This is a genomic window from Micromonospora sp. WMMA1363, assembly GCF_030345795.1.
Classification (GTDB): domain Bacteria; phylum Actinomycetota; class Actinomycetes; order Mycobacteriales; family Micromonosporaceae; genus Micromonospora.
Genome location: NZ_JAUALB010000001.1, coordinates 1,584,742 through 1,642,412 on the forward strand (window position 1 = coordinate 1,584,742; position 57,671 = coordinate 1,642,412).

At 71.2% G+C, this 57,671-nt stretch carries 39 protein-coding genes and 4 pseudogenes (2 of these 43 only partly in view); 25 read left to right on the forward strand and 18 right to left on the reverse strand.

Annotated features, from left to right (window positions below):
* The 4 genes in view from QTQ03_RS07350 to QTQ03_RS07365 are tightly spaced (at most 12 nt apart) and all read right to left on the reverse strand, a layout consistent with a single transcriptional unit that may run on beyond the window.
* On the reverse strand, window positions 1-363 hold the start of the coding sequence (locus QTQ03_RS07350; RefSeq protein WP_289277334.1) for a bifunctional MaoC family dehydratase N-terminal/OB-fold nucleic acid binding domain-containing protein. The gene continues 558 nt to the left of window position 1, outside the view; only the first 363 of its 921 coding nucleotides appear in the window; the start codon lies at window positions 361-363; the stop codon falls past the left edge of the window.
* Window positions 364-375: 12 nt separating this feature from the next.
* Window positions 376-1,518 carry an acyl-CoA dehydrogenase family protein gene (locus QTQ03_RS07355; RefSeq protein WP_289277335.1) on the reverse strand — a complete coding sequence of 381 codons (1,143 nt, stop codon included), beginning with the start codon at window positions 1,516-1,518 and terminating at the stop codon, window positions 376-378.
* Window positions 1,499-2,557, reverse strand: a complete 1,059-nt coding sequence (locus tag QTQ03_RS07360) for an acyl-CoA dehydrogenase family protein (protein ID WP_289277336.1) — start codon at window positions 2,555-2,557, stop codon at window positions 1,499-1,501. The genes QTQ03_RS07355 and QTQ03_RS07360 overlap by 20 nt, the downstream gene beginning before the upstream one ends.
* Window positions 2,558-4,804, reverse strand: a complete 2,247-nt coding sequence (locus tag QTQ03_RS07365) for an acyl-CoA dehydrogenase family protein (RefSeq protein WP_289277337.1) — start codon at window positions 4,802-4,804, stop codon at window positions 2,558-2,560. It abuts the gene before it with no gap.
* 173 nt (window positions 4,805-4,977) lie between these two features.
* Between QTQ03_RS07365 and kstR the strand changes: the two genes are divergently transcribed.
* Window positions 4,978-5,601 carry a cholesterol catabolism transcriptional regulator KstR gene (kstR, locus tag QTQ03_RS07370; protein ID WP_289277338.1) on the forward strand — a complete coding sequence of 208 codons (624 nt, stop codon included), beginning with the start codon at window positions 4,978-4,980 and terminating at the stop codon, window positions 5,599-5,601.
* Between the two features lie 74 nt (window positions 5,602-5,675).
* On the opposite strand, the gene QTQ03_RS07375 is transcribed toward kstR, so the two are convergent.
* Window positions 5,676-6,107, reverse strand: coding sequence for a type II toxin-antitoxin system Rv0910 family toxin (locus QTQ03_RS07375; RefSeq protein ID WP_289277339.1), 432 nt, complete (start codon window positions 6,105-6,107; stop codon window positions 5,676-5,678).
* 61 nt (window positions 6,108-6,168) lie between these two features.
* Window positions 6,169-7,818, reverse strand: coding sequence for a 3-oxosteroid 1-dehydrogenase (kstD, locus tag QTQ03_RS07380; RefSeq protein ID WP_289277340.1), 1,650 nt, complete (start codon window positions 7,816-7,818; stop codon window positions 6,169-6,171).
* A gap of 233 nt (window positions 7,819-8,051) precedes the next feature.
* On the opposite strand from kstD, the gene QTQ03_RS07385 reads away from it, so the two are divergent.
* From QTQ03_RS07385 to QTQ03_RS07395, 3 genes are all read left to right on the forward strand, one after another.
* Window positions 8,052-8,777: a PaaI family thioesterase gene (locus QTQ03_RS07385; RefSeq protein WP_289280723.1), complete on the forward strand. Its 726-nt coding sequence runs from the start codon at window positions 8,052-8,054 to the stop codon at window positions 8,775-8,777.
* 345 nt (window positions 8,778-9,122) lie between these two features.
* Complete coding sequence (locus QTQ03_RS07390; RefSeq protein WP_289277341.1) at window positions 9,123-9,902, forward strand: polysaccharide deacetylase family protein; 780 nt, start codon at window positions 9,123-9,125, stop codon at window positions 9,900-9,902.
* A gap of 139 nt (window positions 9,903-10,041) precedes the next feature.
* Window positions 10,042-11,178 carry an MGDG synthase family glycosyltransferase gene (locus QTQ03_RS07395; protein WP_289277342.1) on the forward strand — a complete coding sequence of 379 codons (1,137 nt, stop codon included), beginning with the start codon at window positions 10,042-10,044 and terminating at the stop codon, window positions 11,176-11,178.
* Window positions 11,179-11,491: 313 nt separating this feature from the next.
* On the opposite strand, the gene QTQ03_RS07400 is transcribed toward QTQ03_RS07395, so the two are convergent.
* On the reverse strand, window positions 11,492-12,115 hold the full coding sequence (locus QTQ03_RS07400) for a hypothetical protein (RefSeq protein ID WP_289277343.1): 624 nt from the start codon (window positions 12,113-12,115) through the stop codon (window positions 11,492-11,494).
* Window positions 12,116-12,721: 606 nt separating this feature from the next.
* Between QTQ03_RS07400 and QTQ03_RS07405 the strand changes: the two genes are divergently transcribed.
* The gene (locus tag QTQ03_RS07405; RefSeq protein WP_289280724.1) at window positions 12,722-14,131 is read left to right on the forward strand and encodes an MFS transporter; all 1,410 of its coding nucleotides are present in this window, start codon (window positions 12,722-12,724) and stop codon (window positions 14,129-14,131) included.
* Between the two features lie 121 nt (window positions 14,132-14,252).
* Here QTQ03_RS07405 and QTQ03_RS07410 read toward each other — a convergent pair.
* Window positions 14,253-16,631 (reverse strand): annotated as a pseudogene (locus tag QTQ03_RS07410) (helix-turn-helix domain-containing protein); the annotation flags it as partial.
* A 203-nt stretch (window positions 16,632-16,834) separates the two neighbouring features.
* Window positions 16,835-17,122, reverse strand: a complete 288-nt coding sequence (locus QTQ03_RS07415; RefSeq protein WP_289277344.1) for a hypothetical protein — start codon at window positions 17,120-17,122, stop codon at window positions 16,835-16,837.
* Between the two features lie 462 nt (window positions 17,123-17,584).
* Here QTQ03_RS07415 and QTQ03_RS07420 point away from each other — a divergent pair, with 462 nt between their 5' ends.
* Together QTQ03_RS07420 and QTQ03_RS07425 are read left to right on the forward strand one after the other, a co-directional pair.
* Window positions 17,585-17,959, forward strand: a complete 375-nt coding sequence (locus QTQ03_RS07420; protein WP_289277345.1) for an ArsR/SmtB family transcription factor — start codon at window positions 17,585-17,587, stop codon at window positions 17,957-17,959.
* Window positions 17,956-18,675: a cation diffusion facilitator family transporter gene (locus QTQ03_RS07425; protein ID WP_289277346.1), complete on the forward strand. Its 720-nt coding sequence runs from the start codon at window positions 17,956-17,958 to the stop codon at window positions 18,673-18,675. The genes QTQ03_RS07420 and QTQ03_RS07425 overlap by 4 nt, the downstream gene beginning before the upstream one ends.
* Window positions 18,676-18,744: 69 nt before the next feature.
* Here QTQ03_RS07425 and QTQ03_RS07430 read toward each other — a convergent pair whose 3' ends face one another.
* Window positions 18,745-18,867 carry a hypothetical protein gene (locus QTQ03_RS07430; RefSeq protein WP_289277347.1) on the reverse strand — a complete coding sequence of 41 codons (123 nt, stop codon included), beginning with the start codon at window positions 18,865-18,867 and terminating at the stop codon, window positions 18,745-18,747.
* Window positions 18,868-19,112: 245 nt separating this feature from the next.
* Here QTQ03_RS07430 and QTQ03_RS07435 point away from each other — a divergent pair, with 245 nt between their 5' ends.
* Complete coding sequence (locus QTQ03_RS07435; protein WP_289277348.1) at window positions 19,113-19,367, forward strand: hypothetical protein; 255 nt, start codon at window positions 19,113-19,115, stop codon at window positions 19,365-19,367.
* A 210-nt stretch (window positions 19,368-19,577) separates the two neighbouring features.
* On the opposite strand, the gene QTQ03_RS07440 is transcribed toward QTQ03_RS07435, so the two are convergent.
* The 3 genes from QTQ03_RS07440 to QTQ03_RS07450 all read right to left on the reverse strand — a co-directional run bounded on the left by QTQ03_RS07440 (window position 19,578) and on the right by QTQ03_RS07450 (window position 24,611).
* Window positions 19,578-21,059 (reverse strand): FAD-binding oxidoreductase, encoded by a 1,482-nt coding sequence (locus QTQ03_RS07440; RefSeq protein WP_289277349.1) that lies wholly within the window; start codon window positions 21,057-21,059, stop codon window positions 19,578-19,580.
* Between the two features lie 139 nt (window positions 21,060-21,198).
* The gene (locus QTQ03_RS07445; protein WP_289277350.1) at window positions 21,199-22,200 is read right to left on the reverse strand and encodes a nucleoside hydrolase; all 1,002 of its coding nucleotides are present in this window, start codon (window positions 22,198-22,200) and stop codon (window positions 21,199-21,201) included.
* Between the two features lie 755 nt (window positions 22,201-22,955).
* Window positions 22,956-24,611: an FAD-binding dehydrogenase gene (locus QTQ03_RS07450; RefSeq protein WP_289277351.1), complete on the reverse strand. Its 1,656-nt coding sequence runs from the start codon at window positions 24,609-24,611 to the stop codon at window positions 22,956-22,958.
* A 465-nt stretch (window positions 24,612-25,076) separates the two neighbouring features.
* On the opposite strand from QTQ03_RS07450, the pseudogene QTQ03_RS07455 reads away from it, so the two are divergent.
* Window positions 25,077-25,195, forward strand: a pseudogene (locus tag QTQ03_RS07455) (CapA family protein); the annotation flags it as partial.
* 312 nt (window positions 25,196-25,507) lie between these two features.
* Here QTQ03_RS07455 and QTQ03_RS07460 read toward each other — a convergent pair.
* Window positions 25,508-26,176 (reverse strand): esterase/lipase family protein, encoded by a 669-nt coding sequence (locus QTQ03_RS07460; RefSeq protein WP_289277352.1) that lies wholly within the window; start codon window positions 26,174-26,176, stop codon window positions 25,508-25,510.
* A 558-nt stretch (window positions 26,177-26,734) separates the two neighbouring features.
* Between QTQ03_RS07460 and QTQ03_RS07465 the strand changes: the two genes are divergently transcribed.
* Window positions 26,735-27,757: a phosphatidylinositol-specific phospholipase C domain-containing protein gene (locus tag QTQ03_RS07465; protein ID WP_289280725.1), complete on the forward strand. Its 1,023-nt coding sequence runs from the start codon at window positions 26,735-26,737 to the stop codon at window positions 27,755-27,757.
* Window positions 27,758-27,855: 98 nt separating this feature from the next.
* On the opposite strand, the gene QTQ03_RS07470 is transcribed toward QTQ03_RS07465, so the two are convergent.
* The 3 genes from QTQ03_RS07470 to QTQ03_RS07480 are packed head-to-tail and all read right to left on the reverse strand — an operon-like array spanning window position 27,856 to window position 30,109.
* Complete coding sequence (locus QTQ03_RS07470; protein WP_289277353.1) at window positions 27,856-28,317, reverse strand: hypothetical protein; 462 nt, start codon at window positions 28,315-28,317, stop codon at window positions 27,856-27,858.
* Window positions 28,314-28,898, reverse strand: a complete 585-nt coding sequence (locus QTQ03_RS07475) for an RNA polymerase sigma factor (protein WP_289277354.1) — start codon at window positions 28,896-28,898, stop codon at window positions 28,314-28,316. The genes QTQ03_RS07470 and QTQ03_RS07475 overlap by 4 nt, the downstream gene beginning before the upstream one ends.
* A 32-nt stretch (window positions 28,899-28,930) precedes the next feature.
* Window positions 28,931-30,109, reverse strand: a complete 1,179-nt coding sequence (locus tag QTQ03_RS07480) for a S8 family peptidase (protein WP_289277355.1) — start codon at window positions 30,107-30,109, stop codon at window positions 28,931-28,933.
* 378 nt (window positions 30,110-30,487) lie between these two features.
* On the opposite strand from QTQ03_RS07480, the gene QTQ03_RS07485 reads away from it, so the two are divergent.
* From QTQ03_RS07485 to QTQ03_RS07540, 12 genes and pseudogenes are all read left to right on the forward strand, one after another.
* Window positions 30,488-32,875, forward strand: a complete 2,388-nt coding sequence (locus QTQ03_RS07485; RefSeq protein ID WP_289280726.1) for a CHAT domain-containing protein — start codon at window positions 30,488-30,490, stop codon at window positions 32,873-32,875.
* Between the two features lie 247 nt (window positions 32,876-33,122).
* On the forward strand, window positions 33,123-33,755 hold the full coding sequence (locus QTQ03_RS07490; protein WP_502889707.1) for an NADPH-dependent FMN reductase: 633 nt from the start codon (window positions 33,123-33,125) through the stop codon (window positions 33,753-33,755).
* Window positions 33,756-33,886: 131 nt separating this feature from the next.
* Complete coding sequence (locus tag QTQ03_RS30590; RefSeq protein ID WP_502889708.1) at window positions 33,887-34,150, forward strand: ammosamide/lymphostin RiPP family protein; 264 nt, start codon at window positions 33,887-33,889, stop codon at window positions 34,148-34,150.
* Window positions 34,144-35,934 carry a hypothetical protein gene (locus tag QTQ03_RS07500; protein WP_289277356.1) on the forward strand — a complete coding sequence of 597 codons (1,791 nt, stop codon included), beginning with the start codon at window positions 34,144-34,146 and terminating at the stop codon, window positions 35,932-35,934. The genes QTQ03_RS30590 and QTQ03_RS07500 overlap by 7 nt, the downstream gene beginning before the upstream one ends.
* Window positions 35,935-35,937: 3 nt before the next feature.
* Window positions 35,938-38,376, forward strand: coding sequence for a lantibiotic dehydratase (locus QTQ03_RS07505; RefSeq protein WP_289277357.1), 2,439 nt, complete (start codon window positions 35,938-35,940; stop codon window positions 38,374-38,376).
* Entirely contained in the window at window positions 38,373-40,664 is a 2,292-nt protein-coding gene (locus tag QTQ03_RS07510) for a lantibiotic dehydratase family protein (protein WP_289277358.1), read from the forward strand. Before QTQ03_RS07505 ends, QTQ03_RS07510 begins: the two co-directional genes overlap by 4 nt.
* Window positions 40,661-42,127 (forward strand): hypothetical protein, encoded by a 1,467-nt coding sequence (locus QTQ03_RS07515; protein WP_289277359.1) that lies wholly within the window; start codon window positions 40,661-40,663, stop codon window positions 42,125-42,127. Before QTQ03_RS07510 ends, QTQ03_RS07515 begins: the two co-directional genes overlap by 4 nt.
* Window positions 42,124-44,369: pseudogene (locus tag QTQ03_RS07520) on the forward strand (lantibiotic dehydratase). Before QTQ03_RS07515 ends, QTQ03_RS07520 begins: the two are co-directional and overlap by 4 nt.
* Window positions 44,366-45,620 (forward strand): annotated as a pseudogene (locus QTQ03_RS07525) (metallopeptidase TldD-related protein). Before QTQ03_RS07520 ends, QTQ03_RS07525 begins: the two co-directional pseudogenes overlap by 4 nt.
* Window positions 45,613-46,692, forward strand: coding sequence for a hypothetical protein (locus QTQ03_RS07530; RefSeq protein ID WP_289277360.1), 1,080 nt, complete (start codon window positions 45,613-45,615; stop codon window positions 46,690-46,692). The pseudogene QTQ03_RS07525 and the gene QTQ03_RS07530 overlap by 8 nt, the downstream one beginning before the upstream one ends.
* Window positions 46,664-47,767 carry an NAD(P)/FAD-dependent oxidoreductase gene (locus tag QTQ03_RS07535; protein ID WP_289277361.1) on the forward strand — a complete coding sequence of 368 codons (1,104 nt, stop codon included), beginning with the start codon at window positions 46,664-46,666 and terminating at the stop codon, window positions 47,765-47,767. The genes QTQ03_RS07530 and QTQ03_RS07535 overlap by 29 nt, the downstream gene beginning before the upstream one ends.
* The gene (locus tag QTQ03_RS07540; protein WP_289277362.1) at window positions 47,767-48,438 is read left to right on the forward strand and encodes a VOC family protein; all 672 of its coding nucleotides are present in this window, start codon (window positions 47,767-47,769) and stop codon (window positions 48,436-48,438) included. Before QTQ03_RS07535 ends, QTQ03_RS07540 begins: the two co-directional genes overlap by 1 nt.
* Window positions 48,439-48,569: 131 nt before the next feature.
* Here the strand turns inward: QTQ03_RS07540 and QTQ03_RS07545 are convergent, their stop codons facing one another.
* Window positions 48,570-49,769 (reverse strand): M20 family metallopeptidase, encoded by a 1,200-nt coding sequence (locus QTQ03_RS07545; protein WP_289277363.1) that lies wholly within the window; start codon window positions 49,767-49,769, stop codon window positions 48,570-48,572.
* Window positions 49,770-49,879: 110 nt separating this feature from the next.
* Here QTQ03_RS07545 and QTQ03_RS07550 point away from each other — a divergent pair, with 110 nt between their 5' ends.
* The 3 genes in view from QTQ03_RS07550 to QTQ03_RS07560 are tightly spaced (at most 55 nt apart) and all read left to right on the forward strand, a layout consistent with a single transcriptional unit that may run on beyond the window.
* Entirely contained in the window at window positions 49,880-52,372 is a 2,493-nt protein-coding gene (locus QTQ03_RS07550) for a lantibiotic dehydratase (RefSeq protein ID WP_289277364.1), read from the forward strand.
* A 31-nt stretch (window positions 52,373-52,403) separates the two neighbouring features.
* Window positions 52,404-53,261 carry a methyltransferase domain-containing protein gene (locus QTQ03_RS07555; protein WP_289277365.1) on the forward strand — a complete coding sequence of 286 codons (858 nt, stop codon included), beginning with the start codon at window positions 52,404-52,406 and terminating at the stop codon, window positions 53,259-53,261.
* A gap of 55 nt (window positions 53,262-53,316) precedes the next feature.
* On the forward strand, window positions 53,317-57,671 hold the 5' portion of the coding sequence (locus tag QTQ03_RS07560; protein ID WP_289277366.1) for a type I polyketide synthase. It continues 2,770 nt past the right edge of the window; the window shows 4,355 of its 7,125 coding nt (coding positions 1-4,355); it begins with the start codon at window positions 53,317-53,319; the stop codon falls past the right edge of the window.

Genomic DNA, 57,671 nt, shown 5'->3' on the forward strand with positions numbered 1-57,671 from the left:
CGGTCCGATCACGTCCACCAGCCGGCTACGCACCTCGAGCCGCTCACCGTGGCGCAGGTACCGGTGGTATGTCTGTTCGCAGTTCGTCGCCACCACCGAGGTGAACCCGGCCTGGTCGAGCACGGCGGACATGGCGGTGAGGGGATCGGCGGGCTCCGCGGCCGGACGCAGACCCCGCATGGTCCACACCTGCGTCATCGCCGGAGGCGCCACCGCGGTCCGCTCGTAGACGGGATTGCCGTCACCCATCGCCTCCAGCCAATTCCGGATCATCGGCAGGTTGACCGGGTCACGCGCGTGTCGGGATGGCCCCTCACCCGCAGCCCGGATCCGCTCCGCCGCGGCGGTGATGACGCCTTCCATCGGTTCCTCCTCCTACCGAGGTACCCGGGGCAGCCCGAGTCCGGCCGTCGCGATGATTTCCCGCTGGATCTCGTTCACCCCGCCGCCGAAGGTCAGCACGAGGTTGCGTTTGACCTGGATGTCCAGCCAGGCCAGCAGCTCACCGGTGGCGGGGTCGGCCGGGTCGCCGTGGCGACCGACGAGTTCCTCCAGTGCCTGGCCGATCCGCTGCAACCGTTGGGAGCCGAAGACCTTGGTGACCGAGGCGTCCGCGGCCCGCACCGTGTCCGTCGCCACCTGCCAGTTGAGCAACTCGTTGACCCGCACGTCCGCGTAGGTCTGGGCCAGTACTCGGCGTACGTCGGCTCGGTCCAGCAGGTCCCGTTGCACGGCCCAGCGGCGTACCCGGTCGTGCACGACGGCCAGCCGGCCGGCCGGGCCGAGCATCACCCGCTCGTGGTTGAGCTGGGTGGTCATCAGCCGCCAGCCGGCGTTCTCCGCACCGACCCGCATCCCGACCGGTACCCGCACGTCGGTGTAGTAGGTCGCGTTGACGTGGTGCGACCCGTCACAGGTGATGATCGGCGTCCACGAGTAACCGGGGTCGGTGGTGTCCACGATCAGGATCGAGATCCCCTCGTGTCGTCGCGCCCCCGGTGCCGTCCGGCAGGCGAGCCAGACGTAGTCGGCGTCATGCGCGCCGGTGGTGAAGGTCTTCTGACCGTTCACGACGTAGCCGTCGTCGACGCGGACCGCGCTGGTGCGCAGGGCCGCCAGGTCGGTGCCCGCGCCCGGCTCCGTGTACCCGATCGCGAAGTGCGCTTCGCCGCGCAGGATCCGGGGCAGGAAGAACTCCCGCTGCTCCGTGGTCCCGTACGCCTGGAGGGTTGGCCCCACGGTCTGCAGGGTGACGGCCGGCAGCGGTACGTCGGCTCGGGCCGCCTCGTTGACGAAGATCTGCTGCTCCAACGGGCCGAACCCACGACCGCCGTAGGCGGTGGGCCAGCCCACGCCGAGCCAGCCGTCCCGGCCCATCCGGCGGACCACGTCGCGGTAGAGCGGACCGTGCCGCTCGGTGAGCAGCGTGGCCCGTTCCGCCGGCGAGAGCAGACCGGCGAAGTACGCCCGCAGCTCCGCCCGCAGCGCCTGCTGCCGCTCAGACAGCTCGATGTGCATGGCGGCTCCCGAGTCTCTCCAGGCATGCCTCGGTCCCGCCCAGGGACCGCACCAGGTCCCGGGCCAGCGCCGAGTACCGGTGCAGGGGGTAGGCGACGTCCAGGCCCAGCCCTCCGTGCAGGTGGTGACAGGTCCGTAGGGCCGGCAGGGCCTCCCCGGCCAACCAGTACGCCGCCACGTCCAGATCACCGGTCGCGTCGAGACCGGCTCCGAGTCGCCAGCACGCCGAGACGGTGGCGAGGTGCAGGGTGCGGGACGCCACGTAGACGTCCGCGATCTGTTGGGCGACAGCCTGGAACGCCGCCAACGGCCGACCGAACTGCTCGCGGGAGCCGACATGCGCCGAGGTGAGGGCCAACGCGCCGGCCAGCAGGCCGTCGCCCGCCGCACACGCCGCGGCCACGACGTGCCGGTAGAGGTCCTCGACCGCCGCTGCGTCGAGCAGCCCCGTGGCGGGCGCCCCGTCCAGCTGAAGTGAGTACTCCGGGGCCGAACCGCAGGTGGGTGTCCGGACCAGCGTCACCCCGGTGGCCCTCGGGTCGACGAGGGCGACTCCGACGCCCCCGGCGTCCAGACTGACGGGCGTCAGGATTCGGTACGCCTGCGCCGCGTAGGGAACGCCGAGCTTCTTGCCGGTGACGGCCCGACCACGGGTGATGGTGGTCCGGGGCGCGGTGGGCATCGGCTCGGAAGGCTCGCGCCATCCGGCCGTGAGCACCGTCGATCCGGTCGGTACGCCGGTGAGCAGGTCCCGTTGCTGCTCCCGGGAGCCCCAACGGACCACCGGGAGGACACCCAGCGCCAGGGTGGCCAGCGCCGGCAGCGCCTCGGCCCGCCGCCCGATCTCGGTCAGCACCGCTGCCACCTCGGCCGTTCCGAGCCCATCCCCGCCGAGCCAGGTCGGCATCGCCAGGGCCGGGATTCCGGCCTTGCCGAGGGCCGTCCACCTCCGCTCCGGCCCCCCGTCACCGGGGCCGTCCAACGCCGCCTCGACAGCCTCGACGACCGCCCGCTGCCGGTCGTCCGGTGCGAACCGCATTCAGCTCCCCTCCCCCTTGGGCAGGCCCAACACCCGCTCGGCCACCAGGGACAGCAGGATCTGGGTGGTGCCGCCGGCAATGCTGAGGCATCGGGTGAGGAGGAACTGGTAGACGGGCTCGACGCTCGTACCGTCAGCTGCGGCACCGTCGGAACCGCACACCGACAGCGCCGTTTCGGCCACCGCCTGCCGATGGCCGACACCGATCAGCTTGGCCACCGCCGACTCCGGACCGCCCCGGTCACCGCCGAGTCGGCGCAGCATGGCCCGAACGTCCACCAGGGACACCGCGAGACCGTCGGCGACGTGGCCGCCGAGGCGTTCCCGTGCGCCCGGCTCGTCGACGACACCGTCGGCGCCGACCATCCGGACCAGCCGCTCGACGTCCGCGCCGAAACCCGGGCCGCGCCCCATGGCGACCCGCTCGTAGGAGAGCGTCGCCCGGGCCAGCCGCCAGCCCTGCCCCGGCTCGCCCACCACACCCTCGTCGGGGACGAAGACGCCGTCCAGAAAGACCTCGTTGAAGACCGACCGTCCGGTGATCTCACGCAGCGGGCGGATCTCGATGCCGGGACTGCGCATGTCCAGCAGGAAGTAGGTCAGCCCTTGGTGTTTGGCGGCCGCGGGGTCGGTGCGGGCCAGGCAGATCGCCCAGTCCGCCTCAGCCGCCAGCGAGGTCCACACCTTCTGGCCGGACAGTCGCCAACCGCCGGTCACCCGGTCCGCGCGGGTGCGCAGCGCGGCCAGGTCCGAACCGGCCTCCGGTTCGCTGAAGAGCTGACACCAGGTGATCTCACCGCGCAGGGACGGGCCGGCGAACCGGTCACGCTGGGCGGTACTGCCGTGGCGCAGGATGGTGGGGACCGCCCAGCCGCCGACTGTCAGGTCCGGCCGCGCGACGCCGGCCCGGTCGAGCTCCTCGTCGATCAGAAGTTGCTGCGCGGGCGAAGCATCGATGCCGTACGGCGCGGGCCAGTGCGGTGCGAGGTAGCCCACGGCGGCCAGCCCGGCGCGGCGCTCGTCCTCGGGCAGCCGCGCGATCGCCCGGATACGGCCACGTACCGCCATGCGGTTCGCGGCGTCGGTGCCGGATCCCGCCGCCGACGGTGCTGCCGTTGCCGCCGGTGCCCGGTGCTCGTCGTCGACCGTCCACAGGTTGCGCCGGGCCCCGCCCAGTGTCAGCTCCGCGCAGCGCTCCCGCCACCCGGCGCCGCCGCCGAGCAACTGCCGCACCGCAAGCGCCCGACGCAGGTAGAGGTGGGCGTCGTGCTCCCAGGTGAAGCCGATCCCGCCGAGGACCTGGATGCAGTCCTTGGCGTTGTCCACGCCCGCGTCCAGGGCGATCGCCGCGGCCGCGGCGGCGGCCAGGGGGAACTCCTCCGGCGCCTGGTCGTAGGCGCGTGCCGCGTCCCAGGCAACGGCGGCGGCCCGCTCGGCCCGGCACAGCATTCCGGCGCACAGGTGTTGGACCGCCTGGAACGATCCGATCGGCCGACCGAACTGGTACCGCACCTTGGCGTGATCGGTGGCGGCCCGCAGGCACCACCCGGCCACCGCCGCGGCTTCCACCGCTCCCAGCAACGCCGCGACGTCGCGTACCCGGGCCTGCCCGGACGAGGGCAGGAGCTGGTCTGGCCCGACGTGCGCTCCGACCATCCGCACGTCGGCCAACGGTCGGGAGAAGTCCACCGGCGTGCGGGACGTGACGCGGATTCCGTCGTGGTCCGTGTCGAGCACGAACCACACCGTGTCGGTTTCGGTGGTGGCGGCCAGCAGCAGGTGAGTGGTGGCTCCTCCGCCGAGAACGGCGCCGACCCGACCGGTCACCCGCAACGCTCCCCCCTGCACCGGCACGGCCGTCAACGTTCCCGGGGTGAGCGCGACCCCGACCGACACGTCACCGGCCGCCATCGCGGGCAGCAGGGTCCTGGCGGCGGGCACCCGCTCGTGCGGCGCGAGCGCCAGCACCGCGAGCAGGGTGGGCATGACCGGGCCTGGAACCAGGGCGTCGGTGATCTGTTCGAGCGCGGCGACCAGGTCGCTGACGCGACCGCCGTCACCACCCAGCCGTTCGGGCACGGCCAGGGCGAAACAGCCGAGGTCGACGAGGCCGGGCCAGTGCCGGTCGGCCTGCGATGACGGTCCGTTCTCCAGCGTGCGTACGGTGGCCAGGATGTTGGCCCCGGCGGCCCACCGCCGGATCGCGTCCTGGACCGCCAACTGGTCGGCGGTCGTCGCGATCGGCATCGACCCTCCCCACTCCGAGCACCGCACCACGCTCCGGACACCTCGCAGCAAGTAGAACACGTTCTATGCCATCGCCGCCAGCCACCCCCGAACATGCGTCAACCCGGACACTGCTAGGCTGGTGATGACGGCATGACCGCTACCAGTTCGACACAACACCACGAGAGGCACGGATGGCGGCGTCGAGAACACATACCAGAAACATAGGTGCCGCCGGCGGCTTGGTCGACGCCGAGCAAGGGTCAGCGGCCCAACGCGAACGCCGACGGCGCATCCTGGACGCCACCCTCGCGCTGGCATCCAGAGGCGGGTACGACGCGGTGCAGATGCGCGGCGTCGCCGAGCACGCCGACGTCGCACTCGGCACGCTGTACCGCTACTTCCCCTCCAAAATCCACCTACTGGTGTCCGCCCTGGCCAGGGAGTTCGAACGGACGCAGGACAAACTGCGCCGCACGGCCATCCCCGGAGAGACGCCGCACGAGCGGACCGTGTTCATCCTCGGCCGGGTCACCCGCGCCATGCAGCGCGACCCGATGCTGACCGAGGCGATGACCCGGGCGTTCATGTTCGCCGACCCCACCGCCGCCACCGAGGTCAACGCCGTCGCGCGATTGATGGAGGACATGTTCATCATGGCCATGCGCGACGGCGAGCCGTCGGCGGACGACCGGGCCAAGGCCCGCGTCATCGGCGACGTCTGGCTGTCCAGCCTGGTCGCCTGGGTCACCAGGCGGGCCTCGGCCAACGACGTGCACGACCACCTCGAGCTCGCCGCGCGCCTGTTGCTGCGCTGACCCGGCAGTGGCGCCGTACCGTGGGCGCGCCGGAGAACGCGCCCACGGTTGGGCCGGGGGTCGCCCGCCCGACATCAGGCCAACAGCGCGGAGAACCTGTCCAGTGACTGCCGCGCCGCCGTTCCGGCCTGCTTCTCCAGCATCCCCGCCATCGGGCCGGCCAACGCCGGTCCGATGAACTCCATCTCGAAGGTGATCTGCGAGCCGGTCCCACTCGGCTCGATCACGAATCGGTTGTGTGCCTTGACGCCCATCGGCCCGTCGCCGGTGAGTTCGAGTCGCCCCGGGGCCACGGCGGTCGTCACCTGCCATGCCATCTCCGCGGGCATTCCCATCAGCTTCACCCGCTGCCGGTAGGCGATTCCCTCGGCGAGGGTCGCCGGGATGTCACCGGGAAACGCCTCGTGCATGGTGAGCCACTCGGCATACCTCGGCAGATCCACGGCAAGCCGCCACACGGCTTCCGGCTCTACTGTGGACTCCGCGGACACACTGACCTTCGGCATCACGCACCCTCCCAACTGGGAACCCACCGCCGCCAAGCCCTTGACGACGGCGAAGCAACCATCACCCGCCGGACGATCCGGCGATGTCCAACGCGGCCAGGTACCCAAACGTCATCGCCGGACCGATCGTCGACCCCGCCCCGGCGTAGCCATGCCCCATCACCGCGGCGCTCGCGTTCCCCGCGACGTAGAGGCCGGGGACAAGGGAGCCGTCCGCACGCAACGCCCGGCCCCGGGCATCGGTTCGTACGCCTCCGTTGGTGCCGAGATCACCCGGGACGATCCGCATCGCGTAGAACGGTGGCAACCCCAGTGCGGCCAGGCACGGGTTCGGGCGGTTCGTCGGGTCGGCGTAGTAGTGGTCGTAGCTACTGTCGCCCCGATGGAAGTCGGTGTCCCGGCCGGCCTCTGCGAGGTTGTTGAACCGATTGACGGTGGCGCGCAGCGCCGCCGGCGGCACGCCGATCTTGCCGGCCAGGCCCTCGATGGTCCAGTCCCGGAACAGGACACCCGATCGATACCACTCGTCCGGATAGGGCAGCAGCGGCGGGATGTCCCGGAACAGGTAGCGGTTGCGGTACCGCTGGTCGGTGATCATCCAGGTTGGAAAGGCGTCCTGTGCGTACATCACCCGCACCACGTCGCCGTACGGAGCGGCCTCGTTGACGAACCGGTCGCCGGCCGGGTCGACAAAGATGTTGCCGGGGAGGGTGCGCTCGGAGAGGCAGAAGTAGGGGCCGGTCGGCAACGGTATCATCGGCCCCCACCAGGCGCTGTCCATCAGGTCCAGAGCCGCTCCCACCTGGGCGCAGGCCTGGATTCCGTCGCCGGTGTTCGACGCCGCGCCGACCGTCCAATCCACACCGATCGGCTCCTGTTGGTACTGCTTGCGCATAGCCTCGTTGTGCTCGAAGCCTCCCGACCCCACGATCACCCCGCGCCGGGCCATGAGGAGCATCTCGTCACCATCGCGGACCACCCGCACCCCGGCGACCCGCCCCCCGTCCACGTGCAACTCGGTCAGTGGGGTGTTCAGCCACACCGGCACGTCGGCGGCGAGCAGGCCGGCCCGCAGCCCTCCCGCCAGGGCCTGGCCCATCGTGATCGGCTTCTGCCCCCGGACCCACGCGGCCAGGTAGCGGCCGACGATCTCGGTAGCCGTGGTCAGTCCACGCGGATGGCGGGCGATGAGGGCAAGCCACTTGTAGTCGACATCCATCACGACCGTGCCCGGCGGGGTGGCCATGTAGGGACCGTTCAGGGCGGCGTACTCGGCGCCGAGAAGGTTGGCGTCGAGTGGCTGCGGCTCGATCGACCGGCCATCGGGCAGACCACCCGGCAACTCGGGGTAGTAGTCGGAGTAGCCCTCCATCCAGGCGAACCGCAGCGGCGTGTGTTGTAACACGAAGGAGATCGTGGCGGGTCCCGCCGCGAGGTATGCCTGCAACCGCGAGGCGGGCACCTCATCTCCGACCACGGCGGACAGGTAGGCGGCGGCCTTGTCGGGGGTGTCCGGCACCCCGGCAGCGAGGATCACCTCGTTGTTGGGCACCCAGATACCCGCCCCGGACCGGGCGGTGGAGCCGCCGTAGACGGCGGCCTTCTCGACGACGACGGTCCGCAGACCGTGCTTCGCCGCGACGAGAGCACCGACCATGCCCGCCGCGCCGGCACCCACCACCACCACGTCGTACTCGACCACGGTTGTCATCGGACCCCCAGCCAGCGGAACCAGACAGTAGAACACGTTACATCACTTGCACCGCTCAGGGGAGGGCGTGATGCGGGCCGAACACTAGAACTTGATTCAGTCGTCGATGCTGGGACGCCGCCCGGCCGGCGGTCGCCACGCCACCGGCCACGGGTACCCGCCCGGGATCTGCGCGTCCAGACGGTGTAATGATGACCGTCGACAGTTCGAGGACGAGGGACACGACGGTGACGATGAGTAGGTCGAACGACGAGCGCTGGCGCAGCCATCATCCGACGCGGGAGCGACGGGCCGACAGCCCGTCCCTGCTGGACCGGCGCGAGGCCATCGCCGAGCTGGGGGATGCCCTACGCGACCTGGTCGAACAGGCGGCGGCCACGGAGGCTCCGGCCGACCAACTCCGTCAGGTCGCCACCGAGGTACGCGGAGCGACCCGCCCGCTGGCCACACATGAGCGCGAGCGGGCGCGGATGCCGAGCGCCGACGACCTGTTGGGCGGAGTCAGAATGTACAACCCGGTGACCGGCGCCGGCAGCGCACTGGCCCCGCCGCTGCGCATCGACCTGGTCGACGGGGTGGCAATCGGTGCGTGCACGCTCGGGCTGGCATTCGAGGGGCCACCCACGTACGCCCACGGCGGCGTCAGTGCGCTGCTGCTCGACCAGATGCTCGGTTACGCGGCGAGCGCTACCGGCCACGCCGGCATGACGATCCGGCTCGACACCCGATACCACGCGCCCGTACCATTGCGTACCCCGCTACGCCTGACCGCCCGGGTCACCGCCGTGTCCGGCCGCAGGACCACCGCCCACGGCGTCATCACCACCGCCGCCCAACCGGGCGACCTGCTGGTCGAGGCTACCGGGGAATTCGTCGCGCCACGACCGGACCAATCTCGACGGCTCTTCGGCGCGGCACTCCACCCGGACGCCATCGACCCGTCCGTCGAGCACGACTGAGGACACCACGCCCGATCGGCCGTCACGGACCCCCACTCGTAGGGCCACCCGCTCGTCTCGGCCAACCGCCCGTCGTCCGACGCAGTGGACGCAGCCACCTGCGGTGACCGTAGCCGGCTGGGGTCCCCGGCACCGATGCCGCTCCGCTGGACCGCCGAACCCGCGCCGCCACACTCGGCACCTCACCGATCCCGATCCGTGGCGCACCTGGTCGGCGGTAGGCTGCGGCATGTGCCGGTGCGTGACGGGCGCCGCGACCATCGTGGCAGGCTGACCGGCCAGGGGCCGGCGGCGGTGCCGGACGGTGTCCGTGTCGTCGGGCCGCCTACAGGTGGTGTCAACCGAGTGGTCGCGCGGTCGGGCCTGCTACGCCCGGCGCTCGTCCTGGCCACGGTGGGATTCCTGGCAAACGCCGTCCCGGCGGTGGCGTCCGTACCGGCGGTGCGGCAACGGGTGTTTCCCGCACTAGCCGGGCTCGGTCGGACCAGCCACGTCGCACTGACCTTCGACGATGGACCTGATCGGGCATCCACACCGCGGTTCCTGCGACTACTCGCCGCCGCGCGCGTCCGGGCGACGTTCTTCGTTCTTGGTCACATGCTCGACCGCGATCCCGGGCTGGGCCGGGAGATCGTGGCGGCCGGGCACGAGATGGCGGTACACGGGTGGGAGCACCGAAACCTGTTGCTGCGTCCGCCCTCGGCCGCCTACGACGACATCGCCCGAACCCGGGAGCGAATCGCCGAGATCACCGGCAGCGTGCCCGTCTGGTACCGGCCACCCTACGGAGTGTTGACGGTAGGCGCCCTGGCCGCCTGTCGGCGTCTGTACCTGACGCCCCGGCTGTGGACGGCGTGGGGACGTGACTGGAGGGCAGGGGCCACACCGGCTTCGGTCTACCGGACAACGACGAGCTCGCTCTCCGGCGGAGGGACCGTGTTGTTGCACGACTCCGACTGCGAGTCACACCCGGGCGCGTGGCAGGCCACCCTGGGCGCCCTTCCGTTGCTGCTCGCCTGGGCGCACGACCGGCACCTGACGGTGGGCTCGTTGGGCGAGCATGACGACTCACCAGGTGAGGGTCGCGACCAGGAACAGCCTCGATGTCACCGAGGCGAGGAATAATCCCGAGGCATCTGGGTAACGGCGCGGGATGGAGCGCTCGGACCCCAAGGTGACAGCGCATCCCGGGACGACAGCCTGGGGCCGATGGTCGGATGTCGGTGATGTTTCGGCGCTGGTTGGTTGCCCGACTGCCGATCCCGTGGCGGGTGGTAGCGGCCGGGTGGTGGTGTTGTCGGCGGATATCGGCGCCGGCCACGATGCCGCCGCCGCGGAGCTGACTCGCCGGTTGACCGGGTACGGGCTGCGGGTCGAGCGGCTGAACGTCCTGTCGCTGCTGCCCGGTCCGCTACCGACGATGACGCGGGAGGCGTACCGGTCCCTGCTGCGCTGGTTTCCGCTCGGCTACAAGGCGCTGTTCGCGCTGACCGGTTGGTCCCAGTCGCCGGCCCGGGCGATCGGCGCGGTGCTCCGTCCCGCTCGCCAGCGGCTCCTGGCCAGGCTGCCGGCCGACACCCTGGCGGTGGTCACCACGTTTCCGTTCGCCAACCAGTTGGTGGGACCGCTGCGCCGAGACGGACGCCTGTCGGCGGGTGTGCTCACCTATGTGACCGACTTCGCGCTCCACCCGGCGTGGGTGGCACCGGGTATCGACGTCTACTGCGTCATACACGAGGCGGTCCGAGCTCAGGCCGAGCCGTTGGGAGCGCGACCGGTGCAGGTGGTCGACTCACTTGTGGCACCACCGTTCGTCCGGTCGAGCCGGCTGAGCAAGGCTGAGGCACGCCGCCGGTTCGGATTGCCGGAGAAAGACCGGCTTGCGCTGATCGTGGCCGGGTCGTGGGGCGTCGGACAGGTCGAGCGCACGGCGGCAGAGGTGCTCGCCAGCGGATGTGTCCGGCCGGTGGTGGTGTGCGGACGCAACGAGGCGTTGCGTCGACGGCTACGCGGATATCCGGGGCACGTGTTCGGGTGGGTGACCGACATGCCGACCCTGATGCGGGCCTCGGACGTTGTGGTCGAGAACGCGGGCGGGCTGACCTGCCAGGAGTCTCTGGCCGCCGGCCTGCCCACGGTCACCTACCGCCCGATTCCCGGTCATGGGCGGGCCAACGCCGCAATTCTCGACCGGCACGGACTGACCCAATACGTGGCCACCGCGGCGGAGTTGCCCGGCGCGTTGGCCGATGTGGTCGAGGCCGGGAGATCGGTGGTGCGCGCTCCGACCGGAGCGGACGTGGCCGCCATGGTGGCGAGATTGGTCGCCCCGCATCCATCCGCACAGCGGTTCGACGTCGCGTCCGTCGGGGATCGGATCCGCACTGATCGGAGCCCGTAACACCCGGCTGCTGCTCGAGCTGACTCCACGCGACGTCGAACCGCTTGTGCTACCTGCCTCCCGCGTGGGCGGGATGGCCACGCCCGGCCGGACGAAGCGCTAGCGCTGGCTCGCCCTGCTCGTGGCGCCCACGACGTCACTCGTCGTGGTGGTGTTTCTGGTTCCACTCGTCCTGCTGGTCGGGGCGCCGCAACGGACGCGGCGGTCAGCGGTGCTCTCCATCAGCGGATACGACCCCCATCCCGGCCCTCCCCATCGTTCACCGCCCTACTTCGCGGCAGTGCGATACCCGCTGGAGCCATCGTGATGGGATTCACCACTCCCGAGTCTTCGGGTGACTCTTGTCTACCAGGTAGATGGTGATGTCGTCGGAGGTCGACATCTCGGACTCCTTTTCGGTCACCACAATACCCGACGCCCCGAAGAATCGCTTGCTCCCGTTGTTGATCACCGACGTCCACGTTCGCGGACCGGGCATGGCCGACTGAACGGTCAGGGCCTGGGAGGTCAACTCACCGACACCGTCGAGGGACCAGGTTTCCTGACATTGGAGCGTCTGTTCCGTCTGTTCCGCACTCGCCATGAGGAAGACGCATTGGTTGCCGAACCTACCGACCCTCTCGCCGCCCTTCAACAGATAGCCGGTGGACAGGGTCACGTCGCCAGGAGTGGGCCCATCCGGCCCGATGTCGTTGTACCTGCTGGTCGTTTCGGTCGTCAGTTCGATGCGCTTGAAGCGTGGCGAGTGAACTGGGCGTGAATGCTTGCCGTCCTCGAATTCGGGACGGTTGCCGTAGGCAGCCGACGCAGGGCCGTCATCGTGGGAAGGGCCGGCGTGGGCAGCCGCCGCCGTCGGAGTCAGAGCGGCGGCGCCGGCGAAGCAGATCGATGCACCAAGGCGAAAGATTCCAGAGGTACGCATGGTCGTTCCTTTCACTCGGATCGGAGTTGCGGTACACGGTTGAACACAGGGAGAAGTTACTTCACCTTGCACCCCAAGTGAGGCAGTTTCGACAAGCAGGGCACGCGTGGGTGAGATGATCGCTTCTCGAGCGTGCGACAGCGCACCGAACGATCGGTGACACCCGCCCGGACATGCTCGTTCGCGCCCTGAACTCGATCTTTATGCGCGGTGCGACCACCACCGTCGCCGGGTCGCCTGGGTCCGCCGCCGGCCGGCGATGCTCCGGGAGCACCGTCGGGTCCCACGGTCCTCGTCGGGCACCGACGTCGCCGTGGTCGGCTGGAAACCCTGGCCACTCGGATACCCGTCCGTCGACGCATGATCCGTGACCTGGTGGGTAGTAGCCGCCCGTCCGCACAGGGTTTCGCACGGCCGTGGTCCGTGGTGACGGGTGTAGAGCAGCTGTGCGGCAGGCGGCGTAATCGGGGGCTGATCCGGCGGCCCGGGTCCATCCGACGTTCTCGTGGGCGGTGCCGGGCACCGGTCAGGACGACTTGCCGGCCCGGACGGAGGCGCGCGGTGGACAGCGTACGGGCCGGAAGGCCGACCCGGCGGTGGGCGGTGGTGGGCGTCGGCCAGATGGCCGTCTTTCTGGCGGTCGTCACCGGCTCGATGCTGATCATCGCGGTGCCCGAGATCGCCCGGACTCTCGGCGCCGACGACGACGAGCAGGAGTGGCTCGTCGCCGGCTACGCCCTGACGTTCGGACTGCTACAGGTACCCGGTGGCCGGCTCGGTGACGTGTGCGGGCGGCGCAGGGTCTTCGTGGGTGGGCTCGTGCTGTTCGGTGTGGCCGGCGTCGCTGCCGGTCTCGCCCCGGTGACGCCCTGGCTGCTGACCGCGGTGGTGGTGCAGGGCGGTGCGCTCGGGGCGGCGATCCCCCAGATCTACGGGTTGATCCAGCAGCAATTCACCAACGAGGAGAGGGGCCGCCCCTACGGCCTGCTCGGGGTGGCGTTCGCCCTCGCCATCGGGTCGGGCCCGATCCTGGGCGGACTGCTGGTCGACGTCGGGGCGGAGATCGGCTGGCGGCTGGTGTTCGCCGTGACCGCCCCTATCGCACTCCTGGCGGCCGGCCTGGGATGGTCCCTGATGCCAACGTCGTCGACGGCCCCGGATCGTTCCTGGTGGCGCGAGATAGACCTGGTAGGCATCGTCTTGCTCATCGTCGGCGTGGCCACGCTGTGGGCGGCGATGGTGGAGGACGAGTCGCGCACCTCCACCCTGTGGGTGCTCGGCCCGATCGGCCTTGTCGTCCTCGCCGGCTTCGTGTTCTGGGAGCGTCGGCGAGCGAGACACGGTTCGCCGCTGTTCGACCTGGGCCTGCTGCGGATCCGCTCGTACGGCCTGGGCACCCTCATCGCGCTGCTGTTCGGTGCCTACGACGCGCTCTTCTACGTCATGGCGCTGTACCTGCAGAACGGCGTGAACCACGAACCGTTCACCGCCGGTCTCGTGATGACACCGATTGCCGTTGGCTCGGCTGCGGGGTCGCTCATCGGGGGCCGCGTGGTCGGGCGGGTGGGTCGCCGGGCGGTCGTTCTCGGACTGCTGATGGTCCTGGTCGGGTTGGCGGCGGTCGTAGTCGGTGATGTCTTCCTGCCGACCTTCGACAGCCCGCACTCGGCCGCCCTGCCGCTGCTCATCGCCGGCCTCGGCGGGGGCTTTGTCCTCAGCGGTGCCGGCAGCAGCCTGACCGTCGTCCCGAACCAGACGATAACCATGTCGCAGGTGCCGGAAACACAGGCCGGCAGCGCCGCCGGGATGTTGCAGACCGGGTCGCGACTCGGAAGCTCGGCCGGGACGATCGGCGTCAGCACCGCGCTGTTCGTGACCGTGGACCGAACGGGCGGCAACTGGCTGGCGGCGTTTCGGGTGGCGCTGCTGATGATCGCGGCGTTCATCATCGCCGCGCTCGTGACCACCCTGGTCGACGTCTACACCAACCACGGCCGGGACAGCTGCCGTCCCGGCGGCCGCCGGCACTAGCTTGGTCTCATGACCTGTGCGGCGTCAGCGACAACCAGTGCGCCTCCTCATCCTCGTGGCGGGGTTCTTCGCGGCCGCGCAGTGGTCGTCGTAGCGCGAGCTCCGGTGGCCGTCCCGGCCCGGTCTTGTGCCGCTGCTGCGAGAACGAGTGGCTGAGGTGATGCTGGAGACGGGCGTGGCGGAATTGGTAGACGGCGCCGGTTTGGCGGAACACGCCTCGGTGGTAGGCGTCGTCGAGAAAGGCGACGATGTGCCAGGGCAGCCGGCCGGTGAGCGGGAGCCACACGCGGGACAGGATCGTCCACTGCCCCCACACGGTGAAACAGAGCACGTACGAGAGCGCGCCGCCTAGCCCTCCGGCAGTTCCGATACGGAGCGCGTCCGGCAGGTTCCAGCTCAGTGGCCCGACGACTCCCTGGAACAGGTCGATGACCAGGCGCCCGCCGAAGGTGATCGCCAGGGCGAGCGCGGGTGCCAGGATGAGGATCTGTTGGTTCGCCATCGTGCGGTTGGCGGACAGGAGGCTGACCGGGGTGGCGGCGCAGGACACATCCACGGGTGTTTCGAGGGCGGCGATGAGCCCGAAGACCACTCCGGTGGCCGTACCGAAGATCAGTCCGAAGATCAGCATGTTGATGAGCGTGCTCCTGATCACCTCAGGGCTCGCGAGCGCAGTCGGCCAGTACAACGCGCGTTCGACGGTGATGGCCGATGCGTAGCCGACCCCCATCACCGCTCCACCGAGCAGCACGACGGCGAACCGGGCGGTGAACGTGCGGATCGGGGTGTGGGCGAAGCCGGCGCGTCGACGGTGCGACCGTATCCGCACACGGGTCGGCTCGAACCTGCCGCCGAGGGCGGTCAGCACTGCGTAGACGGTTCCGAAGGCGAGGCCGGCGGCTGGTCCCAGCATGGCCCCTTGCGCGAGGACCTGTTCGGGGCTGACCGGAGCAGCGAGCAGTCCGACCAACCAGGTCGACACGGTGATACACAGCGCGGATACCAGCATGACCGTCGTGATCCGCGTCGATCGTCGTAGCGAGTTGCTGAGCTGCCACCAGGCGAGGTCCCGTCGCTCCCGGCCGTTTCGTACCAGGTGGTGAGCGAGGTAGCCGAGCCAGCGCTCGGCACGCCGCGGGTCCCAGTCGCGCCGCCGGCGCCGGGAACCGCCGGGGTTCCGCTCGGCGGGGCGTGACCAATAGACAGCCGACACGAAACCCGCCAACAGGTGTTCCTCGAGGGAATCCGAGGTGGGAAAGCGGGTGCTGTCCAGCAGTTCGGCCGGATCGGTGTCCGGCGTTTCGCTGTACATCGTTCGCGCCAGGATGACCATCAACGGGGTGGTCAGCGCCCTGGCGAGGTTCACACTCGCCTGGGACTCCTGGGTTCGCAGTTGCGCCAGGACCGGATCCCACACGGTCATGTGACGGCCGGTGTCGTCGGTGACCCGCCGAACGGTTCGGGGCAGGTAGGCCGTGAGGTCGTCGAGGGTCAGCTCGGCAAGCTCGATGCCGGCCGCCCAGTTCAGGGGCCGACCTGCGGCGTGCACCGCCTCGGCGTACTCGGCGTGCCGGCTGGTCAAGATGAGCGGCAGCGAGGTCGCGTTGAGCGCGTCGAGCGCCTGCCGCCGCAGGCCCTCGGCGATCTCGTCGAACCCGTCCAGCACGGGCAGGATGAGGCCGGCGTCGACCAACGCGGCGGCCAGTGTCGGCCCGCCGGCGGCCCTGCGGGCCAGATGCGGATGATCGCGCAGCAGCCGACCGATCAGCCAATCCCGCAACGTGGTGGTCGTCGCGTCCCAGGATCCGACGCTGAAGATCACCGGCACTCGGTCTGGGCCGGCGGAGGCCGCGAGAAAATCCAGAACGAACCTGACCGTCAGGACGGACTTGCCCGAGCCCGCCCGGCCGAGGATCACCAACCGCCCGGACGGGATCCTCCGGTAGACCTCGGCGACGCTGCGCACATCACCACTCAGGTCCAGGTGAGCCGCGGCGCCCCCCGGCGGGAGGCGCTGAATGTTCTCCGAATGATCCGTCAGATCAGCGGACGCCTCCTGCCACCGCACCGGCAGTGGAAACGGATCGTGGACCTGACCCTGCTCTTCCTCACCCTGCCACCGACGTCTGACTTCCCGCGCCAACTCGTCGGCCGCGGCGAGCACGGTGGGCACCGCCGACGAAACAGCAGCCCGGTTCGGCAGCGGCACAACCGACCCACGAACCGGCACTGGCACATCCGCAACCACCCGGTCGGGTCGGGCGACCGCCGATCCGTCCGTCTTCGCGATCGTGGCCGCCAACAGCTGACGGTCCGAAGACGGGAGCTCCAGGGCATCAGCCAACAGGCTCACCGTTCCCAGCCGGTGATCAACCGTCTTCGCGGTCTCCAGTCGACGGATCGTCCGAACGCTCACCCCGGACCGCTCCGCCAGCTGCTCCTGCGTCAACCCCGCCTGGATCCGCAGCCGGCGCAACAGCCCACCAGGCTGATCCACCACGCCGCAGCACCTCCCCCGAGCACCGACAGCGATCAGGCTACCGTGACCGTCCAGTCACGACTCGTGCGGGGTTGGCCGCAGCACCCACGCGCAGCCAGTTGCTCCAGCCACGAAATACGACTGGGCGGCCCTCCGGGACCGGCCTCGGGCAGTGCCAGAGATGGTCGCGAAGGGCCGCCGGCCGGTGATTCGGCCCGGGTGGGTCAGCCGAAGCAGGTGGGCACCGGGTTCGGGCTACCGACGCAGTTGGTGGGCGAGTTGTCCACGATGAGCGCCTTGCCGACCGCGGTCACGGTGCCGGCGTTGTAGACACCACCAGGCGGCTCGGCAGAGCCGTTCTTGGTGATCTTGACATCGCCGAGCACCAGGACGTTGTTGGCGCCGCTGTAGACGCCGCCGGCCACCGCTCCGGCGCCGAGAGCCCGGTTGCGGGAGATTTCGGTGTGCCGAATGGCCACCTGGTTGCCGGCAGCGCCCTCGTTGACGAACACCCCGCCGCCGCCCGCGCCCCCGACACGGCAAGGTCAGCAGCCCCCGCGACCACCAACCCCGCGGGGGTCGCCACCACCACACCAACCGCCACCGGCTACCCGGCTGCCGCACCACGGACTTCTGCTCTCCGTCACGCACCACGAACACCTCACTCCGATCGAACGCCCCATGAACGAGCCCCCAGTCGCCGGCCATCCACCCAGCCAACAGACCACCAGGGCAAAGTGAAACACCCCACATACGGGATACATAGGCATCAGTACGAAGAAACGCTCGAATGAGCTGATTCCGGTGCGGACACCACGTCGTGGTGGCTGCCGGTAGCCGTCTTCCACGGCGCGGATCCGCTCGCGCACCGCGTTGTGTTGTGGGTGTGGTCGATGGTGCCGTCGACGGTGTCCGCACCCACCACGGGCGCCAAGACTGGACATTCCATCGTCACTTCGGGCTATCATCACTGGATGGCGATGACTGATGGAATGTGCGTCACCGCGAACATCGCGGCCGGGGTGACGCCGGCCGTCGCACTGTTCCGGTCCCTGGCCGACGAGACGCGACTGCGGATCGTGCGAACACTCGCAACTGGCGAGGCACGGGTGGTGGACCTGACCAGTGAGCTCGGGCTGGCCCAGTCGACGGTGTCCAAGCACCTGGCCTGCCTGCGTGACTGCGGCCTGATCGACTACCGGGTCGAGGGACGGCAGTCGTTCTACTCGCTGACCCGCCCGGAGTTGATGGACCTGCTCCGGGCCGCCGAAGGTGTCCTGGCCGCGACCGGCTCCGCTGTCGCCCTCTGCCCGACCCACGGCGCTCCGGCCGAGACGGCGACCCGGTGACCACCGCGACCGCGTCGCTGGGGCCGCAGCGGCGGGCCCAGCTCAACCGACGCAGCCTGCACCTGGCCTACGCCACCGCCGGATACAACCTGGTCGAAGGTGCCGTTGCCGTCGCGGCCGGGGCGGCGGCCTCGTCGACCGCATTACTCGGCTTCGGCCTGGACTCCTTCATCGAGGTCTCGTCCGCCCTGGTGGTGATCTGGCAGTTCCGGTCCCGGGTTCCCGAGGCCCGGGAACGGCTCGCGCTACGGCTGATCGCCGTTTCGTTCTTCGCCCTCGCCGCTTGGATCGGCGTCGATGCCGTACGGGCCCTGCTCAACCGAGGCGAAGCCGAGCCATCGCCGGTCGGCATCGGTGTCGCCGCCGTATCGGTGATGGTGATGCCGCTGCTGGTCTACCTGAAGCGCCGCACCGGTCGGGAGCTCGGCTCAGCCACCGTCGTCGCCGACTCCACCCAAACCCTGCTCTGCACCTGGCTGTCCGTCATCCTGCTCGTTGGGCTGGTCCTCAACGCGCTGCTCGGTTGGTCCTGGGCCGACCCGGTCGCCGGTCTGGTCATCGCCGCCGTCGCCGGCCGGGAAGGGGCCGAAGCGTGGCGCGGCAAGCAGTGCGGCGACTGCGCCGCCCCCACCAGCCCGAACGTGGAGACGCCCGGGTGCGGTTGCGGGCCGGGCTGCACCGACATCTGCTGCGCCGAGGGTGGGAGCCGGCGCTGATCGCGGCGGCTGCCCTGGCCTGACTGGTGCTGGCGCTCGTCAGCGCGTCCATGCCCTGCCGTGCAACGGTCACGAAGCGGCGACGGAGGAGGTGACAAGCTCGCTGACCAGGGTCGGCCCGGCGGTGGTCGTCTCCTGCCGGACGAGCCCGAAGCCGGGTACGAACCAGTACCTGGCGGTGTAGGACACCATCGCAAGGCCAACCGCCCCGCCACACGCCGTGCGTCTCACCGTCGCTGACCAGGGAGTTCTCGGATCCGAGCGGGAAGGGAGCGACGGCTCCGGGCCGACCGGGGCTGGGGTGGCTGCCATGGGCCACCACATGTGCACGATGCTCGTGAAAGGACATGAACGAGAAATAAGCCACGTTAACCCGACAAGGGCATCATTGGGATTGTCAGTGGCAGCCAGCACACCCGCCCCAGGAGGTGCCCCTCATGTTGCACGACTACCTGATCTCTCTGGTCCGTACCGCGGTTCCCGTCGCCGTCGGCGCCCTGCTGGCATGGCTCGCCTCCGAAGCCGGGATCGTCCTCGGCACCGAATCCTCGACCGCGTTCACCAGCGGTGTGGTGGCCTTGACGGTCGCCGTCTACTACGCGCTGGCCCGTGCCCTGGAGACGCGCTGGCCGTGGCTCGGCGTCCTGCTCGGCAGGCCGACCGCGCCGACGTACGCGGATTCACCCCGGTAGGAACATCGGTGCGGTGCCGCCGACCCCGGGACCGGCCGGGACCGTCCCGCCACACGACAGCAGCGGTGGCGGCCTGCGCCAACACCAACAGGGGGTTGGCAGCAGACGACGCGCGGCGGCCCTGCCCTCCCGGTTCGGGAGAGCAGGGCCGCCTGCGTCACACTGCGCGTCGGCCCTGACGCCCGTACGTCGCAATGTGTCCCACCCTCGTCAGTACGGTCGGATGCTCTGTTCGTATTGGAAGAACTCGTGCGGATCGTACTTGGACTTGATCCGGCGTAGTCTGGCGTAGTTGTCGCCGTAGTATGCGGTGGCCCAGTCGCTGATACTGGTGTCCGGGACGTTGACGTAGGAGCCGTTGACGTAGGGCAGGAGTGCCCGCCGGAACTGCTCCGTCCAGGAGTAGACCGTCTTCTGTTCCGCGTCGGTTTCCCAGTCCCCGCTCCACTCCATGTAGAACTTCGGGCGCCGGTGGAAGAACGCGGTGGCGTCGGTTGGCACCCGGGCCACCGCACCGCCCCAGTTCAAGCACCAGACCTCGCCGTTGAGGCCGGGAAGTTCGGTGAGATACCGGCGGATGGTGTCGATCCCCTCGTCCGGGATCAGGTCGTACACCCAGGCCGAGGGAATGTGAGTCTTCCTTGGCAGGTCTGTGGTTCCCGCGAGTTGGTTCCACGCCTCCAGGTAGGACGTGGTCGTCATGGTGACCTGCGGGTTACCGACGTCGATCAGTGGCTGGATGATTCTTCGCAACCTGTATTCGGGCCCGCGATAGATGCCGCTGCAGTAGATGTGACCGTTCGCCCGGGTCTTCGGGTTGAACACGGAACCGAAGCCGTCGTCGGCAGCGGGTGCGATATCCTGCCAGATCCGGAACAGTTTGCCTACGTGTCGCCAATCGTCCCACGTTATCTGGTAGACCGTGACGTCCGAGACCGGATGAATGCGGAAGGTGTAGCTGGTCGCGATGCCGAAGTTGCCGCCGCCGCCCCCACGTGAGGCCCACAGCAGGTCGGAGTGCTGCGTTTCGTCCGCGCGGATGAGCCGGGCACTCCGCTCGCCGTCGGGAACAACGATGTCGAGCCCCGTCAGACTGTCGCTGGTCACGCCGAGACTCCGGCAGAGCTGGCCGATCCCGCCACCCAGCGTGACGCCGGCCACGCCGACACCGACCTCGGCTCCGGTGGGAACGGCGAAGTTCAGCTCTCCCAGCGCCTTGACGATTTGGTCCTGGGTGACACCCGTCTGCACGGTCGCCAGGCGCGCGCGTGTGTCGACCTCGATCCTCCGCATGTCGCCGACGTCGATGATGACGCCGCCGTCCACCGCCGACCACCCCTCCAAACAGTGACGACCACCTCGAGCGCGGAAAGCCGTGTCGTGTCGACGACACCAGGTGATGGCGTTGATCACGTCCTGGGCGTTCTGGCAGAAGACGATCACAAGAGGATAGGGGTTGAACTGCCGATTCCACCCGAGCCGGGCGGCGTCGTAGTCGACATCGTCGGGAAACACCAGACGTCCGGTCAGCTTCCCCGGGTCCGGATAGCGACTTCGCCCATCCAACGGGGCGCGTAGCGCAGTTTCGCTGCCGTAGGCCGCCAGTGCGGCGGGCGAGATGGTGGCAGCACCGGCAACGCCGGCACCCACTGCCAGAACACGCAGGACATCTCGTCGGGTGGTGGTTTCCATTGTTTCTTTCTCCTTCAGTGCCGGGACAACGATTTCAGTGCCGGGACAACGATCTGGCAGCGCGATGTCCGCGCTGATACCTTCTGGGGCTGTTCGAAAGAGCGATGGTAGATTCGAGGAAGCGATGGAGATGCGCTGCCTACGACTCGGCGTCCGCCGGCCGCTTGTCGGGCACGGCCGGCGAGGTCTCCTCTGGTGACGCGGTCCCGCCAACGGCCGCCAGGACCGCGTGTTGGAAGTCGGCCGCCGCCTGCGGGCTTGTGAACCCCGTGCGTGCGGTGACCTGCCGGCTGTCGGTGAATTCGGGGGCGAACCAGTCGGTGACGTCGTCGGCGCCGGGTTGGGTGATCGCCGGTGATCCGGTCTTCAGGCGGAACCCGACCTGCTCGCAGACGTGGTCCTCGGGTCGGATCAGGTGCCAGACGACGGCCGCGTCGAAGATGGGGTAGCCCGGGAAGTTGTTCGCGGCCAACTCGGCCACAAAAGGCTGTGACGCCTGCCCGAAGAACCGGGCGAGCGGGTCCGGACTGGTGGTCAGCGCCCGCAACCGGGACAACGGGACCGGCACAAGGGACGACAACTCAAAGTTGATGGCGGTGAACGGGATCGACGTCTGTTGGAGCACCACCGCTTCCGCTCGTGGATCCATAATGTAGTTGAAGTCCACCACCGGATGGCCGAATAGTTCCAGCGGCGTCGTCGGCTTGCTGCCGACCAGAGCGACAACCCGCTTGATGCGGGTAGCCTCCGCCGGATAGTTCATAGCGAGACAGGCCACGTCGGTCAGCGGTCCGATGGCGAGGATCGTCAATCCTCTGGTCTTGCGCAACTCCTTGGCCATGAATCGGACGCCATCGTTGACACAGGTGTCCTTGAGATCCGCCCCGCTCGTGGTTTCCTGCGGTTGGTCTGACAGCCAGACGTCTGCTCCCTGGACCACGGGCACGTGGGCACCGAGCGCCCTCACCGTGGCTCGGGCGGTGACCATCGACGGTCTGACCATCGAGTTTCCCATCGTCACGACGACACCCCGAACGTCGAGGTGGTGCGCGACAGCAAGGGCCATCGCGTAGGAGTCGTCGATGTCGGGAACCAGCGGAAGGATACCGTTACGCCTTCCCGTGGTCAGTCCCATCGTCATGTCGGTGGAGATGATGACTGGCTCACGATCGGGACGCTTCCGCCCCTGACCGCCGTCATGATCAGGATGCTTCCGCTCACGACCCTCGACGTCGCCCGCCGGGGCACCGGAACGAAACCCGACCTCGCTCCCGCCGCTGAACGGGAGGGCATACCTCTTTGCCGGTGCCGGGGCGACGACGGTGTCCGGTACGGCACGCGCCTTCGCGTGCGCCACCGCCGGGGTGACGCCCGCACCAATAATTGCCACGGGTACCAGTAACCCGATACCCACCACCATAGTGCGCTTGACCGCAGCCCAGTGATGTCTATTCACAGCCGACCCTTTCGTGCAGGGCCCAGGCAGCCGGGACCGCCCGAGTCACCGGAATGAGAAACAGAACGCAGGCCGATCCGGCCACCTATTGGCCGAATCGGGCGACAGACGCACGCTGTAACGCCTTTGAGGGATTGCACTCCCGCAGTGCTGGCTCGTCTCGTTTGACCGTATCAGCCTGGGTTGCTTCACGGGGTGCGCTTGGTTGGATCGTGAATAGGCGGTGGAACTCGCGGGGCTGGTGTGAATTCTGTCGTGCATCGGGAAAAGCTGTTGTTCCCCACGCCCAGCCGATCCGGCGTGGACCGGCTCGACTTCGACCAACCGCCGAAGCCGGCATGGAGGCGCAGATCAACGGCGTGGCGGTCTACCGCCCCGCGGATCGAGCGGTCACACATCACCGGCTCGGTGCACGGGAAGGGACACCGGCGCCCAGCCGGTCATCCCACCTGGGATCGGACCGCACGACCGGCGACGCGGCCGGAGAACAGACAACCACCGAGGAAGCTGCCCTCGAGGGCGTTGTAGCCCATCATCCCGCCACCGCCGAACCCGGCGACCTCGCCGGCGGCGTACAGGCCCGGAACGACGGTGCCGTCGTCGGCCAGGCAGCGCCCATCGAGGTCGGTCTCGAGCCCACCGAGGGTCTTGCGAGAGAGAATGTTGAGCCGGACCGCGATGAGGGGCCCAGCCTTCGGGTCGAGGATTCGGTGCGGCGCGGCGACGCGGATGAGTCGGTCGCCCCGGTACGTGCGGGCGGAACGGATCGCGACGACCTGCGCGTCCTTGCTGAACGTGTTGGTGAGCTGCCGGTCGCGGTTGGCGATGAGGGTACGCAGCGGCTCGAGCGCAATGGCGGGCGCCTCCGGGTCGGCGAGACGGTTCATGCCGATCACCAGATCCTCGAGGGTGTCGGCAACGACGAAGTCCTCGCCGTGCTGCTTGAACGCCTCGACGGGGCCAGGGGCCCCGGCTCTGACCCGGGACAGCAGGAGCATCAGGTCCTTGCCGGTGAGGTCGGGGTTCTGCTCGGACCCGGAGAGCGCGAACTCCTTCTCGATGATCTTCTGTGTGAGGATGAACCAGGAGTAGTCATAGCCGGTCTGCCGGAGGTGGCGCAGGGTGCCGAGGGTGTCGAACCCGGGGAAGTACGGGGCGGGCAGCCGGTTGCCCGCGGCGTCGAGCCACAGCGAGGAGGGGCCGGGCAGGATGCGGATGCCGTGGTTGTCCCAGACCGGATTCCAGTTACGCAGGCCCTCGACGTAATGCCACATCCGGTCGGGATTGATGACGCGGGCGCCGGCGTGTTGACTGATGGCCAGCATCCGGCCGTCGACGTGCGCGGGGACGCCGGAGACCATCCGCTTCGGCGGGGTGCCGAGGCGGGCGGGCCAGGCCGCGCGGACCAGGTCGTGATTGCCGCCGATGCCGCCGCTGGTGACGATGACCGCCTGCGCGCGGGACTCGAAGTCACCGATGACGGTGCGGCTGCTCCGCTGACCGCGCTCGGCGGTGCTGGGTTCGAGCACGACGCCACGCACCCCGACCACGGCACCAGCCTCGACGAGCAACTCGTCGACCGGGTGCCGGAACGCGAACCGGATCCGCCCGGCGGCGGCGTGCTCGTGGACCCGCCGCGCGAACGGCGCCACGACGCCGGGCCCGGTGCCCCAGGTGATGTGGAACCGGGGAACCGAGTTGCCGTGTCCGCCGGCGCGGCCGTCGCCGCGCTCGGCCCAGCCGACGACCGGGAAGAGGCGGTGTCCCATCCCCCGCAGCCACGACCGCTTCTCGCCGGCCGCGAACTCCAGGTACGCCTCGGCCCACGCTCGGGGCCAGTGGTCCTCCTCCCGGTCGAACTGGGCGCTGCCGAACCAGTCCTGCCGGGCCAGTTCGAGCGAGTCGGTGACCCCCAGTCGCCGTTGCTCGGGGCTGTCGACCAGGAACAGCCCGCCCAGGCTCCAGAACGCCTGGCCGCCCAGGTTCTGTTCACCTTCCTGGTCGACCAGCAGCACCGTGCGGCCCGCATCGGCCACCTCGGCGGCTGCGGTCAGACCGGCGAGACCGGCTCCGACGACGATGGCGTCAGCGTCCACGAACGTGCCCTCCGATAGCGGTCGACGATTGGTCCCGTCCTCCGACCGGCGTTACCGCCGCTGGCCGACGGCTGCCCACCTCGATCTCCCCGTCCAGTGCGCTCGCCGAGCATACCCAGCCCCTCTCCGAGCGGGTCGCCGCAGTGGTCGACCAGATACCGGCCTGACGACACACGCCTGCCGCGCCGTCCGTGATGTTGTCGACGCCGCGCGATCCACCCGTGCAAAGCGCGACCACTGGCGGCCACGCCGCAGACCAGAAGCACCCCGCGGGCCAGGCGCACTCGTCGCAGCCAAGCCTGGATGGCGTGTTCCGACGCGAACAGCGCCCCGAACCAGGGCCGACGGGCTCGGGCACAGACAGGTCACGGTCTACCGGACGGCTGAGCGTGACTGACGATATAGCGTCGAAGCGTGAGCCCCGCCCCTGAGATCGTCGTTGCCGCCGTCGGCGACCTGATCATCATGCGCGACAATCCCACGACATGGTCCGACACGTGAGCGAGCGGCTGCGCGCCGCCGACATCACGTTCGGTCAGTTGGAGACCGCGTACTCCGACAAGGGCTGCCGCGGGCGTTCCGGTTCTACGAGCCGGTCGATCCCCGGCACGACCTGAGAACTACAGGTCGGATGTCAATGATCGTCCATCCATAGTCACCGGCAGCCGCGTCGCCAGGGTGAGCTTCCAGGCCGATCCGGCGTGGTGTCGCCGACGGCGCGAGGTGCTCTCCATCCGCCCACCGCTCGATCATCCAGGCCCCTGGCCGCGGCTGCCGCACGAGTGTCGACATGCGACAGCCGCCCGCAGAGACTGCCGACTACGCACGGACCGCTCGACGTCGAAGGCTCCCCATTCCGGTTGTCCTCAACCCGAGTCGTCCCTGCTCACCGGCCGTCAAGCGATGAAGTCCCGGACCTTGGTGTAGTTCCCGGAGTCGTCGTTCATGTCGGTGTGCCCCTTGCAGCCCACGGACGTGTTGACCGCGCCGTCCAGTTTCGCCGACTCATCCGGGTTGATCAAAGCATCGCAGGTCGACCAGAGGGTGGCGTAGTCCACGCTTCCGGGAGTCTCGTCGCCGGAGTTGAGGGTCTTGAGGAAGCTGCTGCCCAGAACCATCTCCTTACAGGAGGTGTAGAAGGCGCAGAACACGGCCACGTCGGTTCCGTGGTTCACGCCGGCGACGGAGACGAAGTCGTCCACCGCGGATGTCCCACCGCCGTACTTCAGGTACCAGCGGGAGCTGAGGGCACCCATCGAGTGGGCAACGAGGTCGACCTTGGCGGCGCCGGTCGCCGCGAGCACCTCCTGCACCTTGGTCTTGAGCTGCGTGGCGGTGGTCGCGTTGGACTGCTTCCAGTCATAGGACCAGGTGTGCAGCTCGGAGCTCGTGTAGCCATCCGCCTTGAACTTGCCGATCCAGGTGTTCCAGGTACTAGCGGAGCTGCTCAACCCGTGGACGAAGATGACAGGGTTCCGGGTCGCGGCGTGCGCGGGCGACGGGGCGACCAGCGACGCCGCCACCACCAGGGCGGCAACGAGGACAGTGCGGACGAAGCGTCTCATGGGGGATCTCTCTCGACTCAGCCAGGCCGGAGGTTGCCGGGCTCTGGATCTGACGGGGGGGATGAAGCGCACCGGCCAGTGATTCCCGTCAATCTGCCACGGGAGCCTTGTTACCGCTAGGTAGCGCCATGTTTCGATCAGGTAACGCAGGCCACGATGCCCCGCGACGGGCACCGTCGCGCCCAGCTGAGTGGCGGCACCGCACCGGTCAACGCTGCCCCGCACGCTCGCCACCGCCCGTCGACGGAAGCCAAGCCCGGGCAGCCACCGGGAGGCGGCCCGACAGCCACCCGAACCCACCGCCATCGCCCACCTGAGGGCAGTCATCCGCACCGGACCGGCCACGCCGCGTCGACACCCCGACCGAGGCCGCGACGGCACGATTCGCGCCCACCAATGGCCGGCCAACCAGCCACGGATCTCCGGTGGTCGATCAGACGGCACTTGGTCTGGACCTGTTATTAACTTATATTTATCGATGCCACACTAGCCTTGGCTGTCCCGAAACATCGAGGAGGATAAGTGCTAGCACGTCGCGCGTCGACCGTCGCCGCCCTCATGATCGCAAGCCTGGCGGTGCCGCTCCAACAAGCCGTGGCCGCTCCGGCCAACGACACGCCTCTCGCGTCCGCCACCACTGTCGGCATTCACAACACCTACGAGCAGACGTCCTTCGACTATCTGGCTGCGGCACTGGACACCGGCACCAGCATGATCGAGATCGACATCTGGCCGAACATCTTCACCCAGAAGTGGAAGGTCAGCCACGACGAGCCACTGAGCAACAACAACAACTGCACCACCGGGTCAACCCTCGCCGACCTCTACACCGGCAGCAGGAACAAGCACTTCAGTGACTGCCTGGACAACGTCCGGGTCTGGCTCGACGCCCATCCCGACAGCGGCCCACTCATGATCAAAATTGAGCCGAAGCTGGGCCTCGCCACCGCCTTTGGCATGGGCGCGGATCAGATAGACAGCCTTATCCGCAGTCACCTCGGCGACCGCGTCTTCCGCCCGGCGGATCTCCTGGCCAAACCCGGCGGAGGCTGGTATCAGACCCTCGACCAAGCCGCCCGGGCGGGCAACTGGCCCACCCGTGAGCAACTCGCCGGACGCGTACTTTTCAACATCATCCCCGGCACCGCGGAGAACCGGAATCCATTCGACTGGTGGCCCACCAACGAGCAGTACGCGGGGCACCTCCGCAACCTCGCGGCAGCCGGAAAAATCGACAAGGCGCAGATCTTTCCCACCGCCATGGGAACCTCCGGCGGCGACCCCCGCGACCGGTACGACGCCACCGTCCGGCCCTGGTTCGTCGTGTTCGACAGCGGAGCCTCCGGGTGGCTCAACCGCGACACCACCTGGTTCGCCGACAACAACTACCTGCTCGTGATGACCAGCGCCCACGCGGTCCAGCCGGCCATCAGCGGCACCAACCCCACCGAGGACGAAGCGCGGGACCGGCTGCTTCTGCTGGCCGCCGCCAATGCCAGCATCATCACCAGTGACTGGACAAAGCTGCCACAGATCCAGTCCATGGTTGTTCCGCGAGGGGCCCAGCACGGAACAGCGTAGCTCCCCGGTTCGACCCCGGGCGTGGTCCACTGCGGATGCACCGAGCATCCGCAGTGGACCACCTCACGGCGACCATCGCGTGATCGCGGGTCACTCCCTCACAGCACGGTCCACTCGGTGAACACCGCCGGGCCACCGTCACCCGGCGTGCACACCAGTCGGGTCGGTCCCGGTGCCACGTTCTCCAGCATGAAGCGACCCAAAACGTCGGCATCGGTGCCGGCGTCGGCGTCCAGCTGCTCGACCCGCACCCGCGCGGGCTGCGGCGGCACCAGCTGACCGACTATGCGCAGGCGGTCACGGATCCGGGACATCTCGACCTCGATGGTCAACATGTCGGCCCGGAAGGTGAGCAGCCGTGCCCCTGCGCCGCGCACCCCGGCCACGGCGGACGGGCTGTCGTCGACCAGTCGGGCGAGCTCGGTGTCGAGCGTGCGCCAGTCATAGCTCGCGATGGCGGAGGCCAGCACCGGCGCCGGGACCGGGTCGACCTCGGCCAGCAGGTTGCCCAGCCGGACGAGCAGATCGTCGTCGGATGTGATCGCTCGGTCGTCACTCATACGTCCGCACGTTCCTCTTTGGTCCGTTGCCTCGGCCCAGGCTCCCCCAGGCTAGCTCGGAGGGCGGCCAGGCACCGAGCGCGGGTGGGACCGAGACTGCCGATGGGTACCGAAAGCGCCGCCGCAGCGACCGCGTAGCTCTGCGTCGGCTCGAGCACCAGCAACCGCAGCAGTTCCTGGCAGCGGGCCGGCAGGCCACGAAACGCGTGCCACAGCTCGGCGTCGGTCTCCTCGGCAACGAGTCGCTGCCATGGCGCCGGCTGTGTGTCGTCGACCGGCTCGGGCGTCGCGGACTCCGGCATCGGCACCTCCCGCCGGCTGCGCAGCAGGGCGAGGGCCTCCCGGCGGGCGGTGGTCGCCAGCCAGGCCCCCACCGACGCGGGATTGCGGAGTTGGCCGAGGTTCTCCACGAGCCGCAGCCAGGTGGCCTGGCTGACGTCCGCGGCGTCGGCTTCACCGAGCCGGAACCCGCGCGCCACCGCCCACACCAGCCTGGCGTACCGGCGCACCAACGCATCCCATGCCGCCTGGTCACCGCCCGCCGCAGCGCGCACCTGGCCGGCAACGTCGTCGTGGCTCATGACGACACATCGTACCGGTGCGCCGAGACCGTTCATATCAGCCCAACATGACCGCCGAACCGCTGCCCGGCCGCTGCCACCTCCGCCCGCAGTTGGTCGGTGGCGGCCACCGCGCCGACCCCGCCGCCGATCCGCCCGGCGATCTCGGCGGCGACTCGCGGCGCGGCGAACGAGGTGCCGCTCCACAACGCCCAGCCCTCCGGAAAAAGAGTGTGGTCGATGAAAGTGCTTCTGACATCCTGACCGGGCGCGACGAGACTGACCCACGGCCCGCTGTTGCTCCAGTCACACAGGTCCGAGCCGTCGTGCGCGGCGACCGCCACCACCTGCTGGCTCCACGACTCGCCGGCACCGGCGAACGCGGCCGGCCAGAACGGCTCGCTACGGTTGCCGTCATTGCCGGCGGCGGCGACGACCACGCGGTCGGCGCCGGACAGGGCCTGGTGCAACGCCGCCTGCACGCCGACCGGTGCGGCACCGTCGACGGTGAATCCGCCGAGGGACAGGTTGATCACCTTGGTGTCCGGGTGCAGCCGTCCGAGCGCCGCGGCGAGTTGATCCTCAGTGCAGATGCCGAACGTGTCCAGTACCCGTACCACTCGCAGGGTCACCCGGTCCGTGTGCGTCGTGACCACGCCACCGATGAAGTTGGCATGACCGACGTCGCCGTCGAGAAGTCCGTCGTTGTCGACATCGGTCTCGGTTTCCAGCTCCACCCCGTCCGGTGCGAGGTAGTCGGTGGGAAGTGGGGTCTCGCGCCACAACCCGGTGTCCACGATGGTGACCGGGACTGGGTCGATGTTGCCCGCCGGCGGCTTGATCGTCGATGCGGCAGCCGGGATCGGTGGGCCGAACGGGCCGCCATGGTTGAACGGGCTGGACAGGAAGACGTGGTTGGGAGTGACCAGACGGGCGCCGACCGGGCGGTCGGCGTGCAGAGCTCGGACCGCGCCCCGCACGTCCAGCCCCGGTGCCCGGTAGCGACGCAGGCCCGGCAGCAGTTCATCGTCGCCGGAACCCGGCCGCGCCGCGTACGCGCGGCCGAGGTACCGCTCGACGTTCCGCCGGCCGTCGTCGACGCAGAGCAACTCGTCCGCCACATACCAGGCGCGAGAACCGCCGGCGGTGGCGTACGTCAGTTGTGGAAGGCTCTCCATCCGTGCCTGGCGGCGGCTGGCGAAGCGGCTGAGCCGTTCCGGGGACGTGGGCATTGCTATCTCCCTCTCTTGGCGATCGTCGCGGCAAGTATGAGAAGTCGATGCCCGCCCCTGATACGACGGGTATCCGACAGTCGACCACTGTGTCAGGATCGCCGGGTGCCAGGGAGCGTCGACAACGTGGGTGACAGCTCAGCGGATGAGGCGTTACGCCTCGTCACCGCCGATCCGAAACGTGCCTTCGACACGGCGAGCGCCGCGCTCGCCGCCGCCCGCGCCAGCGGTGACCCCGACCAGGAGACCTTGGCACTGCGTGCGCTCGGCCTCGTCGCCCGGGAACAACACGACGCGGTTCGCGCCCTGCACCAGTTGCGCCAGGCGTGCCGGGTGGCGGAGACGGCGGGACTGCGTGGTCGGGCGGCCGAGGCCCGGATGAGTCTCGCTCTGGTTCTCGACGAGGCCGGTCATCCGCGGCAGGCGCTGCGGGAGATCGACGCCGCGGCGCCGGCGCTCAGCGGGCTGCCCGCGGCGCGGCTGCAGATGCAGCGAGCACTGATCCTCGACCGGCTCGGCCGTTTCAAGGAGGCGATGGCCGGCTACACCGAGGCGCTGGCCGCGTTCCGCCGTGGTGACGACCGGCTGTGGCAGGCGCGTGCGCTGACCAACCGGGGGGTCCTGCACGCCTACCGCGGCAGCCTCCGCCAGGCGGAGGCCGACCTGCGGGCGGCCGAGCAGGGATACGCGGCGCTCGGTCAGGAGTTGGCCCTCGCCCAGGTCCGGCACAACCTCGGCTTCGTGTTGGCCCGGTCGGGCGACATTCCCGGGGCGCTGCGCTGGTACGACCTGGCCGACGAGTACTTCGCCCGCACCACCCGGCCGGCGATCGCCCTCATGGACCGCGGCGAGTTGCTGCTACGCGCCCGGCTGCTGCCCGAGGCCCGGGCGGCGGCCGAGGCGGCCCTCGACGCCGCACGGGCCAGCAGGATGGACCTGTTCGAGGCACAGGCCCGCCTGATGCTGGCCGAGGTCGCGCTGGCCGATGACGACCGAACGACCGCCCTGGAACAGGCGCGGGCGGCGCACCGTGCGTTCAGCCGGCAGGACCGGCCAGCCTGGGCCGCACTCGCCCGCTACGTGGGGCTGCGGGCCGCCGCCCCGGGTGGGGCGGCGCACCTGAGGCAGGCCCGGTCCGTAGCGCGTGCGCTGTCGGCGAGCCACTGGCCGGTGCCGGCACTCGACGCCCGCCTCTACGCCGCTCGTTTCGCCCTCGACCGGGCGCTGAGCACCGGGCGGTACACCGAGGTGGCAGCGGTCGCCGAGGAGCTGAGCGCCATCCGTGCCGCCAGCCGCAACGGCCCCGCCCAGCTCCGGGCCCGTGCCTGGCACGCCGAGGCACTCCGCCGGGACGCCACCGGTGATCCGGCCGGAGCGCGCCGCGCGCTGAACGTGGGCATGGCGCTGTTGGACCGCTACCAGGCGGCCCTCGGCGCCACCGAGCTGCGGGTGTTGGCCGGGGGGTACGCCCTCGACCTGGCCAGCACCGGGCTGCGGCTAGCGGTGCGCGGTGGCCGAGCCCGAGCGATCCTGCGCTGGAGCGAGCGTTGCCGAGCCGCCGCGCTGCGATTGCCGCCGACCCGGCCACCGGACGAGGCCGAGCTCGCCGCCGATCTCGCCGAGCTGCGTCAGACGGTCGACGCGGCCACCCAGTCGGGTGCCGCGCCCGCGGCCACCCTCCTTCGGCGGCAGCGGGCCATAGAAGAGCGGATCCGCGCGCGGAGCTGGCGGGCGAGCGGCACCGACTCCGGCACCACCAACGGTGTCCCGCTGGACCGGCTCGCCGCTGGCCTCGCCGATCAGACACTGGTCGAGCTGCTCGACGTCGACGGCACGCTGCATGCCGTCGTGGTGAACGGCGGCCGGTTCCACACCCGGGCCCTGGGCGACCTCACCGCCGTCACCGACGAGCTACGGGCGTTGCGCTTCACGCTACGACGAATCCTGCTGGCGCACGGCGCCGACAGTTCCCGGGCGGCCGCCAAGGCGGCGACCGAGTATGCGGTACACCGGCTGGACGCGATGATCTTCGGGAAACTACGCCCGTGGCTCGGCGGCGGCGGACTGGTACTGGTACCGGTTGGCGCGCTGCACGCGATGCCGTGGGCGCTGCTGCCGACCTGCGCCGGCCGGGCTGTCAGTGTGGCACCGTCGGCGTCGGCGTGGCTCACGGCGTACTCGCGGCGCCGGACCGCGCAGGCCGCTCCCGGGCGGTACCCGGTGCTGGTCGCCGGTCCCGGTCTCGCGCACGCGGCGGCGGAGGTTCGTCGGCTGGCCGAGGCGCTCGCCCCGGCCGAGGCGCTTCTGGGCGGGGACGCCACCGCGGAAGCTGTGCTCAAGGCGCTCGACGGCGCTCCGCTCGCCCATCTCGCCGCGCACGGCGAGTTCCGTACCGACAACCCCATGTTCTCGCACGTGCGCCTCGCCGACGGTCCGTTGACCGTGTACGACCTGGAGCGGCTGGCCCGCGCACCCAGCACGGTGGTGCTCTCCGCCTGCGACGTGGGGTTGTCGGCCGTGCACCCCGGAGAGGAACTGATGGGACTCACGGCCGCGTTGTTACACCTGGGGACGGCGACCGTGCTGGCCAGCGTACTCCCGGCGCTGGACTCGGCGGCGCAGGAACTGATGGTGGACGTGCACCGACGGCTGGCCGCCGGTGATCCCCCGGCGCGTGCCCTGGCCGGCGCCCAGGCGGAGTTCGGCGGCGGCGTGGACGCCCGCGCGGCCACCGCCGCCGCCTTCGTCTGTTTCGGAGCCGGCTGACCTCTGGCTCACCCGCGGTGGGCCGGTCGGTCCGAGTCCGGGTCTCGGGTAGCCGGCGCCCAGATGTCGTGGTGGCGACACCGATCCGATGTATCAGGCGGGCACCGCTGCCGCTCTTGTGCGGTGACCGACGCCGTGCGACTGGCCGGCCGGCACGGGCCTCGGCCCGCCTCGGCAGCTGGCCGCACAACGCCGTCATAACGGGTGGTTCCTAGCTTCGACCCCGGCACCCGATGAGAATGAGGTGTTGAACGTGCTCCAGGCAACGAACTCCGACCACCGGGTGGGTGCCGTCGGAGACCACACCGAGGCCACCGGCCCCCTTGTCGTTGGTATCGGTGGCACCATGCGCCCTGGCTCGTCCACGGAGCGGGCCGTCCGGGCGGTCCTGTCCGCCGCGGAGGCGGCTGGTGCCCACACGCTGCTCCTCGGCGCCTCCGCGCTGCAGCTGCCGCTGTACCTTCCCGGCGAGACCCGGCGGACGGTGCCGACCCGGCAGCTCATCGCCGCCGTGCGCCGGGCTGACGGCCTCGTGATCGGCACGCCGGCCTACCACGGTGGCGTCTCCGGGCTCGTCAAGAACGCCCTCGACTACATCGAGGACCTTCGGGAGGCACCGCGCCCCTACCTTCACGGCCGCGCCGTCGGCTGTGTGGTCACCGCCCGCGGACCACAGGCCGCGTCGGCGCTTGCCGGTCTCCGCGCGGTCGTGCACGCGCTCCGCGGCTGGCCGACGCCGCTTGGCGTGACAGTCAACATGGACGACGTCACCTTCGCCTCCGACGGTGCGAGCACCAACCCACACATCTCGTGGCAGCTGGCCACGATGGGCCGGCAGGTCGTCGAGTTCGCCCGTCGGCGAACCGGCGCACTGACCTGACTCGACGGGACACCCGGTCGACCGCTGCGCTGCGGCCCTGTCCCCGATCCGCCACCGCGCGGCCGGGTGGAACGACTTTCCCGTATCCACCGGCCGCCTGTCCGTTCTCCGCCAGGCCGATCAATTCCGGAATGGAGCAGATCATGGAAGACGTCACCCGCCCCGCCGAACCCGCACCAGCGACGGACGCCGCCGCACCCGCATCGTCCGGTCCGCAGTCGCCGAACGACACGCTGGCACCTGCGCCCGTCGACAGGCAGTCAGCGGACCCGCAGTCCCCTGACCCCGACGTGGAAGGGCTTGACGAACTCGACGATGTCGACTTCGACCTCGACGAGGTGGAGAACAAGATCGCTCCACTCGCCCTCGCGTCGACCGAGGCAGTCGGATGGTGACCCCGACCGTCGCCGCCGTCCGGGTCGACGTCAACACCGGCCCCGCCGCATCCTACGCCGGGCTACGCGAATGCCTCGGTGCGCTGCGCGCGGCGGGTGCCGACTTCGGTGACCTGCCGGCCCGGCACGCGTCGGAGTGGGCCGAGCTGTTCCCGGCGGACTGTGCGCGGAACAACCCGCCGCTGCTCGAGGAGATCGCACTCGCACCCTCCGAACGGCGGCTCCACCGAGAGAGCGAGCAGGTGTACCGGGTGCTCTCGGTGGCCGCCGCCGCCCTCTGCGCGGGCACCGCGGAACTGGGACGACCGCTACTGGTCAACGGCGTCGGTGGCACCGATCTGTCGTCCCTGCGTGGCCTGATGCGGGCGGTGGAGCACTCACGGGTCGTCCCCGGCGCCGCCCTGCTGCTGCACGCTCCAGAATCGGTCCGGGCCCCGCTCGGTCGGCACGCCGACTACCGCGCCGAACGGATCCGCTGCCTACGTCGGATGAACGTGCCGATCACCACCGACGACCTGGTGGCGGACCTACCGACGGACACCGAAGCGCGTTTCGAGCCGGTCACCGAGGAAGGCCAGCTCTACCGCCGGGCACGAGACGGTGACAGCTCCGCCGTCGACCGGGTCGCCGCCTCACTGGCCTACTGCCGCCGGGCGTTCTTCTCCGCGAACTGGGAGGGCATGGCGGTCGTGGCCGACGCCGCGATCGACCTGCTGTCCGGGATTCCCGAACCGGCCATCCCGGAGCTGTTGGCCAAGGCCGAGCGCGAGGAGGAACTCGTCCACGCCATCGAGTTCGAAACCGCGATCCTGCGCAGCACGGCCGACATCCGCGGGTTCCTCCTCAAGGTGCTCGGCATCCAGGCCGGATTCCGCGGCGACCAGGAGGCGGCCATCACGGCGTTCCGTGCCATCCGGGAGCGCGGCGACGGGCTCTCACCGGAGATCCGCGCGCAGTCGCACCTGTACGCGGCGCTCACGCTCTCCAAGCGCAAACACCACCTGGCCGAGGCGATCGCCGAGGTCGAGCAGGGATTCGAGGTCGTCCGGGAACGCCCGGACGAGGCCGACAGCGTCCGCCGTGAGCGGGGCTGGCTGCACAACCTGCGCGGGCTGACCCTGTTCGCCGAACGGCGCCTCGGCGCGGCATTCGAGCACGAGAAGCAGGCCCTGGCCTGTTTGGCGGACCTGACCGACGCCAGCTCCGCCCACCTGCGGATCAACCTGTACTCCAACATCAGCGTGTTGCAGGAGAAGGCCGGCAAGCACTGGTCCGCCCTGCGGACCTGGGAGAAGTTCCAGCAGGCTACCGGCTCCTCCAACGCGGGCTTCGCCAAGCACCACGCGTACCGCAGCGCCGGGCTGAGGCTGCTGGTCGGTGACCGCGACGCCGCTCTCGAGGACCTCGACACCACCCTCACCAACGCGGCCGAGCTGAACGACGTCTTCCACCAGGCGGAGGTCCGCCTCGAGCTGGGAAAGCTGCACGCCACGGCGGGTGACCGCGAGGCCGCGGCCGAGGAGTACGTGCGGGCCGAGAACACGGCCCGACTTCTCGGCGACCCCTACCGGATCGCCCTCGCACAGGCCGGGCAGGTGATGACGGGCGGAGCCTCGACCGTCGCCCGGTCCGCGGTGGCGAACGCCTCGCTGAGTCTGACCCGGCCCACCGACGCGGAGACCCTCGCGACGGCGGTGGCCGGCGGGAAGGACCTGGCCGGGCTGCTACCGGCACCTCGCACCAAACTCAACCGCCCCTTCGATCTGATCAACTTCCAGGACTGACCGATGACCGAACAACCGACACGCTGGCAGTTGTATCCGCGACTCCTGCTGCGACGGGCGGGCTTCGGCATCGATCTGCTGACCGTCCTGGCGGACGGCCCCACCCTCGCGGCGGCCGAGAGGTACCGCGGGGCGGAAAGACAGTTCGCCCGCTGCCGTAGCCGGCTACTCGAGGACATCGCCAAGACCGTCACGCGCGCCGACCGGCAGTCGGACCGGGCAAAGCTGCGCGAGTTGTCCCGGGCGCGCAGTCGGGCCGGGCGCGGGCTGTCCGTCGACCGGGGGTCGATGAACCCCGAAGTGGGCCCGGCGGTCCTGGACTACGGCACGGCGCACACCGCGCGGGAACAGGCCGCCCGGCGGCTGACCGACGTCCTTGCCCAGGAGGCGTCGCACCGGCCAGATCGGATCCACGCGCTGCTCGCCGACGATCGGGTGTGCGACGCGCTCCTGCAGCTGTCGCCCTCGTTCCACGGTGAGGTGGTGCGCTGGACGGACGGTTGGGCCCACCGCGGCGGTAGCCAGCAGCGCGGCCGCGCCAAGGACCGCGCCTTCTACCGTCGCGTCTACCTGTACGGGCAACGCCTCGCCGCGAAGAACGAGACGACGAGCTTCTTCGGACCACTGGTCCATGGACGGGTCGACCGCACCGCCGAGGGGATCGGGCTGGGTCCCGAAACGGCCACCGGCGTCCACCTTCTCGAGGCTCAGACCGCGTTCTGGGCCGTCTGCGAGTTGGCACGACACCTCGGCACCGACCCCGCCGTCCGGGATCGGCTGCCGGTGACCTGGGTGCCGTCCTGCCGCCGGCAGGACGGCGGCGCGGCCGGATCGGGCACGATCCACACCGCCGCCGACCGGCGGATCACGCTGTCCGGTGCCCGGTGGGCGCTCGCTCGCGGCGTCGACGACCGGCGCTCGGTGCGGGACCTCGCGGTCGCCGCCGGAGTCGGGGTCGTCGAAGCACGTCACCTGCTGGACCGGCTGCGGCAGGCCGGCGCGGTGCGCCTCTGGCCCGAGCCGCCTTCCACCACCGCCCGGCCCTTGGACTGGCTGGTCTCCTGGGCCGACCGGCACGCGGACGGCACCGACTGGCCGGCCAGGCTACGCCGCCTCGCCGGGCTGGCCGACCGGTACGCGGCCGCCGAGGGGCACCGCGCCCGGGCCACTGCGCTGACCGAGGTGGAGGCGGGCTTCACCGCCCTCACCGCGCGTGACGCCCGCCGCGCGGGCGGCCAGATGTACGCCGACCGGCTGGTGGTGTCCCTGGACGCCAAGGGCGACCAGAGTCCCGTCGTGGTCGGCGGCGACGTCGCCCGCCGCTGGGAGGAACACCTCACCCCGATCCTGGACGTGGCGGCCCGCTACGGCGAACTACACCAGCGGGTCGCGGCGGACCTGTGCGCGGGGATCCTCCGTGCGGCGGGCGCCGACGCCCTGCCCTACGACGAGCTGATCCGGCGGGTCCGGCCGGCCGTCGAGGCGGGCGCCCTGACCGATCTGTCGCATCCGGTCGACGAGTTCACGCGGGCCTACACGGCGCTGGTGCGCTCCGGTCTGCACGGACAGGAGGCGCGGCTGACGCCGGCGGACCTGGTGGCCCTGGCGCCAGATCCCGGCCGCGACCGGTTCGTCAGCCCGGATCTGATGCTGGAGCGCCAACCGGCGGGCCCGGAGCTGCTGGTCCTGGGTGAGCTACACCCCTACGTCTTCGCCTGGGGTTCGCAGGGGCTGTTCTGCGACGACCAGGACCGGATGTTGGCGGATTTCGCCGCGGGGCTCGAGCCGTGGGGTGGTCGCGGTCAGCTCGCCACGGTCATCCGGCGGCGGCGCCACAAGGGACTGGTCGCCGACTGGTTCCCCGGACGATTCATCGAGATCACCTCATTCGCCACGGAGGACCGGGACCGTACCGTACCGCTCACTGATCTGACCGCCGTTCTCGTGGACGGCGTACCGCGACTGCGCACACCCGACGGCGAACTCAGCCTCTACGCCGGCGAGGACGACCACGTCCACCTGCGAGCGTTCGCCGCACCCGGAGTGGCCCTACCACTGGTTCGGTTCGGGAACCTCGCACCCCGGATCCGGGTCGGTGATGTGATCGTGCAGCGGGCCCGCTGGTGGTTCGGCTCCGCCGACCTCGGGGTCGACGCGGTCCGGGACGCCACCGGCGCGTTCCTCGCGGTGCAGTCCCTGCGCGCACGACATGGCCTGCCCCGCTTCTGCTTCGCCTCGGCGGCGCATGAGCCGAAGCCCGTCGGAGTCGACCTGGACAACCCCCTGGCGGTGGACACCCTGGTGGCGATGACGTTGGCCGGCGAGGACCGGACGGTCTCGCTGGCGGAGATGCGGCCCGCACCGGACGCCCTGTGGCTGCGACACGGCGGGAGACCGGTGACCTCCGAATTCCGTATCGCCATGAAAAGAGCCTCGTCGTGACCACACCCACCGACGCCGCCCCGGTCGCCCCCCGCTGGGAGTTGCTGCCGACCCTCGTCCTCCGCAGCGCCGGGTTTCCCTGGCAGCTGGTCGAGTCCCTGGCCTACGAGCGGACCCGGGCGCTGCTCGCCGAGCTGTTCACGCTGGAGCAGCGGGCGGTCGAGGTGGCCGCGCGGCTGCGCCCCGCCGCGCGGCTCACCCGAGGCCAGCAGAGCAAGCTGCGGAACCTGCGGCCGCTGCCCCCCTCGGAGGCGTTCGGCGACGACTGGCTCGCCGCGTGGAATGACGTGACCGAGCAGGTGACGCGGGCCCGGGAGCAACTCCCGCCGACGGTCGAGGCCGATGCGGCGAGGGTCGACGCGGCGCTCACCGAGCTCCGCACCGATCCCCGGATCAACGACGCGATCGTCTGCTCCTCCCCCGCCGTCCACCGTGACCTGGCCCGGGGTGCGACGGGTGGCCGCATCCGCCGCCAGCTCGCCGCGTACGCGCAGCGTCTCGCCGCGAAGAGCGAGACGATGAGTTTCTTCGGGCCGATCAACTACGCTCGGGTCGACGTCGACGCGGATGCCCCGACGATGCTGTCCTGGTCGGGGCATCAGGCGATCCGGGTCCGGCGAGCGCACTGCGCCGCGCGCGTCAACGACGCCGTGCAGGCGTTGGTCCTGGGCGACGACGCGCTGGCCGCGCGCCTGGTCCCGGTTCGCAAGACCAGGTCGGGCCCGCCCCGCGGTGCCGACCCGGCCGCCGCACTGATCAGGGCCGCCGATGGTGAACGCACCGTCGCCGAGATCGCCTCGGCCGTGGGCAGCGAGGTAACGCGGACGCTGGCCGTGTTCCGCGCGGCCGTGGCCAAGGGAGTGCTGACGCACACCTGGTGCCCACCGGCGACGACGGTGGACCCGCTGCGCTGGACGCTCGATCGCATCGACGTCTCCGACGCCGAGACCGCCAGCCGCGCGGCCACCGTCCGGTCCCTGTTGGTCAAGGTACTCGACCTGCTCGACGACTACCCACGGGCACCCGCCGACCGCAAGCTCGTCATCCAGACCGAGGTGGAGGCCCTGCTACCGGCCGGCTCGGGGCCGGCGCACCACAGCCGCTTCTACAACGACCGGGTGATCATCCACGAGGCCGCGGTGGGCACCGCCCAGCTGGAGCTGCGCGGACACCTCGCCCGTGACCTGAGTGACGCGGTCGCCCCCGTCCTCGATCTGCTCGCCCACGAGGCGGAACTGACCCGGGTGCGCACCAACCGGGAGGTCGCGGCGCGCCTCGGCGCCGGCCGGATCCCGCTGGTCCAGGCACTGCGCGCCTGCGCCGACCTGTCCGTCGAGCCCGCCGGGAGGCTCGGCACCGAGCTCGCCCGGATCGTGGCGCGACAGGGGAAGGACGTGGCCGACCTGGACGTGGCGGGACTGCTGTCCGCGGTGCCCCCGCCCGCGGCACCCGTGCTGTGCTCCATCGACGTCCTGGTCGGGGCAGCCAACCTGGCCGACTACAGCCGGGAGACGACTCCACTGGTGCTCGGCGACATCCACGACGCGGCACTGCTCACCCCCTGGGCCCTCCAGTTCCATCCGGACGCGGCGGGACTGTTGGCCGCACGCGACGCCTCGGTACGCCGGGCGCTCGGCGACCAGATCGCCGTCAACGTGATCTCGCGCCGGACGACCGGGTTGCCTCCGCTGGAGTTCCCCGGCGTCGTGCTGGAGCTCGGTGGCACCGCCGCGGCGGGCCGACGCCGGATCGGCCTGGATCAGCTCTGGCTGGACAGCGACGGGGATCGGGTGGTCCTCCGCGGTGATCCCTTCCCCGGGCAGAGTCTGCTGTTCCACAACGGTGAACTCGACACCGCCGTGCACACCGCACTCGCCCTGCCCCGGATCCGCCGACTCGCCCTCCCCGACCTACCGCACGTGCCGCGACTGCGCTGGGGCAACGCCGTGTTCTCCCGACGCCGCTGGATCCTGCCGAGTGTCGAGGTGCGTGCGGCGTCGGCCGGTCAGCGCGAGGCTGACCTGCTGCTGGGGGCGGCCCGGCTGGTCCGGGAACGTGGTCTACCGGATCGGTTCTTCGCCAAGTCGCCGGCCGAACGCAAGCCGGTGTACGTGGACACCGCGAGCCCTGACCTGTTGAAGGGGCTGGCCAGGCTGGCCGGCACCGACGAACGGCTCACCGTCTCCGAGGCCCTGCCCGCGCCGACCGACGCCTGGCTACGGGACGGCGAGCTGCGGTTCGCCTCCGAGCTGCGCTGCGTGTACCTGCGGGGCGGTGGTCGGCGGTGACCCGGTGGTTGGTGCTACCTCCGCTGTTCGATCTGAGTCTCGAACCGGTCCTGGAGCCCGGGGACCACGTGCTGGACCTCAACGCCGACTTCGTCGACCGCCGTACCGGTACGGCCAACCTTCGCGCGTTGTCCACGACGTACGACCGCCACCGGCCCGGCACGGAGGCTGCCGAGCGGGCCACGAAGTCGCTGTTCGTCCGGGCGGCCGCGTCGATCATGAGTCGCGGGGCCTACGACTGGGGCCGGCTGCGGGCCATCGGCCTGGCGTTGCGGCTGTCCGCCGAGACCGACCCGGCGATCCGCCTGGCGGTGGACGACGTGGAGATCGTCGACGGGACCACCGAGTCGGCCGCCGACGTGGTGTCCGCCGCCACCCGAACCGCGCTCTTTACGCCGGAGGTCGACCGGGTCCGCGGCTGGGCGCCCGGAGCCCGGGTGCACCTGCTGGTCGAGACTGACCAGCAGCTGCCGGCCGCCGCCGCGCTCGTGGGGGCGCTGGGCGCCGACCGGGTCGTCCTGTGCGGGCGGTTCGCGGCCGCGCACCGGGCGGCACTGCGGGCGCGGCAACCGTTCGCCGCCGCCGACTTCGAGGACTGGGCTCCGTCCTGGCGGCTCCGGCGGGAATGGGTGCCGGACGGTGGAACCCCTCGCTGGGTACGTCGCGCCGCCGACTGGCATCCGGGCGGCCCCTGGGCCGGCTGGCTGGAACCCGCGCAGGCCGCGCTGCTGCCCGCGCGGGCATGGCGGGACTGCCGCGGGGTGACCCTCACGGTGGCCCGGCTGTCCACCTGGTCGGCGGTGACGGGCACCGATGGCACCCGAACCGACCTGGAGCCGGTACGCGCGGTCGCCGGCGACGACCGGCTGGCCGTCGAGCTGCTGGTCGGCTGCCCTGGGATGGCCGCCGCGGCAACCGGGACCACCGCCCGGCGGCTGCTGTCCGAGCCCGGACCGCGGCTGGCCGGACTGAGCCCCTTCCGGCTGCGTGCCACCGACGGCCAGCCGTACGAGCAGTGGGACGGCGTACCACTGACCCGGTTGGTGTCGCCCGAGCACGATCTGCCGCGCTGGGACCGTTTCCGCACGCCCGGCACGCTGGGCGACGTCGACCGGCACCTCGCCGTCAGCGCGCTGACCGCCGAGCTGAGCGCCGGTAGCGACCTCTATCCCGGGCGGCTCGCCTGCTGCGTGCTCGCCCGCCGGAACCAGCCTCCGCCGATGTGGGAACCGTCCGCGGCGGTCGTCGCCGAGGACGGGCCGGGGCCGGACGGGCGCGGGCCCGGAACCTTCGTGGCGAATCTGCGGACGGGCGGTGCCTTTCGACTGCACCCGAAGCTGACGCCCGTCGTCGACCGGTTGGCGACCGGCGACGCGGGCGTGTGGAACCACCTCAGCGACACGGTCCGTACGAAGCTGTCCGGTCAACTGATCCGGGCCGGCGTGATCCGGAGAACACAGTGAACAGACAATGGCGAATCGGGCGCGAGTTCATCCTGCGCCACGCGGGAATGCCGTTCGACTGGTTGGAGGAGCTGGGCGCACCCGGTCCGCTGCTGGAGCTGGCCGACGAGGTCATCCGGCACGAGGACACGCTGCTGGCCCTCGTGGACAAACGGTTCACCGGTACCCGGGCCGCGACGGTGCGTGCCGACGTGCGACGCGGCCGCGTCGACCAGCTGCCGCGGTCCGCTGGACCGGGCTGGGGCGAGGCGGTGGACGCCTGGGGCGACGCGGTGGCCCGGTACGTCCTCGCGTACCAGTCGGCGGACGAGCAGGCCGGCAAGCAGCTGCGGGATCTGCTGGCCACTCCCGAGGTGTCCGAGGCGGTGTTCCTGTCCAACCCGGACGTGTACCGCAACATGCTGCAGCTGCTACTGGCACACAGTGGGATGCTGACCTCCCGCTGGCGCCGGGTGCGCCGGCAGATGTACACGTACGTGCAACGGTTCTGCGCCAAGAACGAGACCGTGAGCTTCTTCGGCCCCATGGCGTACGGCTCGGTGCGTCCCGGCGGCGGCGCCGAGCTACGCGGGGACACCCCCCGAGTACGGCGGGTTTTCCTGTCCCACTGGGCGGCGCGCGCACTGGCCACCGCCATCGCCCGGGACTCCGCGGTCCTTCCGCAGCTCAGGTTCCACCCCACCGGACGCGGTGACGCCGCCGCCGAACCGCTACTGGCCCTGGTGGCTCCCGGCGGCACGGTCATGCGGGAGCTGATCCACCGCTCGGGGCAGCCCGCCGCCGAGGTGGCCCGGACGCTGACGGGGCTGGTCGCCGCGCAGAGTGTCACGATCGGTCTCGGTGGCGGTGACTACGACCTGGACCCCCTCACCACCCTGCGGGAACAGCTCGCCGCACTACCTGCCTCGCACGCCCGCGACCAGTGGCTGGCTCGACTCGGTGACCTCGCCACTCTCCTCGACGACCTGGCCGGGCAGCCGCTGGAACGCAAGATCGCGACGGTCGCCGCTCTGGAGGCACGGTTCACCGAGATCACCGGCCGGCCGGCCCGCCGCGGTGCCGGCGCCGCCTACGCCGACCGGGCCGTGTTCTTCGAGGAGTGCGCGTCCCCGTTCTCCCTCAGCGTGGGTGCCGACCTGGTCCGGCGCTGGGAGGAACAGCTCGCCCCGGTGCTCGAGGTGTGCGTCGCGCACGGCCGGGCCACGCAGTCCGCGGCGGTCGCCGCGGTCCGGGACAGCTTCGCCGGCGACGGACAGGAGGTGGAACTGGACCTGCTCGAGTACGCGACGCGCGCCGCCGCGCACCGCTCGGACTCCACCAGCACGTTCCAGGCGACCCACGCGCCGAGCTACCCGGGGGCGACTGGCGGGCCCAGGTGGCGCGACTCGCCCGGGAGGCGACCGCCCTCGACGGTGACCGCTACGCGATCGTCGACCTGTGCCCGAGCGCACCCGACGCCGCCCGACTCGACGACGCGCCGCTGGTGCTCTCCCGCGCCCATCACCATCTGCTGGTCGACAGCTGGCTCGGGACGATGCACCCGGACCCGCCACGCCTCGGCGCGGACGCCGCCGAGTGGGTCGCGCGGCAGGACGGCGCGGTGGTCGGCCTCGACTTCGGCCGCCGCAACAAGGGCTACTACCGCTTTCCCGGCCGCGAGGTGGCGATGCGACCGCTCTCCTGGACCGACGAGGACCGGACGGATCTCCTGAAACCCGAGGATGTTCGGGTCCGCATCACCGGTGAGGCGGTCAGCCTGCGGGACCCGGACGGCCGGGTGGTCACCGCATACGTACCGCTGAGCGACTTCGTCAAGTACGCGCCCGTCGCCGCGCTGTCGCATCCGCAGGTGCTCCATCCCAGCTTCACCACCACGAACGGCGCACAGCCCGAGGTCGCGGTGGGGTCCGTGGTCCTGCAGCGGGACCGGTGGCGGGTGGCCACGGACACCCTGGCCGCTCCGGAACCACACGCGCGTTTCCTCGGGCTACGCCGGCTGGCCCGGGACACCGGCGGGCGGTTCGTCTTCTGCCGCAGCGCCCACGAACGCAAGCCGTACCTGATCGACCTCGCCTCGCCCCTGGCGGCCGATCTGGTCGGCCACGTCACACGTGCTGCCGACGAGATCGACGTGGAGCGGATGTCGCCGGGCCCCGAAGGTCTGTGGCTACGCGACGCGGACGGCCGGCGCTACACCAGCGAGCTGCGGATGCAGGTCGTCGGCGAAAGCGGGCGGGCATGACGCGCACAACCCTGTTCAGTGAACACTCGCTGCGGCTACGCGCCGACGTCCGGCCCGACGGCACGATCGGGGTCGCACGTTCCACCGCCCGCGGCATGAGCATGGAACGACACCTCGAGGACGGATTCACCGAGCACCACTTCGCCGACGGCGACGACCTGCTCGCCGCCAGGATCGTCGCGGCGGACGCCCAGGCCGCCGCCGCGCTGCGTGAGGTCCAGGACCGGCCGGTGTTCGACCTGACGGCGCGACGCGCTCACCGCGATCGCCGCCGAGACCGGCGCCGACATCACCCTCGGCGTCGCCCAGCAACACGTCGCCGCCGGTGGCCCCGACCACGTCCGGGCGACGCAACGGCTCGTCACCACGCTGCTCCTCCGGCTGAGGGGCGACGACGGCACCAGCCACACCCAGTCGTTGCTGTGGGACCAGCCGGACGACGACGTGTCGGCGTTGCTGCCACGGGCGGTCCGGACGGCCACCGACATGCGTGACCGGCTCGCCCTGCCGCTCGCCGGTGACCTGCCCCCGGACGCCGACCTCGTGTTGCTGCCAGGATTCGCGGGGGCGTTCTTCCACGAGATCGTCGGCCATCCCATGGAAGCCGACGTCGTCGCCTCCGGCACCAGCTACCTGGGCGTGCGTCTCGGGCAGCCGGTGGCACCGCCGTGGCTGACAGTCGTCGACGGTGGACAGGTGGCGGAGGCTGGCTACCGGAGCCCGTTCGACGACGAGGGCACCGACTGCGAGACGGTACGCCTGATAGCCGGCGGCACGGTGGGTCGACCGATGACCGACCTGGCCCTGGCCGGTCGCGTCGACGCGACCGCCTCAGGCCACGGACGCCGACAGAGCTACCGGCACCCCGCCATCCCGCGCATGACACACACCATGGCGCTGATCGAGCCCGGCATCGAGGTCGAGCCGCCGGCGGGCGACTGGATCGCACCTCGTGGGCTACGGCTGGAGATGATGAACATCGCCTCCGGCGCGTTCGCCTTCCACGCCCCCCTGTCCGTACTGCATCGGGCCGACGGCGGCACCTCCCGGCTCGGTCCCCTCCGGATCGTCGGGAACGGGGCGCGGGTGCTGGCCGGTATCCGGCCCTACGCGCACCGGGTCGCGGGATACCTGCGGGCCACCGGGGGCTGCGGCAAACTCGGGCAGTACCCGGTCCTGGTGTCGTTCGCCAACGCGGGATTCCGGCTCCCGGCGGGTCTGGTCGGCCTGCGGGCGGTGGCCGATGCGTGAGACCCGTCTTCGCGCCTCCGGACTGCTCACCCCCACCCCCGCCGGCCCGCGGGTGACCGTGTCGCTGGACACCGTGCACCTGCGCCGCGACGCCTCCGGGCGCGTCACCGGCTCCCGGCGGTCGACCGGATCCGTCGCCGACGAGGCGGCCAAGGACGTGGCGGTGCTGCTCACCGACGTCGCCGCGCGGATCGGCGCGACCGTCGACGGGCTGCAGAGCGCGGTTGCCACGGTCGACGAGTGGCGCGACGGCGCCGGCCTGCCGGTGGCCAGACGCGGTGACCTGCTGGCCCGCGTCGAAACCGCCGGCGGGCCCGTCCTGCTCGGCACGGTCGGGTACGGCGAACCGTCCGGGCTCGTGCCGGCCCTGCCGTGGGGCGACCTGGCGGGACTGGCCCGAGCGCCGGACGCCGGGCCACCGGACGACTGGCGGCAACGGCCGCTCGTCCTGTCCGCCGCGCCCACGGCTGTGCTGGTTGCCGGGGCGGCGTTCTCCCTGACCTCCCGCGGCGGCCGGGAGACCGCCCAGCGACTCGCCGGTCGCCGTGTTCTCCCCGCCCTGACCGTGCGTGACCTGCCGGCCGCACCTCCCGGACACGACCGCGACGACCTCGGCAATCCGGCCGAGACCAGGACGCTGGTCGACGCGGGACGCATCTGCCCGCCGCCGCCGTGGCACGAGGGCATGCCGCGTGGGCGTGCGGTCTGGGACCACGACGCGGCGGCCTGCGGCCCGCCGCCGCTGGCCCGGCTCGACCTCACCGGGCCCGACCTGGCAGTGCCCTCCGGCGCCGTCGAACTCCTGTGGTGTGTCGAGGGACTGCAGCGCTACCACGGTGACGGCACCGTCCGCCTCCGCTGCGTGGCCAGGACCACCGACCGCCCCGACGACCGGTTCCTGGTCGTACTGCGGGGCCGACCCATCCACCTGCTGCGCCAGGCCCGTGGTCTGGCCGGCTCCCGTACGGCTGTCTACAGCGACAGCGACGTGACCACCCGCTCGCTGGTACTGGCCAGCGCAGCCGAACTGGAAGGTGCAGCACATGCCGTCGTCACCGTCCGCACTCCCTGACTTCGCGCTCGTCGGCGGCGGGATCGTCGGGGCGTGCCTGGCGGAGGAACTGAGCGGCCAGGGCGCCTCGGTCCTGGTGCTCGACTCCGGAACCGAATCCGGGCACGCCACCAACCGCGCGGCCGGAGTGGCCGTTCCCTCGCTGCGCTACCTCAACGACCGCGAGTTCTACGGCTGGCTGCGGGCCGCGAAGCTGGACCTGGACGCCGACGTGGCGCGGCTGGAACCGCGGTACGGCGCGTTCAGCGTGGCCCGGCCGGTCCTGCGCGCCCTGCGCGAACCAGACATCGACACCTACGGCGGCCTGCTGGACGAGGTTGGGGTCGGCACCTGGATCGCGGGCGACGAGCTCGCCGCCGCCACCACCGGCCTCAAGCTGCCACCCAGCCGGCGCTACCTCCTCGCCGAGGACGGTCTCATGGTCGATGGTCGGGGATACCTGGACGCCGTCCTCGGCCGGTGCCGCGACCAGGGAGTCACCTGGCAACAGGGATGCACGGTGCGTGAGGTACGCGAGGACGGACGGGCGACGGCGATCCGCACCGACGACGGGACGCTGCACGCCGACCGCGTCGTGGTCACCGCCGGGGCGTGGAGCTCCGGCAAGGGCCTCGCCGAGTCCACCGGAGTCCGGCCGCAGCGCGGCCAGATGGCGGTGCTGCGCACCGAGGAGACGTTGACCTGCATCCTGTCGTCCGCGTACTACCTCGCGCCCGGCGTCGGCGACGACGTCATCGTCGGGGCGACCGAGGAGGACGCCGGGTTCGTCAGTCACGTCACCACCGAGGGCATCGGGCAGTTGCTGCGGTTCGCGACCACCGCCATGCCCGGCCTCGCCGACTCCGTTCCCGTGGAACTGCGCGCCGGGCTGCGGCCCGTCTCCGACACCGGCCGGCCCGTGGCGGGAGCCGTACCCGGCCACGACCGGGTTTTCGTCCTGGCAGGGCACGCTGGTCACGGGTTGCTCTCGGCCCGCATGTCGGCCAAGGGCATGGCGGCGGGTCTGCTCGCCGACGACTGGGACGCCCTGCCGCGCAGCATGTGCCCCGCGCACGCCCGGGGAGGCGTCGCGTGATGCGCATCGACCACGTGATCCTCGGGGCGCGGACGGTCGCTCCCCTGCGGGACCTGCTGTGGGATCGGTACGGCTTCGGCATCACCGACGGCAGCCCCAATCCGGACGGCACGGCGAGCTGGATCGTGCCCTTCGACACACCCGACGTCCAGTACCTGGAACTCCTGGTCACCCACGACGAGCGGGAGCTGGCCGGCAGCGACTTCGGCCGACTGTTCCTGGAGCGGACCGCGGCTGGGCCGGCCTTTCTCAACTGGGCGGTTCTCACCGGTGACATCGAGGCCACCGCACGGGAGGTGGAATGTGTCACCGGCACCGATCCCGGCCTGTTTCGAGGTGAGTCCGTACGCGCGGACGGCCAGCGAGTGCCCTGGGCGGAGGCCGCGTTCGAGCTCTCGTGGCGCAGCCGGGTCCTGCCGTTCTTCCTGAGCTACGGAAATCCCGCGGCCCGTGCCGGCCGGGTGGCCGGTGATGTGCGAGCGGCCGGACATCGGGTGCGGCCCACCTCGGTGCGGCGTCTGGTGACGGGCCCGGCCCAGGAGCGGCCCTGGGCGCGACGATGGCCGGGGTTGGCCGGGCTCCCGATCACGATCGACGTCGCAGCGGACCCGGGAATCGTCGCGGTCCACGTCGACACCGGCGAGGGCGAGACCGTGGTACGGCTGCCATGAGGCGCGGACGACCCGCCCCGCACCGGGTCGACGGACCCACGGCGACGGCGCACCGGCACCGCCGCGACCAGGGTCCGGCCGGACACCCGGGTGGCTGGACGCCGTTCGACGGCGGCGGCGGTGGGCTGCCGCTACGCCGGGCTCGTGCTCGGGACGCGGCGCTCCCGATGCCGGTCCAGCAGCCGCTGCCGGGTCTGGTCATCCTCGGCGGCCTGGGCCGCGGTCCAGGCGAGCGCGACCGCGCCCTGCAACAGCGCCCGGTCGGCGCCCGGCGTCACGCAGGCCGCGGCGAACTCGGGCTGATGGTTGACCGCGTCGCCGCTGTCGATGCCGATGCTCGGCTGCAAACTCGGCAGGGCCCGGCTCACGTTGCCCATATCGGTGCTGCCGGTGGGCATGTCCCGCTCCCGCTCGCGGGAGACGAGCGGGCGGCCCAGCGCGGTCGCCGCCAGCCGGTACGCCTCGGACAGGAACGGATCGTGCGCCAGCTCGGCGTACGCCGGCGTAGCGACCACCTCGTGGGTACAGCCGGTGGCGACGGCGCCGGCGGCGAAGCAGGCCCGGATCCGGGTCTCCAGGCGGCGCAGGGACTCCATGTCGGCGGCACGCAGGTTGTAGAGGGCGCGGGTGTCAGCGGGAACCACGTTCGGCACCGTGCCGCCCCGGGTGACGATGCCGTGAACCTGTTGGCGCGGCTCGAAGTGTTGCCGGCCGACGCCGACGGCGACCTCGGCGACGGTCAGGGCGTCCGCGGCGTTGACGCCAAGGTGGGGGGCGAGTGCGGAGTGCGACTCCCGTCCGGTGTAGCGGACCTCCAACTCCAGCAGCGCGAGTGGGCGAGGTGCGCAGTTGTCCTCGGGGGCCGGGTGGACCAGCATCGCCATCGACACGGCGTCGAAGACCCCGGCCTCCAACAGAGTGATCTTGCCGCCGCCCTCCTCTTCGGCGGGAGTACCGATCACGACGACCGTGATGTCGAGTTCCCCGGCGACCTCACGCAGGGCCAACGCCGCGCCGACGGAGGACGCGGCGATGATGTTGTGCCCGCAGGCGTGGCCGAGTCCCGGCAGGGCGTCGTACTCGGCGCACAGGCCGACCACGAGCGGACCGTTGCCGTAGCGGGCGGTGAAGGCCGTGTCGAGGCCACCGACGCCGGTCTCGACGTCGAAGCCCTCGGCGCGCAACAGGTCACTCACCTTGGCCGCGCTGCGGTGTTCCCGGAACGCCGTCTCCGGCTCCGCGTGCAGGCTTCGGGACAGGGCAAGCAGCCTGTCCCCGGCGCGGTCGACGGCGTCCTGACAGCGACGCCGCACCTCCGACGAGATCCTCATACGTACCGCTCCCCCTCCCGAGTCACCGGCCGGCTCGCGGTCTCCCCCGCGAGTCCCCTCGTTCCTACCCAAGCCGGCGGCCAAACGCGAGACCAGTCAGGAGACTCGACATGGCATCACTGACGTGGACGGTGCGAGCCGGGCGGGGCCAGCTATCGGTCGAAGTCCTGCCCTGGTCCTTGTTACGCGCGACCGGTTTCCCGGTCCGGATGTTGGCCGGGCTCGCCGCTCCGGCGCTGCTCGACGTCACCGATCGGGTGTGCTCCGTGGAGCGGGACATCGCAGCGGTACGCACCCATTTCCTCGACGAGTGTTGGCCGACCCTGCGCGCGGCCGTCCGTGACGTCGAACCCCGTCAGCGGTCACTGCGCGCGCTGCAGAGCTGCCGTCGCCGCGTCGAGGCCGGCGCGCGGTTGGACGAGCGGGAGACGGAGATCCTCGCGACGACCGGACTGCCGGACTGGGCGGCCGGGTGGAACGCCCTGGTCGCCACCCACGAGGAGCACCTGGCGACTGCCCGTTCCGAGTTCGACACGGCGCTGTACCGGGCGCGGCGCTACACCGCGGGGGTCGCCGACTCCGCCCCGTTCCAGCACGCCGTGTTCGTGTCGAACCCGGGTTTCTTCCGCTCCGCCCTGCACACTCCTCCGCTGGCCCACCCCGCCTGGCGTGCGACGACGACCGACGCCGACCTGCCGCGGGGGCTGCGCCGTCGACTCGACACCCTGCACCGCTACGCGCGTCGGTTCGCCACCAAGTGCGAGACCGTGTCGTTCTTCGGCCCGGTGCTGTTCAGCCGGCTCAGCGGCGAACAGGAGCAGGCCGTGCTGGTCGAGGCGCCGGCCGGCGAGCGGGTCGTCGTCGAGGCGAGTGCCTGGCTGGTGGAACAGCTTCGGCAGCAGGCGGCCCGGGACACGCCGCTGCGTCGGCAGCGCGCCTGGCGCAGCCCGCTGTTCCGGCAGCCGGGCTCGGACCCGGTACTGGAACGGGTCGTCGACGGCCGGCGCTTCGCCGTCGCCGCCCCCGCGCTGGCGCTGTGGCAGGCGGCGTCGGCCCAGCCCGGAGGCCGCCTGGCCGAGCTGGTCGGCACCGTGGTGGCGGATCAGTCCGACGAGCACCTGGCGGGGCTGGTGAAGGCACTGGGGCCAGCCCTGACGGTCTCACCGTGGCGTCTTCCCGCCACCGAGTTGCACGCGCTGACCCGGCTCGCGGCTGAGCACCCCACGGCCGTCGTCGTCGAACTCGCCGAGGCCCGAGACAAGTACGCCGAGGCGGGGTGGCCACACCGCGCGGGCCAGCTGACCGCGGCACAGGCAGCCAGCGAGCGGGCCGGCGGCGACGTCTCCCGCGGCGGCGGGCGGCACTACGCCGACCGGGAGCTGTTCCACGAGGACCGGTCCAGCCCGGTCAGCGAGCGGGTCAGCTTCGGGGCTCCGATCGCCGCGCGGCTCCGCCAGGTCACGGCGGCCGTGTTCCCGTTGGCCTTCCTCGCGGCCCTCCTCGCGCGGGAGGACGCCCGGGACGCCCTACGGGCCACGCTCCGCGGTGCCCCGGCTCCGCTCGCCGCCCTGGCGGCCCGGGACATTCCCGCACGCACCGACCGGCGTGACCGGCTCGACGCCGTCCTGCGTCGACTCGTCGAGGACGCGGTATCCGGGCGGGTCCCGGTCGGTGACCGCCCGCCCGTCGTCCACCTCGACGGGCAGCTGCTCGACCGGGCCCTCGCCCCGCTGTGGGACACCGTCTCCTACGGTCCTGCGGACGCCTGTCTGCCGAGCCCGGACGTGATGGTCACCGGCCCCGACCCGGCCACCGGCACCTGGCTGCTCTCGGAGCTGCACGACGACTGCAGCTCCGTCTTCGGCGGGCTGGAACGGCCACTGCACAGCGATCCGGACGGGCTGTGGGCGGACTTCGTGCAGCGGGTGCGGCGGACCGTCCCGCCGGAGACGGCCGCGACCATCGTCTCGCGGCGGCGCAGCGCCCACGTGACTCCGGAGCTGCCGGGAGTCGCCATCGAGCTCAGTGGCCTGTCCGACAAGGAACCCGACGACGTGGTACCCATCGCCGAGGCGACGGTACCGCCCTCGGGAGACGCGGTGCTGGTCGACGGCCGGGCACGGCTGTTGTGGCCGGGAGACCTGTCCTCCACGCTGCACCGGGCCGTCTCCCGACCGGCCCTCGGTCCGGTCTCGGTCGACCTCGGGGCGTACACGCCCCGGATCGTCGTCGACGGGGTCGTCCTGCAGCGCGCCCGCTGGCGGCTGCGTCTTCCGGAGCGAACCGGCGACGCCTTCGCGCAGTGGCTGGCGGTGCAGCGGATCCGGGTCGCCCACGGGCTGCCGCGCCACGCCTACGTCAGACATCCCGCCGAGCCGAAACCGCTGTACGTCGACTTCGCCGACCCGTTGTCCGTGCTGGACATCGCCCGGCTCCCCGCGGACGACGTCGTCGTGTCGGAGATGCTGCCCACGCCGGACGGCCTGTGGTGGCGGGTGGACGACCAGCCGCACTGCGCCGAGATCCGCCTCGGATGCCTGGTGCGGCCGTTGGCCGCCACCGTCGCCGACGACGCCGCCGGGACCACGAGAGACCGCCAGTGAGCACTGCCAGCAGAACGAGGAGGCACCCGTCATGACCGAGCAGACCCGCATCACCGCCCTCGTCCGGGACGCCTACGACAAGTCCGCCGACCGGTACGAGTCGGCGGGCCGGATGCTCTTCCACCCACTGGGCACGATGGTCGCCGACCTGTTGGACCTGCGGCCGGGCGAGCGGGTGCTCGACCTCGGTTGCGGACGCGGCGCATGTCTGTTCCCCATCGCCCACCAGGTCGGCGCCGAGGGCTTCGTCCTCGGCATCGACCAGGCCCGAGGCATGGTCGACGCGTGCGCGGCCGACGTCGAGACCCGCGGTCTGCGGGGCCGCGCGCGCGTCGAGGTGGGTGACGCGCAGAACTTCACCGTGGACCGGCCGTTCGACGCGGTGAGCGCCGGCATGGTGCTGTTCCTGCTACCGGCTCCGGAACAGGCACTGGCCTGCGCCGCGGCGGCGCTGCGACCCGGCGGCAGGTTGGCCGCGACCACCTTCCCCACCGAGCACGGCAGGCTCGCCGCGGGCTGGGAGTCGGCGGAGACCCTCGCCGGTGTCCTGGCCGGGTACCTACCGGACGGCGTCGACGATCCGTGGCAGCTGGTCCTCGGGCTCGGCGGCCCGTTGGCGTCGGAGGAGACCACCGCCAACGCGGTCCTGGCGGCCGGATTCAGGGACGTCGACGTCCACCACGTGCCGGCGAGGTCGCGATTCGAAACGATCGACGACTACCTGTCCTGGACCTGGACGGTGACCACGCGCATGCAGTGGGATCTGGTGCCACCGGAGCGGGTGGCCGAGGCGACCGACGCGGCCCGCGAGGCGCTGCGCAGCCTGGCGGGTGCCGACGGCTCACTGGAGCTCTCTTGTCCGACCAGGACGATCCGCGCCGTCAGGTGACGGCTGCGCCCGACACCGCCCCCGCACCGAGGGCGAAGCCGAGAGGTGAGATGAGATGCGTACAGAGTTGATCCGGCCGCTGTCCGAGCTGCTCAGCGGACACGCCGTCCGGCTCGGGGACAAGGTCGCCTTCGCCGACGACCGGCACGGCGTCAGCTACCACGACCTGGCGCTGCGGACCTCTCGACTGGCCGGGCACCTGGCCGCGATGGGGCTGGACACCGGCGCTCGGGCGGCGATCCTGATGGGCAACAGCGTGGAAGCCGTGGAGAGCTGCCTCGCCGTCATCCGGGCCGGCGGCATCGCGGTGCCACTCAATCCGCAGGCGTCCGGGGCCGAACTCGCCCACGTCCTCGCCGACGCCGAGCCGACGGTGGTCCTGTGTGACCCCGCCCGCCTCGACCAGGTGACCCGGGCGCTGCCCACGCGTCGGACAGCACGGATCATCCTGACCGCGGACTCCGTTCCCACGGAGCAGGCACCACCCGGCACGGCGTCCTACGAGGCGCTGGTGGCAACCGAGCCAACCGGGCCGGTCCCCGACGAGGCTCCGCTCGACGATCCGGCGTGGCTGCTCTACACGTCGGGCACCACGGGTCACCCCAAGGGCGTGTTGTACTCGCTGCGCAGCTCGTTGTGGCTGGTGGCGTCCTGCCACGTGCCGGTGTTGGGGCTGTCGGAGCAGGACCGCCTGTTGTGGCCGATGCCGCTGTTCCACGGGCTCGGCCAGAACCTGTGCGTGATGGGTGTGACGGCCGTGGGCGCGAGTGCCCGGCTGATGAACGGCTTCGCGGCCGAGGCGGTGCGCGACGCGCTGCACGAGGAGAGGGTGACGTTCCTCGCCGGTGTGCCGACCACGTACCACTATCTGCTGGACCATGCCGCCGACGGCGCCGTCGACCTGCCCGGGCTGCGGCTGGGCTTCGTAGCGGGATCGGCGAGCAGTGCCGCTCTGGGCGCCCGGTTCGAGGAGGCGTTCGGTGTTCCGCTGGTGGACCAGTACGGTTCCACCGAGACCGGTGCCATCACCTCGAACTGGCCGTCCGGGCAGCGCGTCCCCGGCTCGGTGGGTCCGCCGGTGCCCGGCGTGAGCATCCGCCTGGTCGAGCCCGAGTCCGGCCGGGACGTGCCCGCCGGAGACCAGGGCGAGGTGTGGGTCAGCGGCCCCAACCTCATGCTGGGCTACCACCGCCAGCCCGAGGCCACCGCCGCGGTCCTGCGCGACGGCTGGTACCGCACAGGTGATCTGGCACGGCGCGACGCCCTCGGTCACCTGACCCTGACCGGTCGGCTCAAGGAGCTCATCATCCGTGGCGGTGAGAACATCCACCCCGCCGAGATCGAGGCGGTCCTGCGCGAGGTCGCCGGGGTGGCCGACGTGGCGGTGGGCGCCGAGCCGCACGACGTGCTCGGCGAGGTGCCGGTGGCCTACGTGGTGCCCGGTCCCGCAGGCGTGGACGCGGAGGTGTTGTTCGCGCACTGCCGGCAGCGGCTGTCGTACTTCAAGGTGCCCGACAGGCTTTACACCGTCGAACGTGTGCCCCGGACCGCCTCCGGGAAGGTCACCCGGCATCTCCTGGCGGCGGCCGGCCCCCGGCTGTTGGGGGTGGCCACCGCCGTGGACGGCAGCCCCGACGAAACCGGCCGGGCCGGGCCGGCGGAGGCCGGTGAGTGGGCCCGGCGGTTGCGGGGCATGTCGGCGGGCGAGCGGGCCCGGACCGCCCTGGACCTGGTCCGTACCGAGGTCGCCCACGCCCTCGGTCGGGAGGGACCCGAGCAGGTGCCGCCAGACCAGCCGTTCGTCGACCTCGGGCTCGGCTCACTGGCGGTCGTCGCGGTCGGTCGACGGCTGTGCACGGCGGTCGGGCTGCGGCTTGCGGCAACCGTCGTGTTCGACCATCCGACGCCGGCGGCGCTCGCGGCAAGACTGGTCGCGGAGCTGACCGGATCGGCCCGCCCGCCCGCCCGGCACGCCGTGCCCGCCGCCGGTCGGGCCACCCGGTCCGCCACCGACGAGCCGATCGCGATAGTCGGCATGGCGTGCCGCTTTCCGGGCGGGGTCGCGGATCCCGAGCAGTTCTGGACACTGCTGGCCGAAGGGCGGGACGTCACCTCGGACTTTCCGGATGACCGGGGCTGGGCGCTGGCGACGCTGGTCGACCCCGATCCGGACCGGCTGGGCACCAGCTACGTCTCTCGAGGGGGATTCCTGTCCGACCCGGCCGGTTTCGACGCCGCCTTCTTCGGCATCAGCCCGCGGGAGGCGACCGCGATGGATCCGCAACAGCGACTGCTCCTGGAGATCGTTTGGGAGGCGCTCGAACGGGCCGGGGTCGACCCGACCCGACTGGCCGGCTCGCCGACCGGCGTCTTCGTCGGCACCAAGGGCCAGACCTACAGTTCTCTCGCCGCGCCCGCATCGGAGTACGAGGGCTATCTGGGCTTCGCCACGTCGGGCAGCGTGATGTCCGGACGCGTCGCGTACACCCTCGGCCTCGAAGGTCCCGCGATCACCGTGGACACCGCCTGTTCCGCGTCGCTGGTGGCCCTCCACCTGGCCTGCGAGTCCCTGCGTTCCGGGGAATCCCGCCTCGCGCTCGCCGGCGGTGTCACCGTGATGGCCACCCCGGACGACATGATCACATTCAGCAGGCAGCGGGGCCTGGCGCCGGACGGCCGGGTCAAGGCGTTCGCCGCGGCGGCGGACGGCACAGCCTTCGGCGAGGGCGCGGGTGTCCTGCTGTTGGAACGCCTCACCGACGCTCGGCAGGCCGGCCACGAGGTACTCGCCGTCATCCGGGGTAGCGCCGTCAACCAGGACGGCGCGTCGAACGGTCTCACCGCGCCCAACGGTCAGTCCCAACAACGGCTGATCCGCCAGGCACTCGCCACCGCCCGCCTCGCCCCCACCGACATCGACCTGGTCGAGGCGCACGGAACGGGAACGGCTCTCGGCGATCCCATCGAGGCCGAGGCCATTCTCGCCACCTACGGGCAGGGGCGCTCGCCGGAACGGCCGCTCTGGCTCGGATCCGTCAAGTCCAACATCACCCACACCCAGGCCGCCGCGGGCATCGCCGGCGTCATCAAGACAGTGCAGGCGATGCGGCACGGGACGCTCCCGGCCACCCTGAACGTCGACCAGCCGTCGCCACACGTCGACTGGACCTCGGGACAGGTACACCTGCTGACCGAACGCCGCCCGTGGACGACGAACGGGCGGCCCCGACGTGCCGGGGTGTCCGCCTTCGGCATCAGCGGCACCAACGCCCACGTGATCCTGGAGGAGAGCCCGGCCACGCCCGTCGGAAACGACGGCGACGACGCCCGTACACCCGCCGTGGTGCCGTGGTTGCTGTCCGCCAGATCACCGGCGGCGCTCCGCGCGCAGGCCGCCCGGCTGGCCACGTTCGTGCGCTCCACGCCGGAGCACAGTCCGGTGGCGGTCGGGCGCGCCCTGGCCCGGTCACGAGCGGGCCTGGAACACCGCGCGGCCGTCGTCGGCGGGGACACGGAGCACCTGCTGGGCGGCCTGCGCGCGCTCGCCTCTGGCGAGCCGGCAGCCGGGCTGACCACGGGACTCGCGGCACCCGCCCGGACCGTCGCCGTTCTCTTCACCGGGCAGGGCGCGCAGTACCAGGGCATGGCCCGCGACCTCCACGCCGGCTTCGAGGTATTCGCCGCGGCGCTGGACGAGGTCTGCCGGCACCTCGCCCCGGAGGTGCGACAGGCCCTGCTGGCGCCGTACGACCGGGACGACGAGCGCGTCCACCAGACCGGTCTCGCCCAACCGGCCCTGTTCGCCCTGGAGGTCGCCCAGTTCGCCCTGCTGCGGTCCTGGGGAGTGGCGCCCGACGCGCTCGCCGGCCACTCCGTCGGCGAGCTGGCCGCGGCACACGTCGCCGGCGTTCTCTCCCTCACGGACGCCGCGAGGCTGGTCACCGCCCGCGGTTGTCTGATGCAGGCGCTTCCGCCCGGCGGGGCCATGGCCGCCGTCAAGGCCACGGAAGAGGAGTTGCTGCCCCTGCTCGCCGGGCAGGAGTCGCGGCTGGGGATCGCCGCGGTCAACGCGCCCGGTTCGGTCGTCGTCTCGGGTGACGAGGACGCCGTGACGACGCTCGCCGACACGCTGGCCGATCGGGGGCACCGAACCAAGCGACTCACGGTGAGTCACGCGTTCCACTCACCGCGGATGGACGCCGTCCTGGACGAGTTCCACGCCGTCGCGCGCTCGCTGACCTATCACCCACCGGTCGTCCCGATCGTCTCCACCGTGACCGGCGCACCCGCCGGCGAGGAGCTGCTCACCCCCGAGTACTGGGTCGGGCAGCTCCGAAACACCGTGCGTTTCGCTCCGGCGGTAGGAGTGATGCGGGCCCAGGGCACCGACGCCTTCGTCGAGGTCGGCCC

What these genes read in the sequence shown, in the direction of transcription:
- QTQ03_RS07420 (WP_289277345.1), top strand. Translation starts at nt 17,585, where the DNA reads ATGGCGATGACTGATGGAATGTGCGTCACCGCGAACATCGCGGCCGGG.
- QTQ03_RS07475 (WP_289277354.1), bottom strand. Translation starts at nt 28,898, where the DNA reads ATGAGCCACGACGACGTTGCCGGCCAGGTGCGCGCTGCGGCGGGCGGT.
- QTQ03_RS07470 (WP_289277353.1), bottom strand. Translation starts at nt 28,317, where the DNA reads ATGAGTGACGACCGAGCGATCACATCCGACGACGATCTGCTCGTCCGG.
- QTQ03_RS30590 (WP_502889708.1), top strand. Translation starts at nt 33,887, where the DNA reads ATGGAGCAGATCATGGAAGACGTCACCCGCCCCGCCGAACCCGCACCA.
- QTQ03_RS07440 (WP_289277349.1), bottom strand. Translation starts at nt 21,059, where the DNA reads ATGGAAACCACCACCCGACGAGATGTCCTGCGTGTTCTGGCAGTGGGT.
- QTQ03_RS07555 (WP_289277365.1), top strand. Translation starts at nt 52,404, where the DNA reads ATGACCGAGCAGACCCGCATCACCGCCCTCGTCCGGGACGCCTACGAC.
- QTQ03_RS07360 (WP_289277336.1), bottom strand. Translation starts at nt 2,557, where the DNA reads ATGCGGTTCGCACCGGACGACCGGCAGCGGGCGGTCGTCGAGGCTGTC.
- QTQ03_RS07375 (WP_289277339.1), bottom strand. Translation starts at nt 6,107, where the DNA reads ATGCCGAAGGTCAGTGTGTCCGCGGAGTCCACAGTAGAGCCGGAAGCC.
- QTQ03_RS07505 (WP_289277357.1), top strand. Translation starts at nt 35,938, where the DNA reads ATGACCGAACAACCGACACGCTGGCAGTTGTATCCGCGACTCCTGCTG.
- QTQ03_RS07465 (WP_289280725.1), top strand. Translation starts at nt 26,735, where the DNA reads ATGATCGCAAGCCTGGCGGTGCCGCTCCAACAAGCCGTGGCCGCTCCG.
- QTQ03_RS07530 (WP_289277360.1), top strand. Translation starts at nt 45,613, where the DNA reads ATGCGTGAGACCCGTCTTCGCGCCTCCGGACTGCTCACCCCCACCCCC.
- QTQ03_RS07480 (WP_289277355.1), bottom strand. Translation starts at nt 30,109, where the DNA reads ATGCCCACGTCCCCGGAACGGCTCAGCCGCTTCGCCAGCCGCCGCCAG.
- QTQ03_RS07535 (WP_289277361.1), top strand. Translation starts at nt 46,664, where the DNA reads ATGCCGTCGTCACCGTCCGCACTCCCTGACTTCGCGCTCGTCGGCGGC.
- QTQ03_RS07365 (WP_289277337.1), bottom strand. Translation starts at nt 4,804, where the DNA reads ATGCCGATCGCGACGACCGCCGACCAGTTGGCGGTCCAGGACGCGATC.
- QTQ03_RS07430 (WP_289277347.1), bottom strand. Translation starts at nt 18,867, where the DNA reads ATGGTGTCCTACACCGCCAGGTACTGGTTCGTACCCGGCTTCGGGCTC.
- QTQ03_RS07355 (WP_289277335.1), bottom strand. Translation starts at nt 1,518, where the DNA reads ATGCACATCGAGCTGTCTGAGCGGCAGCAGGCGCTGCGGGCGGAGCTG.
- QTQ03_RS07460 (WP_289277352.1), bottom strand. Translation starts at nt 26,176, where the DNA reads ATGAGACGCTTCGTCCGCACTGTCCTCGTTGCCGCCCTGGTGGTGGCG.
- kstR (WP_289277338.1), top strand. Translation starts at nt 4,978, where the DNA reads ATGGCGGCGTCGAGAACACATACCAGAAACATAGGTGCCGCCGGCGGC.
- QTQ03_RS07545 (WP_289277363.1), bottom strand. Translation starts at nt 49,769, where the DNA reads ATGAGGATCTCGTCGGAGGTGCGGCGTCGCTGTCAGGACGCCGTCGAC.
- kstD (WP_289277340.1), bottom strand. Translation starts at nt 7,818, where the DNA reads ATGACAACCGTGGTCGAGTACGACGTGGTGGTGGTGGGTGCCGGCGCG.
- QTQ03_RS07540 (WP_289277362.1), top strand. Translation starts at nt 47,767, where the DNA reads ATGCGCATCGACCACGTGATCCTCGGGGCGCGGACGGTCGCTCCCCTG.
- QTQ03_RS07500 (WP_289277356.1), top strand. Translation starts at nt 34,144, where the DNA reads ATGGTGACCCCGACCGTCGCCGCCGTCCGGGTCGACGTCAACACCGGC.
- QTQ03_RS07445 (WP_289277350.1), bottom strand. Translation starts at nt 22,200, where the DNA reads ATGACGATGGGACTGACCACGGGAAGGCGTAACGGTATCCTTCCGCTG.
- QTQ03_RS07485 (WP_289280726.1), top strand. Translation starts at nt 30,488, where the DNA reads ATGAGTCTCGCTCTGGTTCTCGACGAGGCCGGTCATCCGCGGCAGGCG.
- QTQ03_RS07405 (WP_289280724.1), top strand. Translation starts at nt 12,722, where the DNA reads ATGGCCGTCTTTCTGGCGGTCGTCACCGGCTCGATGCTGATCATCGCG.
- QTQ03_RS07550 (WP_289277364.1), top strand. Translation starts at nt 49,880, where the DNA reads ATGGCATCACTGACGTGGACGGTGCGAGCCGGGCGGGGCCAGCTATCG.
- QTQ03_RS07435 (WP_289277348.1), top strand. Translation starts at nt 19,113, where the DNA reads ATGTTGCACGACTACCTGATCTCTCTGGTCCGTACCGCGGTTCCCGTC.
- QTQ03_RS07385 (WP_289280723.1), top strand. Translation starts at nt 8,052, where the DNA reads ATGAGTAGGTCGAACGACGAGCGCTGGCGCAGCCATCATCCGACGCGG.